Source organism: Enterococcus sp. AZ196 (assembly GCF_050498845.1).
Taxonomy (GTDB): domain Bacteria; phylum Bacillota; class Bacilli; order Lactobacillales; family Enterococcaceae; genus Enterococcus_A; species Enterococcus_A murrayae.
Window position 1 is genome coordinate 1,698,528 of record NZ_JBIPAM010000001.1, and the last position, 53,973, is coordinate 1,752,500.

Here is a 53,973-nt window from a genome sequence, read left to right on the forward strand (position 1 = left end):
CAGCAATAATTGTCAACACATTGTCCCGAACCTCCATGATTCCTCCATTAACTGCAATCCAGTCCACGTGTGTATCAGAATCCGTTCGACGAACACGAACCTCATCGATTGCAAGAGGCGCAATGATCGGTGCGTGGTTAGGTAAGATTCCAATTTCACCAGCGACTGTTTTAGCAACAACAATAGTTGCATTATGATCATAGACGTTACCATCCGGAGTAACAACGTTCACTTGCAGAACTTTGTTTTTTTCTTGTTCCATCGGGCACCTCTTTCTAGTAGCCTAAAGTTTTCGCTTTTTCGATTACATCTTCAATTGTACCTACACTACGAAAGGCATCTTCTGGAAGATCATCATATTTTCCTTCAAGGATTTCTTTAAAGCCTTCAACTGTTTTTTCAACAGGCACATATGAACCAGGTTGACCAGTAAATTGTTCGGCTACGTTAAAGTTTTGTGACAAGAAAAATTGAATCCGACGAGCACGAGATACGATTACTTTCTCTTGATCAGACAATTCGTCCATCCCTAAAATGGCGATAATATCTTGTAATTCGCGGTAACGTTGCAAGACACGTTGAACTTCTGTTGCCACACGATAGTGTTCTTCTCCAACGATTTCAGGTGCTAAAGCACTTGAGGATGAGGCCAATGGATCAACGGCCGGATAAATCCCTTGCTCCGTTAATTTACGTTCCAAATTGGTCGTTGCATCCAAATGGGCAAAAGCAGTCGCTGGAGCTGGGTCAGAATAGTCATCGGCTGGTACATAAATGGCTTGAATAGAAGTTATTGAACCTTTTTTCGTTGAAGTGATCCGTTCTTGCAATTGTCCCATTTCAGTCGCCAAAGTTGGTTGATAACCAACAGCTGACGGCATACGACCTAGTAAAGCAGAAACTTCTGAGCCTGCTTGAGTGAACCGGAAGATGTTGTCGATAAACAGCAACACATCTTGTCCTTCTTCATCACGGAAATATTCAGCTAATGTCAAACCTGTTAAGGCAACCCGCATACGCGCACCGGGCGGCTCATTCATTTGTCCGAACACCATAGCCGTTTTCTCGATAACGCCAGAGTCTTTCATTTCATAATAAAGGTCATTTCCTTCACGAGTACGTTCTCCAACACCTGTAAACACTGATATACCACCGTGTTCTTGTGCGATATTATGAATCAGTTCTTGGATCAAGACGGTTTTACCAACACCAGCACCACCGAAAAGTCCGACTTTCCCACCCTTTAAATAAGGTGCTAATAAGTCGATAACTTTGATTCCTGTCTCTAAAATTTCATTACTCGTACTAAGTTCTTCAAAGGCAGGAGCTTTTTTATGAATACCGCTTCTTTCAGTATCTTCTGGAAAAGGCGCATCCTTATCAATTGTTTCCCCCAATACATTAAAGACTCGACCTAGAGTATCTTTACCTACAGGAACAGAAATTGATTTGCCAGTATCGACAACTTCCATCCCTCGTTGCAAACCGTCAGTAGCCTCCATGGCGATTGTGCGAATGACACCATCACCAAGTTCCAAAGCAGCTTCAAGAACGACTTTTGTTTTATCTTTTTTATAAACAATCAACGCATTGTTGATGTCTGGTAAGGATTGATCTAAAGAAAATTCCACGTCGACAACGGGACCAATAACTTGAACAATCTTGCCTGAACTCATGTTTTTTCCTCCAATCTCGAAATTATTCTAATGCGGAAGCCCCGCCGACAATTTCAGTAATCTCTTGGGTGATCGCCGCTTGACGTGCCCGGTTATATGAAATCGTTAAATCATCAATGATAGCACTTGCGTTATCTGTCGCTGTCTTCATCGCTGTCATCCCAGCTGCATGCTCTGCTGTTTTAGCGTCAACAATCGCACCATAGATCAGACTTTCTGCATATTGCGGAAGTAATTGATCAAGTATCGCTTCTTTTGAAGGCTCGAATAAATATTCTTCGCGATACGTTTGTGCTTCACTTGGATCTAAGTCAGAAATCGGCAGCATTTTTTCCACCCGGAACTGACTAGATAATGAATTGACGTGATGGTTATAACATACGTACAGTTCATCGAAAACCTGATTTTCATACATACTGGTCGTCATAGAGACGATTTTTCGTACTTCATCAAAGCTTGGCTGATCTGATAAATTGCGTAACTCATAAGCTAATTTAACGCCGCGAGCTTTGAAGAAGTCCGCACCGGTTCCACCAATGGCTAACAAAACATATTCATCAGCAGAATCATGATCATCTTCAAGCATCGTCATGGTCTGTTTTAAGATCGAACTATTATAACCGCCGACCAAACCGCCATCAGAAGTAATCACAATATAACCAGTTTTTTTGACTGGACGATTCAACAACATACTGTGATAATTGATGCCGCCTAATTCCCGACCAGAGTTGGCCAACTCAGTCAATTCACTTGCTGTTAAGTGTGTCAGTACTTCACGTACTTTTGAAGCATAAAGTTGAAATTTCGCTGAGTAAGCTTCTGACTTCGTTAATTTAGATGCGGATACCATTTGCATAGCGTTGGTGATTTGACTAGTTTTCTTTGTCGATGCAATCCGTGTTTTGATTTCATTTAAGGATGCCATGATTTGTTCTCACCTCGATTATGCTTTTTCTTGGTTAGCTGCGGAAGCGTCAAAAATATCTTTAAATTCTTGAATTGCTTCATCTAATTTATCTGTATCTGGTAAATCTTTCGTGTCGCGGATTGTCGCAAACATGTCTGAATGATTTGTTTCCAGATATTCAAATAATTGTGCCTCAAAATCTAAAATACTGTTAACTGGAATACTGTCAAGCACACCATGAGTCAAGGCATAAAGAATCACTACTTGTTTTTCAACAGGAAGCGGATCATGCAATTTTTGTTTCAGTACTTCAACTGTTCGGCGTCCACGATTCAACTTTGCTTGAGTAGCAGCATCCAAATCAGAGCCGAATTGGGTGAAGGCTTCTAATTCACGATAGCTGGCAAGATCTAAACGAAGAGTTCCGGCAACTTTTTTCATCGCTTTGATTTGTGCGGAACCACCAACCCGTGATACAGATAGACCTGCATCAACGGCTGGGCGAATACCAGCATAGAACAAATCATTTTCTAGGAAGATTTGTCCATCAGTGATCGAGATTACGTTAGTAGGAATATACGCAGATATATCTCCAGCCTGTGTTTCTACGAATGGCAAGGCAGTTAATGATCCGCCGCCTAATTCATCAGAAAGTTTTGCTGCACGTTCTAATAGACGTGAATGCAAATAGAAAACATCCCCTGGATAAGCTTCACGACCTGGCGGACGACGTAACAGTAAGGAAAGTTCACGATAAGCAACGGCTTGTTTTGATAAATCATCAAAAACAACCAATACATGTTTGCCGTTGTACATGAATTCTTCACCCATCGCAGTTCCAGCGTAAGGCGCAATAAATAATAGCGGTGCAGGTTGAGATGCACCAGCTGTTACAACGATGGTATAATCCATAGCACCAAATTTACGAAGTGTTTCTACTTGTGAGCGTACAGTAGACTCTTTTTGACCGATAGCAACATAGATACAAATCATATCTTGACCTTTTTGGTTGATGATCGTATCAATCGCAATTGACGTTTTACCAGTTTTACGATCGCCAATTACTAATTCTCGTTGGCCACGACCAATTGGAACAAGGGCATCAATGGCTTTTAAGCCAGTTTGCATTGGCTCTGAAACTGATTTACGTTGCATTACGCCAGGAGCCATAGCTTCGACTGGGCGTGTTTTACTCGTTTCGATCGGCCCCATTCCATCAATCGGTTGGCCTAATGGATTGACCACACGACCGATCATGTTATCGCCAACCGGCACTTCCATGATTTTACCTGTACGTTTTACTTTATCTCCTTCTCGAATGGACTCAAATTCACCTAGAACAATGATACCGACATCATTGCTTTCTAAGTTTTGTGCCATTCCGTAAGAGCCGTTAGAAAACTCTAAAAGTTCTCCACTCATTGCATTTTCTAACCCATGAGCACGGGCAATCCCATCCCCAACGTAAGTAACTGTTCCTATTTCTTCAACAGACAGTTTATTGTCATAATTTTGAATCTGTTCTTTGATTAAAGCACTGATTTCTTCTGCTTTGATGGCCATTCATTTCACCTCTTCTTCTCTACTTTTTACTAAGTGCTGCTCGTAGACCATTTAATTGGCTGGCGAGGCTGCCGTCGATCACTTGATGATCGGCTTCAACAATGACACCGCCGAGAATTGATTCATCAATTAACGGGGTTAGCGTGGCCTTCTGGTAGCCAAAAACATCAGCGACTTTTGCTTCAAGTTCTTGTTTCTTTTCTTGAGAGAGCGGCACAGCCGTGGTGACTGTTCCGTGTGCGATTTTATTTAATTCATCATAGCGATGTTCAAACTCTTCAATCATAAAGGGCAAATCATCGCTACGATTGTATTCAAAGACAACTAACAGAAAGTTTTTGACAATGCCGTCAAAACCGCCAGTGAAAGCATCCATAATCGCTTTCTTTTCGGCACTTTCTAAACGAACGTCAGTCAAAATATTTCCTAAATCGGGTATTTCTTTACAGATTTCCCGAATTGTCAATAACTCTTGATAAACGGCATCGGCAGCTTCATTTTCGATCGCCAATTCAAACAAAGCTTTTCCGTAACGTTTACCAACAGTATATTTATCAAGCTTCATGCTTCGTATTACCTAACTTATCCATATAGTTATTGATCAAATCTTGATGAGCATCTTGTGACAGCTCTTTGCTCAAGATTTTTTCTGCGATTTGTAGAGAAAGTGTTGCCACATCATCTTTGACAGAAGTCAATGCATTTTCGCGTTCATCCTTGATTTCCGCTTGTGCACGATCTTTTAGACGAGTCACTTCTTCTTTTGTATCCTTGATGATGTTTTGACGGCTCAACTCGCCACTTTCTTTCGCATTTTTAATGATATCTGCCGCATCACTACGAGAACTAGCCAACTGAGTCTCACGTTCTTTTTCCAACTCAGCCGCCTTGATCCGAGATTGTTCGGCAGAATCTAGATCATTGGCGATCTTATCTTCACGTTTTTTCAGGATATCTTGAACAGCACCCCACGCGAATTTTTTTAATAATGCCATTAGGATGACAAAAGCTCCTGTAACGGCGATTAAATTACCGAGTGTTGTATTGACAGCCTCAGCAATAACTAGATTCAGCATACTCGGTCTTCCTTTCTGTTCTTTCTCATTTAAAAGAACCGCCAAACGGTCCTTTCACTCACCCTTGGGATGAGTCGCAATAAAAAAGCATTATTATTAACCTTGGAAAACCATCAACATACCAAGTACAACACCTAGAATTGGCACAGCTTCGATTAGACCAACACCGATAAACATTGTTGAACGAATTTGTCCTGACATTTCTGGTTGACGTGCCATTGATTCAATTGCTTTTGAGATTACTTGTCCATTACCATAACCAGCCCCAATTGCGGCTCCCATGATTGCGATTCCTGCACCGATAAAGTTCATAATAAATTTCCTCCTAAAAGTATGTTAATTTTTTATTCTACCTCGATTTTATGACTGATATAAACCATCGATAGAGTTGTGAAAACAAAAGCTTGGATACTACCAATAAATAATGAGAATGCGATCCAAATCATTTCAAGCGGAATAGCGAATGGTAAAGTCCACCATCCTGCGCTGGTAACCATGCTTGCGATCAGCGAAAGCAATACCTCACCTGCAAAAATGTTCCCGTAAAGACGTAGTCCCAACGTAATAACATTTGTAAATTCTTCCATCAACTTAATAGGAAATAATCCTGCTGGTGTGAAGAAAGAATTTTTGATGTAACCACCTAGGCCCAGTTTTTCTGTTCCTAAGTAATTGGCTAAGATCAATACAAGTAAGGCCAATCCCATTGTTACAAAAGGATTTGCTGTTGGACTCTTCCAAAAAGTTACCTCATCACCTGTAACGATCTTTGTGACCAGTCCAATTTGATTTGCTACAAAAATAAATAAGAACAACGTAAATGAGAACAAACTAAAATTTCTGACTTCTTTACGAGGCATGTTGTCGCCAACAATGTTCGTAGTAAAATCAATGACCCACTCAATTGCGTTTTGCTTTCCTTTGGGCTTCAATGATAGATTGCGTGTAAACGCAAAAACAAGGAAAAAGACAATCACACATGTCAAAATAATCATTGTTGTTACCGTACCATCAAACCATATGGGGCCAATATGGAAAACCCAAGATTTTTCATCCAATTCAGTTCACCTCTCTTCCCAGCGACTCGTGTCAGCTCGTGCCTGCCTAGCGCTGCTCCTCAAAATACTATCGTATGTTACCACCAGAGAAAGAAAATTTCAAAGAATTTTCCTAAAAATTTTCGAATAACTCAGAGACATTTTCTCTAACGTTATTTTATCCCTGACTATACGCCTTAATTAGCTGGTTTTGCCCACAAAAAGGCTAGTATAGATTGTAACTAATCGTATCAAAATCCATTGTGAAGTAAAGAAATTGTCACCAAATATGCGAAAAAGAATATTTTGCTAACGTGAATAGTTTTTCAGTGTTCGGCTGATTTGCCGATCTACATCTTTACGTTTCAAACTTTCTCTTTTATCGTATTGATGTTTCCCTTTCGCGACGCCAATCAAAACCTTCGCATATCCATCTTTTAAATAAACTTTCAATGGCACTAATGTGATTCCAGCATTTTTAACTTCACCAGTCAAACGAGCAATTTGTTTTTTATGCATCAATAATTTACGTGTTCGTACAGGATCATGGTTGAAAATATTTCCTTGTTCGTAAGGACTGATATGAACATTGTATAAAAACGCCTCGCCATTTCGAATTCGAGCAAACCCGTCTTTCAAATTAATACGGCTATTCCGAATTGATTTGATTTCAGTCCCTTGCAAAACGATTCCAGCTTCAATCGTATCAATAATCGTATAATCATGACGTGCTTTTTTATTTTGTGCTACTAATTTACCCTCGCCTTTTGGCATGCTATCCCTTCTTTCTTCCAGACTTTTTCTTTTTAGTAACCGACTTATAAAAAGGCTTCTTGCCTTTTTTCTTTTTCTTCTCTTTTCCACCTTTAGAACGATCTGCTTTTTTAGATTGGTACTTGGCAGAATCCTTATTATTTTTTCTTCCACCGTTTGGTTTACGACGTTGATTAAGACGATCGTTTTTCGGTACTTCCAAAGGAGGCAGTTCTTCTGCTTCTAACAATTCAAAATCTATTTCTCGAGTTTCTGGATCTGCCTTAGTGACCCTTATTCGTACTTTCTGCCCAATTTTAAAGGTTTGGCGAGTTCGTTCTCCAACTAACGCTAGTTGATTTTCAACGAAGTGGAAATAATCCTGCTTCAATTCATTTAAGTGGATCATACCTTCTACCGTGTTTGGTAACTCGATGAAAATACCAAACTTGGCAACAGAACTAATAATACCGTCAAACTCCTCACCGACTTTTTCAGCCATAAATTCGGCCTTTTTCATACTATCGACTTCACGCTCTGCTTCTACAGATCTTCGCTCCATTTTCGAACTGTGATCAGCGATTTCAGGTAAATCTTCTGCCCATTTCTCTTTTGTCGCATCGCTTTGATCTTGCTCGTAATTTCGAATCAATCGATGGACGATCAAATCAGGATAGCGGCGAATCGGGGAAGTGAAATGAGTATAGTATTCGGCTGCCAAGCCATAATGACCATAATTGTCTTCAGAGTAGCGCGCTTGCTGCATACTTCGCAACAACATTGTGTTGATTACTGCTGCTTCTGGTTTATCTTCTACATCATAGATTACTTGCTGTAAATCTTTCGGAGTGATCGTATTCTTAGTGCCTTTCACTAGAATACCTAGCGCTGCTGCAAAATCAAAAAAACGCTGCATCTTTTCTTCTTTTGGTTGCTCGTGTATTCGATAAATAAATGGTAGTTTTAGACGATTAAAGTGTTCAGCAACGGTTTCGTTTGCAGCCAACATAAAGGACTCAATCAATCGTTCGCCAACACCACGTTCGCGCAGTTCAATATCCACTGGATGTCCTGCAGAATCCACAATAATTTTTGCTTCACGATCTTCAAAATTGATGGCTCCTCGACGTTTTCGCCGCAATTCAAGAATTTGATGGAGTTCCTTCATCAAGTGAAACATCGGAACTAAATCATGATACCTTTTGATTGTCTCTGAATCCTCTTCCTCCAGAATTGCGTTAACAGCAGAGTAAGTCATACGTTCACTCGTTTGAATGACACTTTGAAATATCTCATGATGTAGGATCGCACCATTGGGTTCAATCTCCATCTCACAACTCATTGTCAGTCGTGGGACCTGTGGATTTAGAGAACAAATACCATTAGATAGTCGTTGTGGAATCATTGGAATCACACGATCTGTCAAATAGACGCTTGTACCTCGTTCGAATGCCTCTTTATCTAATATGCTATTTTCAGTTACATAGTAGGAAACATCTGCGATATGTACACCCAAGAAATAATTTCCATTATCTAACTTCCGAACTGTTACCGCATCATCTAGGTCTTTCGCATCCGCGCCATCAATCGTAATGATTTGCTGATCACGTAAATCACGACGACCAATTAAATCAGATTCTACAATTTTATCAGGTACTTGTTCCGATGCAAGCTGAACTTCTTCCGAGAATTGAGTTGGAATTCCCTGTGCAATCACAATCGATAAAATATCCATACCCGGGTCGTTCTTGTGACCGATTACTTTAGTGACCAAACCTTCCAAGCTCATTGCATAACCTTTTTCCGGATAATGAGTAATCTCAACGATAACGATGCTTCCATCGACCGGCTGAATCCCTTCTGCTACAATAAAGACTTTAAATTGCGCATTTTTTTTATCTTTTGGAATCACATAACCAAACAAATCAGTCTCTGCTATCTCATCGACATCAAAAGCAGTGAACTCGCCAACGATTTGTTGAATCTTGCGTTCTTTAATAGAAACAACTCGTCCCTCAGCCCCTCGATCAGAAAACAGATCAGCGTTCTTCTGAATATCGATCATAACGATATCTCCATCCATCGCAAAGTTTGTCTCTTCTTTTGGAATGAAAACATCCGCCTCTTCTGGATCAATCGTCACAAAACCAAATCCGCGCTCATTGCGTCGAAAAATCCCTTCTACTTCAATCGGTTGGAACGGTAATTTAATTCGTCCCTTTTTATTAAACTCTAATGCTTTTTCTCGCTCCAGCTGTGCTACAGTTTTGACCAATAATTTGAAATCGTCACTTTTTTGCATATCCAAAATTTCTGCTAATTCTTCCATTGAAAGGCTTTTTTTATTGGTCGCTTTCAATCCAGCCAATATTTCTGTTTTAATTGTTTTTCTCTCCATTTTTTTCTCTCCAGCCAAGACTAGCTAAGAAATCTGCCACGTCTTGTTCTAATTGTCTTCTTTCGGGTCCTATGGTAATCACATGACCACTGTTTGGGTACCAGTTTAAGGTAAAGGAAGTCTGCTGTAAACGCGCTGCTGTTTGAAAGACCCCTTTTGCTTCAATCATTTCATCCTGACCTGCTTGAGCCATAAAAAAAGGACGATTAATTTTGGCTAAATTTTCATAAGCGATATGAGCCTGTTCCTCGATCATTGCTAATTGCTGTTCTACTAAGGGGCGGTAACCTTCAATTCTTTCTTTTGTCACCGAGGCATCGTTCCGCTCCATGACTTGTTTAGCATACAACAGAAAATTTTCTGTCACGTTGGTTTTAACAGGTGCAATAGGTGAACAGAAAAAGCCGCCTCCTACAAAGCTGTCAGGCATTGCACTCAATAATCGAGTTGCATAGGTTCCACCCATTGAAAGTCCTAAAACTGCAATATCTTTATATCCTTGCGAATGTAAAAAGTCTACAGCTTTTTTACAGTCTTGCCACCATTGATCAGAAGTCTCCTGCAAGATATCCATTGGATTCAATGTCCCATGTCCTGTGAAAAGCGGAGCATAAATCGTGTAATTCAATTTCTCTAAAAAGCGCGCCAGCATCCGCACATCATTGGGACTGCCCGAATAAGCGTGTAAAAGTAGAACCGCTTGTTTTCCATGGGGTAAAAACAACGACTCAGGTGCTTGATTCATTTTTCCTTCACTCCTCATTGTATCGTTCTGCTGAACTCACCATATAATAAAGCAAACATAAAGTCCTTTTTATGGATTATAGCTTCTTATTTCCTTTACATACATACTAACTATTAGTCTGTATAAAGTAAGTTCAATAGAACCTCTAGCTCTGTACTCACTTAAAGTGTACTTGATTTAGTACAAATACAAAATAAAAAAGACCTCTCGCTTGAGAGGTCGGTTTTATTTGCTTGATAAAAACATTAATGCGAAGAGCAAAATCATCCAGATCGCACCTAAAACGGCGGTTGATCGTTGCATCACAGCCTCAAAGCCGCGTGCCTTTTGCTTTCCGAACAATTGATCCGCGCCACCAGTAAAAGCACTTGCAGCACTATTTTGTTTGCTAGGTTGCATCATGATCGTTATAACTATAATCACTGACAAAACTAAGATAACGCCCAAAATAAAATTATACAAAAGATGATCCTCCTTATTTCCAAACTACCTCATTTTTTACTTTAGCACAATTGAAGTCATTTGACTAGAGAAGTCCAAACTTATTTTCTTAAAACATCTGCATATTCTGGTTTTTCCTCAAACTCTTTTTTGGCAAACGGGCACAGTGGAATGATCTTTTTGCCTTCGTTTCGAGCTTTTTCTACACCTGCAGCGACTAATTTTTCTGCTAACCCTTGACCACGATAAGTGGGATCAACAAATGTGTGATCGATGATCATGATTTCTGAACCAGCGTTGGACCAAGTCATTTCTCCAGCTTCTTCATTTGTGTCGTTCAATAAGACAAAACGTTCTTTTTCTTCTTTAATTTCCATAATGATTCCCCTTAAATTAAATTATTCATTAAAAGTTTATTTACTTTTTGATGACATACTTCAACGCACCGCTTGGACATGTATTTACAACATAGCTGGCATTCTCGACACTGCCATTATCAGGAATAATCCATGGTCTGCGGCCCACCTCAAAAATTTCTGGGTTTCCTCGTACACAATTCCCAATGTGCGCGCAAATATCTTTATTATAATAAATATCAATGCCCTCACCCTGATATTTACGGTACCCTTGGGTTAATAATTCGTCCTCATTTACTGGTTCTTGATCAAATTTACTTCCGTCCATTTTTTACCACTTCCTTTAAGTAAGATTATAATGGGAATCATAAAAAAATTACACTAAAGCGTCTTGTTAAGCTAATAAATCGAGGAGTGTCTGCATCGCTTGATGAGCCTCCCCTTGATCTGGAAAATTCAGTACAAACGTTCGACCCCCGACGGTCTCTATAACTAATTCAAATATTCCCGACTGTTGTCTAATTGAGAACGGCTTCAGACTATCCGTAGTATAATAGACATTTCGTGGTGTTTTTGTTAACTTATCCTCTTCTAATACATGAAGACCACGTTGAGAGAAAATCAAAAGATGCTCCCCTTGGTCTTCATAAATGGCCAATTGATTTAGCCCGTCATCAGGAAATAATGCTCTCAATTGTGCCTGCAATAACAAAAAACTAGTTTCCTTCATAGTCATCTCCCTTCGAATGGAACGAAGGTATTTCATTCTTTAAATATGCCTGTCCTAATTCATAATAATGTTCAGCATTCATTCGATTTTTTTCGATTTCTTCTGGCGTTAATTGACGAATCACACGCGCTGGAGAACCAAAAGCTAGCGAGTTGTCAGGAATAATTGTTCCTTCTGTTACTAATGAACCTGCACCGATCAAACTATTTTTCCCAATCTTTGCGTGGTTCAAAACGGTTGCTCCCATTCCTATCAACGCACCGGAATGTATCGTGCAGCCATGAATAATACAAGCGTGTCCAATTGTCACATAGTCTTCAATTACTGTCGACGCATCATGATCAACATGTACAATCGTACCATCCTGTATATTGCTCATTTTACCTATGGAAATAGTGTTGCTGTCACCTCGCAAAACACTTTGAAACCAAATTGTTGACCCTTCTCCTAACGTTACCCTTCCAAAGACATCAGCACTATTTGCAATAAAATTTGTCATTTTTTTCTCCTCACTCAGCTACACATTAAAAAATTTGTTCCTCTTCTAGATAAGTATAGCATTTATCCAGCATCTCTTCCTTACCTGTCAACACAATGACAAAAAGAACAGCACTGGCTGTGCTGTTCTCAAAACTCTATTCTGTTTCTTCCATAAATTGGCTATTGTAAAGCTGCTCATAGAAGCCGCCCTGCGCTAACAATTCATCATGTGTACCATGTTCAATAATTTGTCCATCACGCATCACCAAGATATGATCTGCATCACGAATAGTTGATAGGCGATGAGCAATTACAAAACTTGTCCGTCCTTCCATCACACGGTCCATCGCTTTTTGAATCAATCCTTCTAATCGTGTATCAACTGAACTTGTTGCTTCGTCTAAAATTAAAATCTTAGGATCAGAAATAATTGCCCGCGCGATCGTCAGCAGCTGTTTCTGCCCCAGAGAAACATTATTCCCCTCTGAATTAATCTCCATCTCATAGCCGCTTGGCATCGTTCGGATGAAGTGATCGACATTTGCAGTTTTCGCTGCATCGACAACTTCATAATCAGTTGCTTCCAAACGCCCAAAACGAATATTGTCACCAATCGTTCCTTCATATAGCCAAGCATCCTGCAAGACCATACCGAATAATGACCGGACATCTGAACGATTCATCTCTTGTGTATTCACGCCGTCAATTAAAATTTTACCACTGTTGATATCATAGAAACGCATTAACAAATTAATCAATGTCGTCTTTCCAGCACCAGTCGGTCCTACGATTGCAACAGTTTCTCCAGCTTTAACTTCGAAGCTCAAATCTTCAATCAACGGTTTCTTTGGATCATAGCTGAATTTTACATGATCAAAGACCACATTCCCTTGTACTGGCTCTGGCAATGGCAAATCTTGATCATTTAGTTCCTCTTCCGGTTCATCTAAAATTTCAAAAACCCGCTTTGCCGAAGCTGACGCACTTTGAATCATCGATGACAACTGAGTGATTTCTCCCATTGGTTGGCTGACTTGCCAAATGTATTGAATGAAGGCTTGCAGCTGTCCAACCAAGATTACACCATGAATTACGTTCCAACTTCCTAAAATAGCCATCGCAATATAAGTCGCATAAGCGGTTAATTGAACTAGCGGCTGCATCAAACTTGAAACAAACGAAGCACGGAAACCAAAACGACGCAATTTATGGTTAACTTCGCTAAAGCCGGCTAAAGTTTCTTGCTCACGTCCGTATAATTTTAAAATACTGAAGCCGGTCATATTTTCTTGTACAAAACCATTCAGTTCACCGAGTGAATTTTGCATTCCTTGGAAATCCTTTTGTGATACCTGAACGATTTTTCTAGAGATGACTATAGATAATGGAATCATAATCATAGAAATAACCGCCATCATAGGATTGATATACAACATCATGGCCACTGCCAGCAGGATTCCTAGAACAGCATTAATTGATTTAATGATCGCTTGCTGCATCGCGTTGCTTACAGCATCTACATCGTTCGTAACACGTGATAAAATATTTCCTTGCTGATTACGATCAAAATAAGAAACTGGCAAACGATTGATCTTCGCCTCGATGTCTTCTCTCAAATCTCGCATTGCTGATTGAACGACATTCGCCATCAACCAACCCGTTCCTAACTGGGTTCCACAATAAGCTATACCCACAATTACGATCACGATCAGCCATTTAAACACATAATCAAAATTAATCGATTCACCCTGTGCGATATTTTTACTGACCTCTGTGGTAGGCAAGCCTGTTAGATAAGGCATCCAGGTTCCCAAAATCAAAGTTCCTATAGCCAATATTAAAACCAAAATAAAAGTTTTTTTATAAGGATTGATATAATGCAGCAAACGCTTTAAAGAAGAAGTGTACTTTCTCATGCCAATTCCTCCTCCGATAACTGTGATGCGGCAATGTCATAGTAAATCGGACAATTTTCTAGCAACTCTCGGTGTGTACCGATACCTACGACATCTCCCTCGTTTAAGACAACGATTTTATCTGCATGCATGATCGTTCCAACACGTTGTGCAACGATTAAAACAGCGGACTCAGTTGTTTCCTTTTTTAATCGAGCTCGTAATTTTGCATCTGTCTGATAATCCAATGCCGAGAAGCTATCATCAAAGATGTAAATCTCTGGGCGGCGAATCACTGCACGAGCGATTGCCAGTCGTTGTTTTTGTCCGCCAGAAAAATTACTGCCGCCTTCTGATAATTCTTCTTGGTAACCATTTGGTTTTTGAGCGATAAATTCCGCTGCTTGAGCAATTTCAGCAGCCAGCTCCATCTCTTCCTGGGTCGCATCTTTTTTCCCATAGCGCAAATTGTCCGCGATTGTTCCAGTAAACAATTGAGCCTTTTGCGGAATATAGCCGATTTTTTCTCGCAAATCTTTCAATCGATAGTCTCGTACATCCTGTCCATCGACCAAAACTTGGCCTTCTGTCACATCATAGAATCGAGGAATCAATTGAATCAGAGTTGATTTTCCTGAACCCGTACTGCCGATGAATGCCACAGTCTCACCTGGCTTGGCGGTGAAGCTGACATTGCGAATTACAGGACTTTCTGCATGGCCTGGATAAGCAAACGTCACATCTCTAAATTCCAATGAACTTTTTTCAGTCAGCTCTGCTGTTTTCTCAGGATTATCCTTAATCAAAGAATCCATATCAAAAACCTCTTGAATTCGCTGCGCAGAAACATTCGCCCGCGGATACATCATAAAGACCGTCGCAAAAAGCATAAATGAAAACAATGCATGAAAGATATATTCAATAAATGCGATCAAAGTCCCGACCGCTAAAGATCCATGACTAATCTGTACAGTCCCATTCCAAATAATTAATACCATCACGATATTAAATAGGAAGAAAAATCCTGGCTGAGCGACTGCCATCAAATGAAATAGACTTTTAGAGCTGTTTGTATAGGCATCGTTAACTAACCAGAAACGCTTCTCTTCAAACTTTTCATTGACAAAAGCACGTATTACTCGTAAGCCCGAAAGATTTTCTCGAAGGATCCCGTTAATATTATCCAAGTTCTTTTGCTGCTTTGTCGATAATGGTTCGGAATATTTTGCTATCAATATAACTGCTAATAATAAAATCGGCAGCGATAACAAGACATAGATACCTAAACCAGGACTCGTACGCATTATCAAATACAAACTCATTCCAAACATCATCGGAGTCATAAATCCAGTAGTTAAAATATTTTGCATGAACAACATAATCTGATAAGCGTCATTTGTCGTTCTCGTAATTAAAGATGGCACACCAATTTGCTCATACTCTGAATGGGAGAAGGTTTGAACTTTTTCAAAAAGATCATCGCGAATAGCTGCAACCATTCTAGAGGTAATCTGAGAACTGAAGTAACGTAATGAAATGCTCATGATTATACCGATAACAGTAATTGCAATCATTATGATGCCCATCTTTTGTACATAGTTAAAATCATTATTTCCAATTCCTTTGTCGATCATCATAGCCAAAATCGTCGGCAACCCCAACTCAATCAAGATAAATCCGAAAACACTGATGAAATCAAACAATAATAGCTTTTTGTAGCGCAAGGTATACCGCAACATCAACTTCATTTTTTCTCGCCTCTCTCTATACCGTAATGACTCCAATATAGCATAAATAAAATACTTCTGTCTGCTCAGTAATTTGTTTTTTTATTTTTGTTTTTTGGATTTTCTGAAAATTTCTAAGGAATCCTCATTTCACTTCCTAGTTTCTATACTTCTTATTTATTCTGTGATAAACTACAAGTAATTGTTGTAAGAACAACCCAAAGAACGGTGAAATTGTTTTTTCAAGCAAGAAGCAAAGACGAGGCTTCTTCTTAACGCCTTAGCATGAGCTAAGATGTTGAGCATAAAAAAATAGGTGGCTGCCGCCCCTCATTTTGTCGTGGAAAAAATTGCTATTAAGCAAATAAAGGAGATAGATTCATGATTTACAAAGTTTATTATCAAGAAACCAAAGAACGCAACCCAAAACGTGAGCAGACACAGTCATTGTATGTAGAAGCAGACGGCGAAGAAATGGTGCACAACTTATTGCGCGAGAACACCCCATATAACGTGGAATATATCCAACTTTTAGAAGGCAATCATTTAGAATATGAAAAAGAAAATGCCGACTTCAAGTTAATGGAGTTCTAGCATGAAACTTTCGCTAAAAAACAATGAAACTGGTGTCTTTGCCATTGGTGGATTGGGCGAGATCGGAAAAAATATGTATGGGGTCCAATTCCAGGATGAGATCATCATCATTGATGCAGGAATAAAATTTCCAGAAGATGATCTATTAGGAATTGATTATGTCATTCCCGATTTTAGTTATGTAGTCCAAAATATCAACAAGGTAAAAGCACTTGTTATCACACATGGGCACGAAGACCATATCGGCGGTGTGCCTTATCTATTAAAGCAAGCGAATATCCCGATTTATGCAGGTGCGCTAGCTTTAGCACTGATTAAAAACAAATTGGATGAGCACGGATTATTACGTGATGCTGAATTGCATGAAATCGATGAAGATTCTGTGATTCGTTTTCGAAAAACATCTGTAAGTTTTTTCCGCACCACACATAGTATCCCTGATCCATTAGGTGTTGTTGTTAAAACACCTTCTGGGAATATTGTGGAAACTGGAGATTTCAAATTCGACTTCACGCCAGTAGGTCAACCGGCAAACTTGCATCGTATGGCCAAACTTGGTGAAGAAGGCGTCCTATGCTTACTATCTGATAGTACTAATGCTGAAGTACCGACCTTTACTAAATCCGAGCAAACGATTGGCCAATCGATCTTGCGCATCGTGGAAAAAGTCGACGGACGGATTATTTTCGCCACCTTCGCTTCTAATATTTCTCGTTTGCAACAAGCTGCTTCAGCTGCTGTTGCAACAGGACGAAAAATCGCGGTATTTGGCCGCAGTATGGAAAATGCGATCGTCAATGGCCAAAAATTAGGCTATATTACTGTTCCTGATGGCACATTTGTTGATGCTCATGAAATCAATAACTTGCCAGCTAATGAATTAATGATTTTATGTACTGGTTCTCAAGGTGAACCGATGGCCGCTCTTTCACGAATTGCTAATGGAACTCACCGACAAATACAGATTCAACCAGATGATACTGTGATTTTCTCAAGTTCGCCGATTCCTGGTAATACGACCAGTGTCAACCATTTGATTAATCTGCTATCAGAAGCCGGCGCTGAAGTTATTCATGGTAAAGTTAACAATATCCATACCTCTGGCCACGGTAGCCAACAAGAACAAAAATTGATGCTGCGCTTAATGAAACCAAAATATTTTGTTCCGATTCATGGCGAATTCCGCATGTTGAAAATCCATACAGGATTAGCACAAGATACTGGTGTTCCTGAAGAGAACTGCTTCATCATGGAAAATGGGGACATGCTTGCTTTAACAGCTGACAGCGCTCGTCGTGCTGGTCACTTTAATGCTAGCGATGTTTACGTTGATGGCAGCGGAATCGGTGATATTGGTAATGTTGTATTACGTGATCGCCGAATTCTTTCTGAGGAAGGATTAGTCTTAGCTGTCGCTACAGTGGATATTGATAAGAAAGAGATTCTAGCTGGTCCAGATATTTTGTCTCGTGGATTTGTTTACATGAGAGAGTCCGGTGAGATGATCAATGAAGGACAGCGAATTTTATTCCATGCGCTTCGTGAGGCGTTAAGTGAAGCTGGATGTACTGAAGTAAAACTAAAAAATGCTATGGTAGCAGCATTACAACCATTCTTATTTGATCAAACAGAACGTCATCCGATGATTCTACCGATGATCATGACACCGGACAATTAACCAAAACATCTATCTGGAATCCAGATAGATGTTTTTTTATTTCATTGCAAAATTTATGGATTACTCTATCGTTTTTTTTCAAATAACAAAATTTATGCAAAAAAAAATATTATTTTCCTGAAATTACCAAAAAATCGATTGACAAACAACTGGATTATTTGCACAATGAAAGTTAGTTAGAAGGAACAAATAACTATCACTAGTTATTTTAAAGTTTCTTGAATTTAGAATAAAGGAAGATAAACTATGGTAAGAACACAACGCGTGCAGCGAAGTCATATTATTGATGGTGCCTATCAACTGATCATTAATGAAGGCTTCAAAAAATTCCATGCTCGCAGTATCGCAAAACATATTGCTTGCTCGACCCAACCTATCTATCGTGAATTTGCCAATCTGGCTGAGTTGAAATCAGTTTTGACTAATCGCATCATAGTAAAATATCAAGATTTTTTAGAGGATCAAGAACCAAAATCATTGCAAGCACTATCGACAGCTATCACGAATTACGCAACAGATTATCCAGATGAATTCCATCGTTTTTTCTTGCAGGACTCTGATACAATCCAGCTAGTCAAACAAATAACAAGCGATGTTTTCGTAACCATCAAACCAGAAAAGAGCCACTCACTCTTTTTTGACTTTTTCTGGCAATACTGTATCGGCAAAGCTGCACTAGCCATCAATGACGACAATCATACTGACGGTCTAGAAGAAGATCAATTCTTTCAATTTTCTTTAGAAAATTAACTTTTGGATAAGTATTTCAGAATGTCACTCTAATAGAATAAGTATGGATCAAAAAAAGCCTTAGAGAAATTTCTCTAAGGCTTTGTCATTTTATTGCTTATTAACGTTAGCTGCTTGAGGTCCGCGATCGCTTTCTTCAACATCGAAAGTTACTGCTTGTCCTTCTTCTAATGTTTTGAAGCCGTCGCCTTGGATAGCTGAGAAATGTACGAATACATCGCTGCCATCTTCACGAGTGATGAAGCCAAATCCTTTTTCTGCGTTAAACCATTTTACTGTTCCGTTTTCCATGAATAAAATCCTCCTCGTGCCTAAGCACTTATTGATTGTAACATTGCCGGCCTACGAAAAGGGAAACATCTGTATACCAACTCGCATCTCAAACAAAATTACAATAATAGTTTAACACTGGTTTCAGCTTAGGCGCAAGGGTTTTCAATCGCTACTTTAAGTAATTTTCTTCACGTAAACTGAAATATTTGGTTTCTCCAACAATAATATGGTCTAATAACTCGATTCCCATCATCGCTCCGCACTCTTTGACACGTTCGGTAAAGTCCAAATCATTTTGCGAAGGAGTAGGATTTCCAGAGGGATGATTGTGCCCTAAAGCCACGCGCGCCGCGCTGATTCGTACGGCTTCTCGGAAAATTTCTCTTGGATGAGCAATGCTTTGATTCAAAGATCCAATAAAAATCGTCTTTTGCAAAATGATTTCATTTTTAGTATTTAAAAAAAATGCAACTAAATGTTCCTGCTGACAGTCCTTCAATTCAGAAATCAAAAGCTGACCTAATGAAAAGCTAGATTGAACTCTTCCTAATTTGGGCTGTAACGCTCGGTTGATCCGGTAGCCAAACTCCATCATCGCTTTAAGCTCAATCGCACGTGTCTCTCCAATGCCTTTAAATTGTTGAAGTTCCTGCAATGTAGCATGTTTTAAATCATAGAGCGCTGGATATTCGCGTAAGATATTTCCAGCTAACGACATCACATTCTGTTGGCGTGAGCCGCTCCGCAAAATAATTGCCAGTAATTCTTGATCAGATAAATGCTTCTCACCTTCTCGCAATAAGCGTTCTCGCGGCCAAGAACTTTCTGGCAGCTCCTGTAACAATAAACTCTTTTCCATAAAAAACTCCTTTACCTACTTTTCAATAAAGTACGCAAAGGAGTGTCTATTAATCCTCTAAAAAGTCAATCACCTCATGCAGAGAGGTAAAAACTGCTTCTGTCTTTTCTTTCAACTCATCAGTTGGTGGTAAAATATCCGGTACCATCACAACCGGAACCCCGGCACTGTCCGCAGCTAAAATTCCATTTTTTGAATCCTCTAGCACTAAGGCGTCAGCTCCGTCAACTCCTAATCGCTTAGCCGCAATCTCAAAAATTTCTGGATCAGGCTTAGCTAATTTCACATCCTCTGCCGATATGATATCAGAAAATTTATTCCTGATTCCTGCATTCTCCAGTAGAATTTCAATGACCGGACGGACATTGCTAGAAGCTACTACGCGTGGGATATCTTTTTCTTCCAAATAGGCTAGCAACTCATGAACCCCAGGTTTCAAGTCGACATTGCCTGTTTTAAAACGGTCATGCGCCATTCCCCAGCTTTCGTCGATAAATTTTTGTACGGTCTCTTCACCATGATCGGCATACATCTTATGCAATTCTGCCCATACTTCTTCATCCGAAATTCCGATGAAGCGCGCATACGTCTCTGTTGTGAAAGGAATATCGTATTTATCCGCCACCACTAAATTTGCGTCGCAATAAATTGACTCTGTATCAAACAATAATCCATCCATGTCGAAAATAATTCCCTTAATCTTTTTCATTCGTACCTCCCAAGTTTAATAATAATTGACGTACTTCAGAAACGAAGTACAACGATCCCGTAATTAATAGTAAATCATCTGCCCCCATGTCCTCTAACAATTCGCCTAACCCAAACTGCCACAGTGAAACCACCTCAAAGCGACTGTCTGATTTATCAAATCGGCTGAGATCCAATGCTTTAGGATACTCAAATGTCGTTAAATAGATACGTACATTGGGAATACTGGAAAGCTTTGTCAACATTTGGTCAATGTCCTTTGTCTCCAATGCTGAAAAAAGTATTTTTATATTGTAATCACGAAACTCACGTTTTACATTTTCCACTAGACGTTCGATCGCATGACCGTTATGAGCACCATCCATTATAATTAAAGGTTCATCACTGATTTTTTCCATTCGTGCGGGCCATTGCGCCTTCGCTAACCCCTTTTGAATGGTTTTTTCTTCAAAAGGCAGCCCTTGTTGTTCACAGTATAAATGAAAGAGCTCAATTGCAACCCCAGCATTTTCTACTTGGTGACGTCCCAATAATGGAACTTTTAGTGAAGAGAGTTTTCCTGCGTAATCTGTAAAATTGAACAACTCGCCCCACATTGCATCCGGTCGTAAATAATCAACCTGATATTCTTCACCATAACGATAGATTTTTGCAGTTTCAGTTACCGCTTTTTCAACGATCTCAATCAATGGCCCTTTAGTGATTTTACCTGTTACTACTGGTATATTTTTCTTGATTATTCCCGCTTTTTGCTGCGCGATCTCATTTAGAGTGTCACCCAAGACTTCCATATGATCATATCCTATGGTAGTGATTGCTGTTAAGATCGGTTCAACTACATTTGTTGAGTCGAGTAAACCACCTAAGCCAACCTCAACAATAGCAATATCAACCTTCTCAGCCGCAAAATAATCAAGCATGACCGCCGTCAAAATTTCAAATTCGGTAATACCGTCGACTGCTGGATCTTGATCCAACTCAGTAACGATTGGTTGATACTTTTCTACATAATGGATCAATGCTGCATCTGAGATTGGCTTTGCATCAATGGCAATCCGTTCATTAAAATCTTCAATATATGGTGAAGTAAAGCTGCCTACGGTTATACCCGCTTCTATCAAAATGCTGCGCAAATAGGCAACGGTTGATCCTTTGCCATTTGTCCCAGCGATATGGATCACCGGTACTTTTTTTTCAGGATTATCCACTTTATTCAATAAGGCCTGGATACGATCTAAACCCGGACGTGACCCAAATTTTTTCCGACTGTGAATCCAAGCGATTGCTTCTGTTATTGTCAAAATTATTCGCCTCATTTACATCAATTTTGCCTGCCTCTAGTATAGCAAAAATTGTCAAAGAAAGATTGCTGTGTGCTGACGAAATCCTTCAAAAGGAATAAATAGTTCAGATTTCATTCTTATTGATTAGAAAAAAACAGGTACAGCTTTGGTAATGCTGCACCCGTTAATTATCTTTTTAAGAAATTGTCCGCAGGCTTTCAATACGTTCTTGAACCGCTGCTTGTTTTTCTAAATAATCTTTTTCTTTCGCACGTTCTTCAGCTACTACATTCTCAGGCGCATTTGCCACAAAACGCTCATTAGCTAATTTACCTTGAACACGTTTCACTTCGCCATTCCATTTCGCTAATTCTTTTTCTAATCGTTTGATTTCTTCTTCGATATTAATTAATCCCGCCAAAGGAAGATAAATTTCCGCGCCAGTCAATACAGCTGACATCGCTAAATCCGGCGCAGTAATATCACTTGAAATCACTAATTCTTCTGGATTGCAGAAGCGTTCGATATAGCTGGTGTTTTCGATTAGGAATTTATCAATTTTGACATCGTTGGTTTTGATTAGCAACGTGATTGGTTTAGAAAGCGGCGTATTCACTTCAGAACGAATATTACGAACCGAACGAATCAGCTCTTTCAAGACTTCCATTCCCTTTGCAGCTGTTTCATCGTTATTTTCTGGATGAACTACTGGATAATCAGCCACAACTAAAGACTCGCCTGTATGTGGAATCTTTGCCCAAATTTCTTCTGTTACGAATGGCATAATTGGATGCAATAGACGCAGTGTTTGATCTAATACGTAAACCAAGATGCTCTTCGTCGTTTGTTTAGCAGCATCATCTTCACCGTAAAGAATTTCTTTACTCATTTCGATGTACCAGTCACAGAAGTCATCCCACATGAAGTTGTACAATTGGCGACCTGCTTCACCAAATTCAAATTGATCAAATAAAGCAGTCACTTTTTCAATTGTTTCATTCAAACGGGTCAAAATCCAACGATCCGCCACGGTTTTCTCACCAGAAAAATCAATGTCGTCAGCCGTAAAACCTTCAACGTTCATGATTACGAAACGAGAAGCGTTCCAGATTTTATTGATAAAGTTCCAAGCGGCATCCATCTTTTCATAGCTGAAGCGCACGTCTTGGCCTGGTGCAGATCCCGTAGATAAGAACCAACGCAAGGCGTCAGCACCGTATTTTTCAATGACATCCATTGGATCGATCCCGTTACCTAGGGATTTACTCATTTTGCGGCCTTGTTCATCACGAATCAGACCGTGGATCAATACATTCTTGAATGGACGTTCATCGGTAAATTCCAAACTTTGGAAAATCATCCGGCTTACCCAGAAGAAAATAATGTCGTATCCTGTCACTAATGTGCTCGTTGGGAAGTAGCGCTTGTAATCTTCACTGCCTTCATCCGGCCAGCCCATCGTAGAAAACGGCCATAAAGCTGAGCTGAACCAAGTATCCAATACATCCGGATCTTGTTCCCAATTTTCGCTGTCCGCTGGAGCCTCCATGCCAACGTACATTTCACCAGTTTCTTTGTGATACCAAGCAGGGATACGATGCCCCCACCATAATTGACGAGAAATTACCCAGTCATGAACATTTTCCATCCATGTCATAAAGGTATTGTTGAAACGCGGCGGGAAGAATTCAACAGCATTATCGGTGTCTTGATTTTTCACCGCTTGATCCGCTAACGGACTCATTTTAACGAACCATTGAGTGGATAAACGAGGTTCTACTACAACACCGGTTCTTTCTGAATGCCCAACACTGTGAACCATTTTTTCAACTTTGATTAAACGTCCGATTTCTTTTAGATCGTCAACAATTGCTTTACGAGCTTCGAAACGATCCATTCCAGCATATTTGCCAGCTAAATCATTCATACTGCCGTCATCGTTCATGACATTTACTCGTGACAGATCATGGCGATTACCAACCTCAAAGTCATTTGGGTCATGGGCTGGAGTGATCTTAACCGCACCCGTTCCAAACTCACGCTCAACATAGCTGTCGGCAATGATCGGAATTTCTTTGTCTAATAATGGAAGAATCGCTTTTTTACCAATCAAATCTTTATAACGATCATCTTCTGGATGAACCGCGATCGCTGTATCCCCTAGCATTGTTTCTGGACGAGTCGTCGCAATCTCTAATACGCCGCTGCCGTCAGCCAATGGATAAGAAACATGGTAGAAAGCCCCTTCCACGTCTTTATGGATTACTTCAATATCAGACAAAGCGGTTTTGGCTTGCGGATCCCAGTTAATGATATACTCACCACGATAGATTAAGTCCTTTTCATATAAAGAAACAAATACTTTGCGAACTGCATCGGACAACCCTTCATCAAGGGTAAAACGCTCACGGCCATAATCAAGAGATAAGCCTAACTTTGCCCATTGTTCACGAATATGACCGGCATATTCGTCCTTCCATTCCCAAACCTGATCGACAAATTTATCGCGACCAAGATCATATCGAGAAATTCCCTGTTCTCTTAATTTTTCTTCAACCTTTGCTTGAGTAGCAATACCAGCATGGTCCATTCCAGGCAACCATAAAGTATCAAACCCTTGCATCCGTTTTTGGCGAATAATCATATCTTGCAAAGTTGTGTCCCATGCATGGCCTAAATGCAATTTTCCGGTAACATTTGGCGGTGGAATCACAATAGAATAAGGTTTGGCTTGTTTATTTTCTGATGGCTTGAATAAATCTTGATCTAACCATTTTTGATAACGGCCCGCTTCAACTTCTTGCGGATTGAATTTTGTTGCTAAATTTTCAGTCATAGATTTTCCTCCTAAAGAATCATTGTTTTGTGAATAATTTGTGTTAGTTCGTTTAAGCTTAAGGACAAACTTTCATCGCTCCCTCATTCTGCTATTCAGCTTAAGCAATGATTTCTGTAAAATCTTTTTCAGATTTTCTAGAGCATAACCTGGATAAAGCAGAACTAACAAAAAAGTCCTAGAACACAAATGTGTTCTAGGACGTAAAATACGCGGTACCACCTAAATTGCAGAAAAATATCTGCCGCTCAAACATGCTGTAACGGTCATGTGCCGTGCGCTCTTACTTGATTCAGATCGCAAAACTCCCAAGCTACCTTCCATAAGTCAAAGTAAAGATGTTTCAGCCATGCATCTTCTCTCTAGAACCTTGATTTCTTATGTACTCCTCTTGTTCATCGTCTGAATCATTCTACAATGAACTCAGAAACTTGTAAAGTCCTACTGTCCATCAAAATAAATCAATGTCTGCAATTCTGAAGTTAAATCAATATAATGCACATGGACATTCTCAGGTACTTTCAGCGGGTCTGGAGCAAAATTTAGGATAGCTGTAATACCATTAGCAACCACTTGGTCAATCGCTCTTTGTGCGTTTTGACTTGGCACTGTTGAAATCGCAACGGTGATTTTTTCCTCCGCCAAAACATCATTCATTTCATCAATCGAATAAACATGGTATCCACAGATCTCATTACCGACCTTTTCGGGATCATTGTCAAAAGCACAAACGATATTCAAATTTTCATTCCGCCGAAAATTATTATTCAAAAGCGCTTGACCTAGATTCCCACAGCCAATCAATGCAATTCGTTTTTCCTCTTTTGTTTCTAGCATATCGCTAAAAACTTTGATCAAGTCACTGACATCATAGCCATAACCACTTCTGCCTAACTCGCCAAAATGAGAAAAATCACGACGAATCGTCGCAGAACCGACTTGAGTCATTTTACTTAGCTCAGAGGATTTGATACGTGTAATCCCATTCTTTTCTAAGCCTTTTAAACAACGCAAATACAAAGATAATCTTTTAGTTGTTGCTTTCGATAGTTGTGGTTTTTGAATTATCCGCTCCATGGTCGCTCTCCTTGTTTATCTTAATGAATTATTTTAAGTATATGTAATCCTAAATTTTAGAACCACGATTGTTTGTTAAACACTTCACATAAATGATTTTAACATGTAGAAAAAACAATAACAATCTTTTGCAAAAAAAAGAGCAAGAAAGTATTCTTTCCTGCTCACTAATATTATAAAAAATCTGCAAATTCTTCGTTTTTTTCCGCTTGAGCGGGTGTGATTTCTTCAATCTTTAATCCTGCTAAACAGCGGGACATTAATCCCTCAATATCGAAGCGTTCCTCCAATTCCAAAACCTTTTCCAATTTTGGCCGAGTTTTTGGTTGAGGCGGTGCAAAAATCGTACAGCAATCTTCAAACGGTTGAATGGCTAATTCAAAGGTATCGATCTTTTCTGCCAGCTCAATGATTTCCGTTTTATCCATCGTTACAACCGGACGAATAATCGGCGTAGTTGTAACTTCATTGATTGCTACCATACTATGTAGCGTCTGCGAAGCAACTTGCCCTAAGGATTCCCCATTGATAATCACCAAACCATAACGCATTTCACGGATTGCATCTGTTATGCGCAACATCATGCGTCTCGTCAACGTCATCCAATATCCTTGCGGACTATGTTTCTTGATTTCTTCTTGAATCTCGGTGAATGGTACTTCAATAAATTGAATACCGCCAACATAAGGAGTTAATTTCTCAGTTAGGTCCTTCGCCTTTTGCAGCGCTTGTTCGCTCGTATAAGGAGGGCTTGCAAAATGAACTGCTTCGATTTCAACACCGCGCTTCATTGCTAGGTAGCCAGCAACTGGTGAATCGATTCCCCCAGACAGCATCAACATACCGCGTCCGCTAGTCCCTACCGGCAGTCCGCCAGCTCCTTTGATGGTTTCATATGAAAGGTAAGCACCATCACGACGAATCTCAACGCGCAGATTAATATCCGGACGCTTCATCTGTGCTTTAATCTCTGGGCAAACATCCATCACTGCGTTTCCTAAAAATTGCTGAAGCTCGTGACTATCCAATTCAAAGTTGTGGTCGCTGCGCTTTGCTGTGATTTTAAAGGTTTCCTTCCCAGTGTAGACCTCTTTCATGATTTGTTGTGTCATTTGTTTTAAGGCATCCAAATTTTTTTCCACACGAATACTAGGTGAAAACGTTTGAATACCAAAAACTTTCTCTAATCTAGGTAAAACCAAATGACTTGCTTCGCCATTTAATAAGATATGCATTCGGTCGCGCTCTGCATGAATCTTCAACTCAGGGAATTCCGCCAGTGCACCACGTACATTTTGTGCTAATCGCATGATGAAACTGCGTCGATTCTTCCCTTTTGTCGATAACTCACCATAACGCACCATAATTTCAGTATATTGCACGATCATTCTCCTCATTTACTATTTAAGTAGCTTTTTCTTTAGTTGATCTTCGAAAATTTATTATATAGATGATTGAATACCACCATAAATTGCTCTGCTTCTGCCATTGTGTTGCCTTCATCCAAACTTACACGTACTGCTGTTGTTGCAACATCGTGAGGGACATTCATCGCATGAAGAGTTGAACTATCCACTTTTTTACGACTAGAACAAGCACTCGTAGTCGAGACAAAGATTTGCTTTTCTTCCAATGCGTGCACTAAAACTTCTCCACGAATTCCTTTGATCCCAAAAGTTAAAATATGAGGAGCAAAATTTTCTTCACCTGAGAAAATCGTTACTTTATCATAACTGGTTAACGCCTCTTTTAAATATTGACGAATAACAGCTGTATGATTTGGTCGTTCTGCTTTTTTCTCAAGATGCAGTCGTAAAGCGCGACTCATAGCTACAATCGCAGGAAGATTTTCAGTCGTTGCTCTTTGGCCGCTTTCTTGCCCTCCGCCATTTAATAATGGGGCTAGCTTTCTCCCAGCTTTCCAATAAATGAAGCCTACACCACGTGGCCCATGGAACTTATGAGCAGAAAAAGTCGCAAAATCAACTCGGGGAGTCAACCACTCCGCTTGATCAACTTTTCCAACGGCTTGTACAGCATCCACATGAAAATGAATCGTCGGGTAACTTTCCAGAATAGCACTAATAGCTTTGATCGGCTGAATCGCCCCCATCTCATTATTAACTCCCATAATAGAAACTAAAATCGTTTCAGGGCGAATCAATTCTACAAGTTTTTCTACTTGCACAAAACCGGTTTGATCAACAGGGATCACACTCACTTCATATCCAAGTTCTTTCAGCTGCTCCGCTGTACGACTAACTGCTGGATGCTCTACGCTGGAAATAATAATATGGTTCCCATAGTCTCGCTTGGCAATCGCTGTACCTTTTAATACCCAATTGTCTCCTTCTGTCCCTCCGCTAGTAAAAAAGATTTCATTGGCTTGAACACTCAGAAGCTCCGCTATTTGTTTACGCGCTTGCTGCAGTAAGCGCTTTGCCTGTGTACCTAAATCATGCAAACTTGAGGGGTTCCCCATAATACGTTGACTAGTTTTTACATATGTATCTAATGCTAACGGATAAATCGCAGTCGTTGCACTATTATCAAAATAAATCATTCTCTGACCTTCCTTCAAAAATTCTTTCCTATTATAGCGAGAATGTTGCAAGTCTTCAAGTATTCCTTATAAATATGGAAATCCATGGAAACATTCGAAAAAATAAGCTGAGCGATACGCTCAGCTTATACTAAATCTCGGTTGTTGAAATAAAAATCTTCGATTCGTTTGAATGCTCCTGGTTCAACACGTTCAAGCGCTGTACCGATTTCATCCAAAGCATCTTGATAACGGTATTCTTTGTTGAATAACTCTAAACTATTTTCAATCGCGTTCTTAATGTCAGGATGTGTATGACGGTAACGATTTGCATATTGCATCATTTGTTCTGTCAATGCAGCAGCATCAACTAAATCGTACGTCTTTTGATCCAGCATTTCCATATCTTCATCACAGAGGCTAACTAGTTTGTTGATATCCTGCATGTTGATTCGAATCTTATTTAATGACTTACTCAATTCTTCAACCCGATCAGTTGCTACAAAGAAGAATTCTAAGTAATCTCCTGGTAAACCAGGCAAACGCTGTTGCTCTACATAACGTTTCAAGTTGCGTAAACGAAACTCATATTTCTCAATTTTGGCAGAAGCTTCTTTTTCACCTCTACGCAAATCATGCAAGTCATCATCGATTTCAACTTGTTTCGTTTCAATATCGTCTAAGACCTTAAACGCATCTTTATAAAATACTCGAACCTCTGAATATGGCAATTCGTGCTTGTCAATCTGCGGCTCCATATTACGGTTGCGTCGTTCCAATTCCTCGATCTCCGTCTGGAATCCGCGAGCTCGGCCTAATTCATTATTATTCAAAGCATAGCTTTGAGACGTATGATCTAACTCCACCATCAATTGATGATTATTGCGAGCCGCATGAGAGATATATTCACCGATTGTTTTGCGATTCGTTAAAACATATTTTTTGGCTTCGAATTCTTTTTCCAACACCACGTAAAGATCATCGATCAGTTCAGCCGTTTCTTTATTGGCAGTTTCAACCGTACTCAATTCGATTTTTTCTAGATCTTCCAATGAGCGTTCTACATGCTTTTTCACTTTATCCAAACGCTCTTCAAAGTTATCTTCTGGTAAAACGAAATTATCTACCATCATTTTCTTGTAGGTTTTTTCTAACTCATCAATTTGGCCTGGAAATGTTTTTTCTAAATCTTCATAGATTGTTGGAACCTTTTGCATTGTTGCTTGAACTTCATAGGTATGTTTCTCAGCATCGTCTAATACTTCTCGTGCTTCAATTGGATCACCTGAAGTATTCAACGTTACAAATTGTGTAAACTCGATTTCAACATTTTTTACTTGTTTCTGAATTTCTGGTAAAGCAGGTCCAAAGTTGTCTTTTTTCTCTTTCAGATCCTTCTTTAATTCTTCAAAAACATCTAAGGCTTGCTGCACAGCCAGTGAATTCCGTTCCTCAGTTTCCCGTAATTCCTTCAGCCCTGTACGAATGCCTTCAACTTCTTCTTCCATCTCTGTCATTGTACGTTCGGCACTTTCAATCGCTGATTTGCCCTTCATGAAACGAAAGGTTTCATTTTGACTCTCAACTTCAAAAATTTGACTTTCCAGTTCAGCAAAAGATTTTGTCGAAACATCCGTCCATTTTTGATTCCACTCACGGAAAGTATTCTGACTTTGACCGACAAGGTGCATTTTCTTCACTTCATCGACCTCTTCCACGACTGGAAGATCGAATAACGCTTCTTTCCTTTTATCAAGTTCTTTCAAGCGTTCTTGATTCTTTTTCTTCATCAGATAACCAATCAAGTATAAAGCGGCAGCCAAAATGACTAAGCCGATAACGATCCCTATGATTACATTACTTCCCATGTATGATTTTCCTTTCAACTATCAAGATTCAATTTATTTAATGGTTCATATATTCTTGTTTTTTGGCGAAAACATCTAACGTAGATTATAACACAAAAGACTTTTCTCTTCACTAGCTAGTTTAGAATTCATTTTGAAATGTTTATCGCACAGTCACTCTTCATATTAGCATTTTTTGGAATCCGCTTCAATTGTTATAAATTTAAGAAAAGTGTAATTTAATAAAAATTTCTATTCGTGAAAGCGGCAAAGCCCCTTGAAATTATGCGGCTTTTCAGATAATATTAAATCCACATTAAAATAAGAGGTGATTAAAGTGAAAGTGATCAAATTTGGCGGAAGCTCCGTGGCTTCGGCTGAACAACTAAAAAAAGTCTTAGCGATCGTTACTGACGACTCTAGCCGTCGTTTCGTCGTGGTTTCTGCTCCAGGAAAGCGAACCAATAAAGACAAAAAAGTCACCGACTTATTGATTCAATTTTACAATGCTGTTGTATACAAACATGAAACTGGAGAATTGATCCGTGAAATCGTCGCTCGCTATACAGAAATTGCTGCAGCGTTCCACGTCGACGAAGATATTGAAAAAAAATTCAGCGCTGAATTACGTCAACTTCAAGAAAACTATGACGAAACAAACGCTTATGCTTTAGACAGCTTTTTAGCTAGCGGAGAAAACTTGAATGCTCAGCTAGTTGCTGCATGTTTCAAAAAGAGCGGCATCAATGCACGCTACATAAATCCAAAGGAACTGGGAATCACCGTTTCTAACGAACCGCAAAATGCCCGAATTTTAGAGGAGTCCTACGAGAAAATTTATCAATGGCGCGACTCAAAAGAAATTTTGATTATTCCAGGATTTTTTGGCTACACCAAAGATGGACATCTCTGTACATTTTCACGAGGAGGCTCCGACATCACGGGTTCGATCGTTGCAGCGGGCTTGAAAGTAGATATGTATGAGAATTTTACTGATGTGGATGGGATCTTTGCTGCTAGTCCAAAATACATTCACGATCCAGAATTGATTGAATTTGCTACCTATCGCGAGATTCGCGAATTGACTTATGCAGGCTTCACAGTCTTTCATGATGAAGCTTTGATGCCGGCTTTTAAAGCACAAATTCCAGTTATTATTAAAAATACCAATAATCCTGAATGTCAGGGGACCTTAATTAAAAAGTCCTTTGATAGTGAAACTCGCAATGAAGTTGTTGGCGTTGCTAGTGATGGCGGGTTCTGCGGTATTACAATTGGCAAATATTTGCTAAACCGGGAAGTCGGAATCGTTCGGCGAATCCTGCAAATTCTTGAGGATCTGAGTATTGGTTTTGAACATATGCCTTCGGGAATTGATGACATCTCGATTATTTTAAGAGAACGGCAATTGACCCGCGATATTGAAGCAGAATTATTGAAACAAATTGAAGAAAAGATTCAGCCTGATCAATTATCAATCGAACATGGGCTTTCTGTTGTTGCACTGGTTGGTGAAGGAATGCGTGAACGACCCGGTACCACCTCTGACAGCACTGCTGCCCTAGCTCGAAAAAACGTTAACCTACGAATGATTTCGCAAGGTGCGGATGAGCGAAGCATCATCTTTGCAATCCGCAGTGAACAAGAACGGTTAGCTGTTCGATCGCTTTATTACACTTTCTTTGATTAAAGGAGCCTTTCTTTAAATCTGTTGGCCTGATACCTAATCCATTAAATAAAAAAAGGAAAAGCCAGTGCTATTCGGCTTTTCCTTTTTGTCTATCCAGCTCTTTTTGAATCAACGGTTCTGGAGCATACTTTTCTTGCCAATCATCAGGCTTCATCACTTTATTCGTTATCGGATGATATCTAGGTTTGCCATCAGGGAAAAGTTTGCCCATATTTGCGCGATGGACAATTTCAAAAATCGGTTTTGGATCCACGCCAATCAAGGCAAATGATCCATAAGTAAAATAAAGTAAATCAGTCAAAGCATCCACTTCCGCAATTAACGGGTCTGTTACTGGAGCAGCTTTTGCTAAAACTTTTTCTTTGGCTTGATCGACATCTTCATGAAGTTTTGCTACAAGGGCATTGAAGTCAGCTTCATCCCCTTCTGCAACACCATATAGAAATTCGACAATTTCTTCAACCTTAAAACCAGCGCGGAAGCTCCCGCGTTCTTTGGAGAATGCTTCTGGCTTCTCTGGCGGTATTGGGGCAAAAACCGTGTGAAACTCTCGTGCCATTTGATACGGTTCGTTCATCTATCAATACTCCCTATTCTTAAAAAGTGTAAAATATTGTCTATCATTTTCTCTGAAATTCAGTAATCAAATAACCTCATAATGTTTTAATGCTTGATAGATACCGTCCCTCTCGTTCGTCTCAGTTACATAATCAGCCTGTTCCTTTACTTCTGACAGACCATTTCCCATTGCCACTCCGATACCTACTTTTTGAATCATTTCAATATCATTGTAGTGATCACCAAAAGCCATTACCTCTTCTATATTAATTCCGGCTGCCTTAGTAAACTCTAATATTCCATGATACTTTGAACCGTCTTTAGGAACGATATCCACAGAATAAGGATTTGAACGTTGGAAAGAACAATCTGGCAAGCGTTCCTGCAAGCTTTGTGCTTCGTTTTCTGCACTAAAGAGTACACATTGGTAAATCGGCTCTTGTAAAATAGATAATTTTTTATACCTGCCCTTTTCTCGATTCGGACTAAAAGACTGCAATAATCGACGAGTCGACCTTACAGGAAACCATCTAGGCATCCAGCCAGCAATTTTTTTTAGCAGCGAGTTTTGTGACCATTTCATCAAGTGGCTGCCATCCACACGATAGCGACCGCCAAAAATAATTTGACGATGCTCATCGTCCGCAAAATCCACGATCTTTTGTAATGTCTCAGCAGAAAACGCCCGTTGAAAAATCTCTTTTTCTTTCGTATAAACCAACTGTCCGTTGTACATGACATAAACATCCAAAGGCAGCTGTTCAATCCGTTCTTCGATTTTTACTGGGCCTCGTCCCGTTGCTATTCCACAAAAAATCCCTTGATCTTGAGCTAACCGAATCGCTTCGCGGGTGCTGTCCAGCACCTTAGAATCACCAGTTATCAAGGTTCCGTCTATATCAAAAAAAATGGCTTTTATCATGGCTCTCCCTCGTTCAAAATAAATCGATTTGACTTGGATTCAATCCTTCATAATCCAGTTGAAGAATTTTTTTCAATTGCATAGCATTATCGGCGGCATCTCCACCAGAATTATTATTAAAAATGACGCCAATTTCTGCGGACTCCTCGGCTGCTTGTCTAACCTTATTCCCCAAGTCCTTCAATTCAGCCTCGTTGTAGCGGTATAAAGTACGCTTCTTGCGCCAATCACCAGTCCGATCGTTCCAATACGCTTGATTCCTTCCGTGAAAACGAAACAGACTAAAATTTTTATTCGTCACCGTAGAATCTAACGGAACAGTATCCGGTAATTGCGGCTCATCCACCATCACCAAACTAAAATCCAATGTTCTCATCAATTGTTTTGTTTTCTCAATTAATTCTTCAGCATACCAACTGTAATCTCGCAGTTCTATTGCTACAGGTAAATCAGGGAATAACTCCCGCAGTGTCTCTAAATAAGCGACGTTTTCTTTTGTACACTTAAATTGTGCCGGAAATTGTGCTAAAAAGCAAAATAACTTTCCACTTTCGATCATCGGCTTTAATGTTTCAAGAAAATGCTCCTGCATCGCTGCTATAGAAGGATAACTATCCTGCCATTTAGCCTGTCCTGTAAATCCCGCATATAGCTTAACCACAAAGCGAAAATCAGCTGGAACTTGTGTCAACCAGTTCTCAACCGAGCTCTTTTTGGTGATTCCATAATAATTCGTATCTAGCTCGACCAATGGCAGGTAACCGGCATACTCATACAAAGAAGAGGTCTTCTTACCAGTCAAGCTGCTGTGTTCATTAAAAGAAGTTAATCCAATTCGAATCATAGTATCCTAGCCTCCCTTTGTTTCATAGTATACAATAAGCATAGCAAAAAATTAGCAACAATGCGCTAATAACGAATGGAGTAATGATGATGAAACGGATTTTGATTTTACATACAGGCGGAACGATCTCAATGAGTCAAGATGCCGATGGTGCTGTACGTCCAGACAAAAAGAATCCTTTACTAGCGGCTGGGCAGGAATTACGTCTGCCAGCTGATATTGAATTGATCGTGGAAGATTTTTCTAACCTACCTTCCCCCCACATCACTGTTGAGACAATGTTTGATTTGAAAGAGAGAATCAAGTCCGCTAAACAAGAAGGTCTGGACAGTGTCGTTATTACCCATGGAACAGATACTCTGGAAGAAACTGCTTATTTTCTAGAGATGACCATTGGTGATTTAATGCCGATTATTTTAACTGGCGCGATGCGTTCTATCAATGAATTAGGAAGTGATGGTCTTTACAATTTTGAATGTGCGATTCGTGTAGCGGCTTCAGACAATGCTATTGGTAAAGGTGTGCTCGTTGTCATGAATGATGAAGTTCACAGCGCTCGTTATGTAACAAAAACCCATACAACAAATGTAGCAACTTTTCGGACCCCAACCTTAGGACCCATCGGCCTAGTCACGAAATCAAAGATACTTTTCAAGCAAGAATTGCCTAAAACAACTCGCTATGATATCAACAGCTTTGACGCAATGATCCCAATCATTAAGGTTTTTGCAGGAATGCAGGGCGACTTCTTCGAGATCCTTGATCAAGCCATTACAGTCGATGGACTAGTAGTTGAGGCGCTCGGTGCTGGTAACTTGCCTCCGCAAACCTTACCGCCTTTTTATCATTTATTGGAACAAGGTCTACCGATTGTCCTTGTTTCACGCTGCTTTAACGGTATCGCTGAACCAGTTTATGACTATCATGGCGGTGGTGTAGAGTTGGCACAACATGGTGTCATCTTCTGCAACGGAATCAATAGTCAAAAAGCTCGTTTAAAATTATTGATTGCGTTAAATGCTCACTTATCAAAAGAAGAATTAAAACACTTTATGGAAGAGTAGGTCCATTCTTTCAATTATTAAAATCTGAAGTATGAACAAAGCAAAAAGAAGTTAAATCGATTATTCCGATTTAACTTCTTTTTTGCCATAATATATTCGCTTCACAAGCAAGCTGATCACCGAGGCGAATCTCATGACGGGTTTTTACTTCTTTGTCTGCGACAATTTCGTAGAAGCTTTCGATATCATTGCCGTACAATACTTCCTTATCGAATTTTACATTCACATATGTTGGATCATGATGTGTCATAAAATCATAGCCTAGTACATCGATCAACCAATTAAAATACATAGCATTATTCACGTGATGATTACTGTCAAGGTCATAGTAGCGTACATGATACAATTGCTTCAGATCCCCTTCGACCTTTTCAATCTTTGGCCAGCGGCGAATTTTCTTGACCTGTGGTGATTCATAGGGTGCCATAAGATTTGCGTCGACACTGCTCATCTTGCGATTTTCGATGTCCATCAATACAAAAGACATATCGATTTTCAATAATTCTGCACCCTCTGCATCGTAGACCCAATAACTTCGATAGCAAAAATAGCGGTTGAATTCTGTTGGCTCGGTCACAATCGTAACCTTTTCGCCAACCTGAGGTAAACGATGGATTGCTATTTCCGTTTGTGTAATCACCCAAGTTATACCTAAAGTATTGATATAATCTGTTCCCCGCTCCAGCTCATCGCTTTGATCAGATGAGGCCTTGATAGCAACACTTAATAAAGCTGGAAACGTCATATTCTGGTTGATATCGCACTCATAATATGCGACTTCATGATGAATGGTGTATCTCTTTCCCAATTACTTTCCTCCTAAAGCTAAGACGCGATCTACCGCATCTCCGTAGGTCTCCCCAAAAATATTCAGGTGAACCAGCAGATAATAAAGTTGGTAGATAGCCAGTCGATCTTGCCAACCTTCACGCATCGGCATAATTTCTTGATAGCTGTCAATAAATTCATGACGGAAGCCGCCAAATAGTTGGGACATAGCAATATCCATTTCTCGATGACCATAAGAAACTGCCGGATCTACAAAGACCGGTCGACCTTGCGTATCAAAAAAAGTATTGCCGCTCCAAAAATCGCCGTGCAATAAAGTTGGTTCAAAAGACATTGTACCCCATTTTTGATAAATCCACTCTTTAAATAACTGATAATTTTTTTCTCTGCGTGCCGTCCAATGGTTTCGCCCATTAGCAATTTCTATCTGGACCTCTAATCGATTTGTCAAATAAAAGTCCCACCAGTTATCTGAAGGCGTGTTGATCTGAGGCAATAGACCCATGAAATTATTTCTTTTATAACCAAACTTGATTGCTTTGATTTCGTGAAGCTTGCCAAGTTCATGAGCCAAGTCTTGTTGGTTGCCTTCTCCAGGCTCGATCCACTCCATCAAAAGATACGCCGCATCGGCATAACTTCCATGCTGATAAACCTCTGGTACTCGCACTGCGTTTCCTAGTTCTGCTAATCCATCGACCTCCGCCTGAAAAAAATCTGACGACATTTGCGGATGGTATTTCAAAAAATAATTATTTTTTCCATCTGTTACCCGATACGCCTGATTGATATCTCCGCCGCCAATCGGTATTACTTTTGTTTGCATGTTTAAATAATTCAGCAACTCATTCATTTCGTCAACTCCTTACAACAAATAGATTTTCTGCAGATCTTTGATTTCATGTGTGGATATCCCGATCCCTTCATGAACAAACTGTCCCACTGTTCCATAATGTTCTTTGATTTGTTCAAAACTAGTCTCTAAATAGACCTCCTTAGCAGACATCATATCTTCGATCCCGTGTAACGCCTCAGCTGATATACCTGCGAGCTCTGCTTTTTTGTACATCTCCTGTACGACTTTCTTTAAATACCGATTCGTCGCCAAATAATCTTCTACAATTGTTTCACTCTCCACGCCTAAGCAATGTAGCAAAAGTATCGCCGCGAAGCCTGTCCGATCTTTTCCAGCTGTGCAATGAAAAAGTAGGCTCTCATCAGCTTTATGATTGTCTAGTACTAAATCAAAAAATTTACGGTATTGACCGCGAATGTGCTGATCAGTCACAAAATGCTTATACACTTCAACCATCTGTTGAAGGGCATTTTCACCATCTTGCATTCGCTGCATCATTTTTTTGGGCGAAGCCGATGCCGTTTCGGTCTCCTTGAGTGGGAAAATCGGTAAAAAAATATTCGAAGCCTCGGGTATTTCTTGATCAGGCTGGGCAGTTCGTTCCTCAAGTGAACGAAAATCAACAACTTTTTTGATACCGTACTCGCTTAAATATTGTTTATCCTGTGCGTCTAAGTGATTGATGTTAGCAGATCGGATCAATTTGCGATGGGCAACTTTTCGACCGTCCGTTGTTTCATAGCCACCCAATTCTCGTATGTTTTCAGCATGTCGAACAGCTAAATGTTTAGACATCCAACCAACCTCCTTTTTGCTAAAAGTATAGCACATCAAAAAAGAAAACGCTTTTCATAATAGAAACAACATTGTGTCAAGAATGTGTGCTCCTCCGTTCCCACAGCACTTTATTAGAGGAAATTTTACCTTATGATCATACAAAAAAGGCCTCACGAACTTGCTCAACTTTTGAACAATAAGACCAAAATATTTCTAAATTGCTTCTCAAATTTCGAAATATTTTTGCTTATTGCCGATAAAGTTAGTTCGTGAAGCCGGACATGGATATACCTGCTGCAAAGCGATTTATTCATGTGAAAATTATATACTTTTTAGTATTAAGCTAATGCTCCCATGGGATCCCATGGTGACAAAATGGTCGGTTCTGCTTCAAAAGCAGCTAATTGTTCTGGTGTCAAAAGTTCTTTCCGAACAACGATTTGATACGTATACTCGTCCATCCATTCATCACTCATTACAAAGAAACCTTTGTCACCAACTTTTTCACCCCAGCTATTTTCGACTTTCCATTTTTTCGCTTGATTATCAATCAAATCTACACCCGTTAGTACCATCGCATGAGTCATCAAACTTTCGCCGTAGTCTAACCGTTCTGCTTTAGTCATTGTCAGATCAACATCAAATAGGTCCTCAACATCATAGGCATCTAAAGCCATAATGCCGCTGTCCCGAGTAGATGACTGGCCAACATCACAGCCAAACCAAACAGATTCGCCTTGCTCTAGCTGTTTGATCGCCAACGCTTTGAAGTCATTCATTTCAAGGTTCAAGTATTTCACTTGTTTCCCATCAACTACATTTCCTAACATATCCACAGTGTATGACTTCATAAAAGGCTTATCTTCCGTTGGCGCATTGATGATACTAACATAATCATCTAAATCCACTCCCACGTATTTCTCATAGAAGCTTTGAGGCGTCAATCCTCTATCTAAATGATAGTTTTTTTCATCATCGCGATACTCGAAATCAAATACAGTTGGCGGTGTCCCTAATGAGATCGCTAAAAGATTATAGACTTCTTGCAGCATCGCCTCACGGTTGGCTTGTATTTCTTCAGAAGTAGCATCTTCTGCCACCATTTGTCGCAATAGAACGGCATGTTTGCGTAACAATTTATTCAAATAATTGTTTAAATCACGTGAATTCGAGCTGTTGCTGCTTTCTGGCATTACACTTTTCGGTACGACACCATATTTTTGGAAAAGCGACACGATCATGTCCCATTGTCCACCATCTTGTTGGGGTGTTTGCAGTAAAAAGGCTACTTCTCGACTCGCCACGGACTGTTCTGCTGTATTTAAAATATTCTCATAGAAATAATTCGCTTTTTCATATTTATCCCAAAAGAAAGTATAGTTTTGGGAAAGTTCAAAATCCTTCAACTGAAATGTCGTCAATAATTTATGGCGGAAGGTATTCAGCGCCGCAAACATCCAGCAGCGTCCAGATTGTTTTTGATTTGCTACTTTTCCAGTTGCAAGATCAATTGAGAAAACCGGCGTATTCTCAACATGTGTCTGTATATTCTCTGCTGAAGCTCGAATACCATTTTTTACTACGCCTCGCTGCAGCGCGACTTGTTTTGAGTTTTTAGCAAAAGCTTCACGAAAAGCGTGGGTTCGTTCATTAGTAATTTTTGACATAAAAAAAACGCCTCCTTGCACCTCATTTTACGCTTAATGGGGCAAAGAGACAATTAGTTTACAAACTCGGCTGTAAAACCCGTTTTCCTTTTTTTATCCATTGACCAACACGTCTGCTTGATAAGGCTGCGGTCAGCAGCATGCTGCCTATAAATAATAAGACTAGCTCTAACGAACTGATTTCAAAATCATACTCCAGTGCTCGCAATCCCTTGACTAAAAAACCATGGAGCAAATAGACCGTTAACGTATTTTTTCCCCAATTAGAGAAAAAATGACGTTCTTTTGGAACCAACAGTAAAAAGGCAATAATTCCAATCAAACCTGCCACGAAAAAGAGCAAGCGTTGCGGTCCGCCGAGTAGCGGATGAGCCAAGTAATCCTCATAAGGTTTAGACCCAAAGACCCAATATTTGTTGATCAAATCATTTCCCTGAATAAACAGAAACAGGCCGCTAAACAAGAGGAGCGCCATCCATTTCTTAGGATAGGCTTTCAACTTTTCGACCCAGCTTTTCGGGATTACATATCCCAACATAAAATAAGGAAAAAAAGCCAATGTTCGTTGAATCGCTAAATAACGATCAAAAATCGGGAAGTATCCAACTAAGAGTGCAAGAATCACACTTCCTATCAAAACCTGCTTCACAGAAAAATAGTTTATTAAGTGTAGCAGGACATTCCACCCGAACAAACTCAATAAAAACCAAAGCGACCATTGCGGAATTCCAAGATCCAAACTAAAAGAGTCCTGCAGGCCAATTAAGGTGTAATAGCATGAATAAAGTACTTGGAAAAAAAGATACGGAAGCAATAACTTCTTCACTAAACTCATAATTGGCTTGGGGCCATTTTTAGCGAAATATCCTGAAATCAGAATAAACGCTGGCATGTGAAAAGTAAAAATGAAATAGTACAAGTCATTGTACAATGGATGATCATCCATGAATGGCTGCAAAAAGTGCCCAAACACAACTAAAATCATCAAAAAAAGTTTTGCATTGTCAAAATAGGCATCACGTTTTTCCATCCTGTCCCTCCTTATCATTATTAGTATAACGAGGTTTTTTTTCAGTTTCAAAGAGATCACACTAGTTTAGAAAAAGATCATGTTTTCCTCAATATTTCTCTCACATTTAACACGTTTATTCATAAAAAATTCACTTTTTAGGTGTAAAAAAATAGAGACAATCAAATGATCGTCTCTAGCAACTCCGGCAGTAGGACTCGAACCTACGACATCATGATTAACAGTCATGCGCTACTACCAACTGAGCTATGCCGGAAGAATACTTTATTATAATATCAATTTTTAAATCATCATGCAATCCTAAATGTTCAATATTTGATTGAGCTGTAGAATAAATCTATTTTAAGAGAACTAGAGGAATTTTTATGCCAAGAAGACTCCATCAAAAAAGAAAAAATCATAGACCGAAAATCGGTCTCTTTATCCTAATAATCATCCTTCTAACAATAAGTGGGATTTATATTGAACATATTCGCAATCAGCACAGCGCTGTGGAAAAGGCTGCTTCTACTAAGCTCATCCACTTACCTGCCACCACAGCTGCACAGATAGTAGAGCCTAAAGATGCTGTTTCTGCCCGTATTGAACAGGCACTAGTAGAAAAAAACTTCAGTGGAACTGCTCTGATCTTTCGACACGGTCAAATAATTTTGAATAAAGCTTATGGCTGGAAAAATCAAGCAAAAAGAATCCAGAATACAGTCGACACACAATACTGTATCGGCTCTGTTCAAAAAGGCCAAACTGCCTATCTAATCATGCAAGCAGTCAAGGCTGGTAAATTACGCTTGAACGAAAAGCTAAGTACGTTTTTCCCACAAATACCCAACAGTAAAAACATCTCTATTAAAGACATGTTAAACATGAGCTCTGGCTTGCGTATTGATGAAAAAAGAATCGATGCCTTAAAGACGACGGATACCAAAGAAATACTAAGTGAAACTATTCGCCAAACAACTGTAGCTCAAGATGCTGGTTATTCTTACCAGCCGGTAAATTATGTCCTATTGGCAGGTATTTTAGAAAAGCTTTATCAAACAGACTATAATACTTTGTTTGATAAAAAAATTAAGGAGCCGATGAAATTAAATGAAACTAGTTTTTTTTCGGAGAAAAATACAAATCAGGCACTCTCCTACTCTCTATCCGCTGCTGGTCCAATCTACGCTCCAACAGCCGCCTCTTCCTATGCAGATGAGTTAGGAACAGGGAATGTTTTTATGTCAGCAAAAGATTTGTATACTTATCTTCAGGCGCTTTTCAATGATCAGTTCTTAACGAATCCTGAACGGACTAAGCTATGGTATGCTTATCCAGGCGAAAAATATGCCAGCGGTCTCTACAATATGACAAATAGTTATCACACACGCGGTGTTAAAGCTCGCTTTGAAACAGTTGCTGATTTTTCTAAGGATGGACAAGATGGTGTTCTTCTACTTTCAAACGTTTGGAATCAGCCCAAGGGATACAACAATCTTGCTGGTCAATTGTATAAAATAGTCGCCACTAACACCTAATGACGACTATTTTATAAATAATTCACTTCAGACTTTTCCAATCAGTTTTTTTATACTCAGGGAGTTGACAAACAGCCTTTACTTCGCTATTCTATATCTTGTGTTAAATAACTATGCCGCCTTAGCTCAGCTGGTAGAGCGCCACCATGGTAAGGTGGAGGTCGTCGGTTCAAGCCCGACAGGTGGCTCTTCTAAAACCTTGAGAAATCAAGGTTTTTTTATTTATCTATATTTCTTTCGAGCATACCAGCATAACATGAGGCAATTGATAAGCCTAAAAGAATCCCTCCAAAAATATCTGTGATCCAGTGTACCCCTGATAACAGTCTTCCTATGACTAGGAAAAACAGCCCAATCAAGCAAAGATAGGATACAATTTCTTTTATCCTGCTTTGATCTTTCAACACACAAAAAGCAGTGAGTAAGACTGTAATTGCAAGAAATGTATGGCTTGATGGATAAGAAGGCTCCAATTGTCCCTCCACTAAGATCGGTCGATAATTAATGACTACGTGTTCAAAAAAGATATAGACAGCAGCTACCCCGGCATAAACAAAGCCTAAATAGAGGATCTCTTGATCGACTAATGACATTTTCTTACGCGTAATTAGCTGCCAAAATCCGTAAGTGGCAAAACAGCTCACGACCAATAATGGGAAAATTCCTATTATTTCTGTCACACGGTACCAGAACGAGTTCGTTCCAATTATATTCAGAAAATATTTATTGATCGTTGCAAATCCTACCTCAGACTGTTTCGGCCCTACCTTTTGTACGTCGATTACTTTCAAACTAATTGTATATATAACAAAAAGTAAAAATAATCCTATAGCGTTTCTCAATCGTTTCTGCTTTTTACTCATAGACTTTTCTCCTAACTCTTCTATTTGGATGTTATCCAAACAAAAAGTATCAGAATCGCCTAAGTATAAAAAGAATCGCATCGTCACTGGTATGTGACGATGCGTATCAACGCCTATCTAACGCGCTTAATCCTTTGACAGCTAAAATTATCAATAGATAGGTTGAAGGGTAAGGATGCCTAGTCATAATAAAAAGTAATGTACCGAACAACGTCAAAATCAAAGAAATTTTTATGACAGATGTCTGATCTCTGGTAGCAAACATAATTTCGTAGACCCCAAACAACGTAGTTAAAATAATAAAAATTGAAAGTATAGTCTTTAATGCTGCCGTTTCAGGCGACAATTGCCACATCGAAACAAAAACAATGCGGCTTTCTTGGGTTTGAGCAAAAATAGGCAAAAAAAGCAATAAACCGGTCATGCAGTCTAGGATTCCCAACAACAGACGCTGAAATTTCTGTTGCTGCTTTTTCTTATCATTTTCAGCAATTGAGATTAACTCACTATTAGAAAGTAGCTCATCAATTGATACATCAAAAACTTGAGAAATTGCCTTTAATGACTCGATGCTGGGAAATCCTCTTCCCGATTCCCACTTTGAAATTGCAGTTCGTGAGATAAACAGCTTCTCAGCTAATTCTTCTTGCGTCCAATGCTTGCTTTGGCGTAATTGTTTCAGTTTTTCGTTAAAATCCACTTCCGTACTCCTGTTCCTGTTGTCGTTTTTAGCTTCGCATAAATCATACCATAATAAAAAGAAGAGAAAGAGCCAGAGATTTTTTCCTCTAGCTCTTTCTAAATGATAGATTCTTGATTCATTTATTTCCCTCTGTATAAAATTCCTATTCAGTATGCAACACCGATAATAGCAGTTGATTACAAACATAGCAGAATCATATCCGTGGTAACCTGTAAAAATTGAGTTAGTTTCAAAAAATACTTAACTCTTAGATCGAGCTAACGCTCGATCTTTTTTACAGCAATTTTTGTAAAGTGCCGCTGTACATTTATTGGGTTCACGTGGCCTGTCGTTCTTTCTTGAGCGTTGGCCATTCCTGTTGCCATACAGAACTTCAGCAAATCTTCAGGCGGCATCGCTTGAGTCAGCCCATAAGCAAAGCCCGCAATTGTCGAGTCACCAGAACCTACTGGATTAACAACTTTGATTGTTGGAATCGTCACTCGATAGAATCGGTCTCTATGTTTGGCGAGTGCTCCTGCTTTGCCTAATGAAACAACGATCCATTCGATTCCAGCAAATAGTGGCTGCTCTAATGCTGTTTGGATATCCTTCAATTGTTCAATAGAAAAATCTTGCTCCAGTAACACTTCTAATTCTTCTAGATTAGGTTTGATCAAATAGGGCTTTACTTGCCCTTTTAAAACTTGCTTCAAACTTTCACCCGAGGTATCAACAAGCGCCTTGACTTCCTTTTCTCGAGCTACTTGAACCAGCTTTTGATAAAAGTCTTGCGGCAATCCCTTCGCTAAGCTTCCTGAAATGGTGACAATATCCGTTTGCTCAAGCAGTTCTTCAAATTTTTTCAAAAAAACGATTTTCTCTTCACCTGAGACAGTCGGGCCTGTTTCTAAAATCTCTGTTTGATTTCCTTCATGCAAAATAGCGATTGAATCACGTGTTTCTTCTTTAATGGGTGTAAACGCCTGATTGATTCCAGCCTTATTTAACTCTTCTGCGATGAATTTCCCATGAAACCCTCCAAGAACACCAGTCGCAAGCACCGCACCTCCTAGATCATGGATCACGCGGGTCACATTTAATCCTTTTCCACCTGCCGTCTTTGTCACCTGATCGGTTCGATTGACAGTATCCATTTTCAGTCTATCCAGCGGGTAGGAAATATCAATCGAGGGATTCATCGTTACAGTTACTATCACGAGACCGCCTCCTAGTTTGCAACAGCTTCTTCGACTACTTGCACTTTGGCATGCCAAGAGCTTGCTGTTTTTGCTAAAACGCTGTTTAAACTTTCGATATTTTTCCGTCCTTCATTTTTCAGCCACTCACGAGCAGCAACCTTTCCTGATTCAATGAAAGGCTTCACACCGTTTTTCCATGTAGCACGTCCGCATAAAACACCATTGAAGGTTGATCCAGACTCGTTAGCAAAGACCAGTGTTTGTTGGAACAGCTCGGTAGAAACGCCCGCACTCAAGAAAATGAACGGCAAGTCCGTTGCTTGGCTTTGTTCTAAGAAGTATTTTGCTGCTTCTGCTTTCGTATAAGCTGTTTCACCCGTTGCAAAGCCTTCAACGAAATTCATATTGACCGGTACTTCGACTTTCAATACATCTACTTTGTATTGCGGTTTTGAGAATTCTTTCATCATCTCATTGACCTTATGTGGTTTCACCTTTGCATAGTCAATTGAACCGCTATCGGCGTTTTGGGCATCATAAGAGATTAATTCTAAATAAAAGGGAAGGTCTTCTTCTGCACACTCGCTGCCTAATCGTTCAATGAAAACCTGCTTTTGATGATTGATTTCTGGATCTTCATCCACGTCATAATATAGTAGAAACTTAATTGCATCGGCCCCTTGTTCCTTTAAACGTAGGACAGACCAATCGGCTAATAAATCGGGAAGACGCCCTGGTGTCGTCGCATCATAACCCGTTTTTTCGTAAGCCAGCAATAATCCCGCCTCTTCATGTCGCGCTTTGGCAGCTGGCAAACCATATTCTGGATCCAATAAAATCGAGGAAGCATAAGGTGTCAGCTCACTAGAAACCAATTCCTTGAAGCCTTCAATATGCTCGTCCGTTGGCTCCACATCCAGCGCTTTGATCATTTTCTTCAATGCGCCTCGCTGATCAATCGCTAAAGCACTAATGATCCCATCTTCTGTCGATAAGCGATCCATTGCCGCTTTTTTTCCTGCTGTTAACGTAAGCATGTTTCTTCCTCCCAGTTTGTTACTACTTATATTCATGAATGGTTACACCTTTTACCACACGGTTAACTGTGCCGGTTGGTGAGGGTGTATCGGGTGTATTTGCTACTTTGATAGATGTTAATAGCGCTACCGTTTGTGCTACCATGACATAGGCTAGTGCTAAATAGCCGTCTGGCAATAATTGTGCGTCCGTTGTAAATTCAAACGTATCGCCAGAAAAATTTCGTTCACCTGGTTGAGTGATAGCGAAAATACCGGAAGCGATTTCATCTTCGCGAACTTCTTCTAAGACATCCAAATCATAATCGCGGGTATACGAATCATTGTTAACAAAGCCCAGCATCACCGTTTTTTCATTGATAAATGATTTTGGACCATGACGAAAGCCCATTGAAGAATCAAAGACCGTTGCGATCTTGCCTGCTGTTAATTCCAAGATTTTCAACTGTGCTTCTCGTGTCAAAGCAGCTAAGCTCCCTGACCCTACGTAAACGATTCGTTCAAAATCAAACTCGACAATTTTCTCAATCTCAGTCTCACGATCAATCACTTCTTTTCCAAGGAGGCTTAATGTTTTTACATATCCCTGCTTTTTATCAAGAGCGGTTTGATCAAAACTCAATAATGCGCCTAACACCATACAAGAAAAGCTGCCTGTCATCGCAAAACCATCATCATTGGAACGTACAGGCATTAAGAATAAAAAGCTGTTTGGATCATTTTTGCTGATTTGAGCTAGCTGCCCTTCTTCCGCACAGGTAATGGATAAATGATGGATCGTTTCAACGACTTGATTTGCAATCTCAACAGCGGCCAAACTTTCAGGGCTGTTGCCACTTCGCGCAAATGAAACAAGCAACGTCGGTTCTTCTTTGATTAAATACTCTAACGGCTCTGCCACAATATCTGTAGTGCCGATACTCTCATAACTAAATACTTGATTGTCTCCCTGCTTGCGTAAATATGGAACTAATGTATCGCCTACATATTGCGAAGTTCCTGCACCAGTAAAGATTACTCGTGTCCGTTTTCCTTGTGCCTGTTTTTTGACTTCTGCTAAAAATTGTTCTAATTCTGTTTGTGCTGTCAGATAAAGCTCAAGGGTTTCTTCCCATAATTCTGGCTGTTGCCGAATTTCACGAGTCGTGATCTCTGCACCTAGTTCTTCCAATTTTTCTTTTTCTATTGTAAACATCCTTCGATTCTCCTAACTATTTCGAATATGGCGAATCTGATAATGAAATTGATCCGCACGGGCAACACTCAAAGTAAATTCAATGATTTCATTTTTCATGTTATATGTCTGGCGAGCTAAATGAAGAACGGGGGCTCCTTCCGGTATCATCAATTGTTTCGCGTCGTCGCTTGAAGCCACACTGGCATATAGCTCTTCATCAGCCAACCGGATTGTTTGATTAAACTCCTCTGAAAAAAGGTCATAAAGCGGCTTGCTTCGCAGCAGCCGATCATCCAATGATAAGAAAAACTTCACCGGCAAATAAGTATCCTCGCACATCAAAGGCTCACGGTCAGCTATTCGCAGCCGACTTAGTTTAAAGACAGCTTCACCTAATGAAAGATTCAGATGCTCAGAAATAAATTTATCCGCTTCGATTTTTTCAAAAGACAATATTCTAGTTTCGGGATTTCTTCCTAAACTTTTCATCTGCTCAGTAAAGCTATAAGCACTAGCTAAATCTGCCGCATTTTTTTTGATATCAGAGACAAAGGTCCCTTTTCCGTGACGACGATAAATATAGCCGATCCTTTCCAACTCCTGCAGAGCCAAGCGAACCGTCGTCCGACTTACTCCATATTGCGCTGTTAGTTCTCGTTCAGATGGCAGCCTGTCATGGGGAATCATGCTCATTTCCATTTGATCCTTCAATAAATCGACAAGCTGATGATACAAAGCTTTGTTTTTAAATGAATTTTCCATAAGAGCTCCTTTTTTACTGGTTATAACCACAAACCAATAGTAAGGTGGTTTTTTTTAGTTTGTCAACAAAAAATAGGAGGAAAAATTACCGACTAATTGGAATCATTGTTTTAACAACATTTATATCGGAATCTTTTTTTACTATAAAGTGCTTGGGAGCATGGAACTATTTCAATCCTCTAAAAAAAGGAGCAGTAATCTAATACCAGTTAAATAGTCTTGAGACTTCTTCTTTCAGACAAAAAAAGTGCTAACACGCTGGTTAGCACTTTTCCTACTATATAAATTGTCCATTAAAATACTATAACCGGTGTCCCCACCTCAAGAATTGGGTAAAGCTCATCCATTTTAGCCGGCGGAGTATTGATACAGCCATGGGAACCACGATACAACCACAAATCTCCCCCATAGGCGTATTGCCAATCGGAATCATGGATCCCAACACCTGTTTTATCGATTGGCATCCAGTAACGTACGGGGCTGGCATATTTAGAGCCATCATCATTCAAGCCACGTAAAATTTGGTCGGTTGATTTGCTTGTAACATAATTTACTCCCGGCGGAGTCGGTGTCGATGGCTTTCCACTGACAATATCCGTTTCAAACTGGAGCTGGCCTTCTTTGTAATACCACATATATTGATTCTGCAAATCTACCTCCACGTACGTATTACCGATGCTTGTCTGTACGTTGGGGACTTCGCTCTCTACAACCGGTGTCCGGTTAAAATTCTTCCCTTTTAAAATTTGAGTGCTTAATGCTTCAACCTCTGCAGGAATATTGATCGACCAGCTGTAAATTCCGACTGGAACAGACACTTCCCCACGTTTAGTACTAGTGAAGGCTGTCGGATTTTCCTTAGTGTTGTATTCCCCATTCAAATTGGTCACAAAAGCCGTAACCTTCTCTTGATCAAGCTGCATTTCAGCTTTTTCATTCGTAGTTAACCAGCTGGCAAGCTCTTCTGCAGGAATAACGACCTGTTTTCCGTTGATCGTATAAGCTGTTTCTATTTTAACCAATTTGTTCATTTGATCCTTCAATTTTTTTAACTGGCTGTCATCTTTCGTTAAAATTGGCTGCGCATAATAATCCTCGGCGTTTACCGTCTGCTTGCCGTTCTCTAAATTTTTGATCAACGCCCTTTGAGCTGCTTCAACATCAATCGTATCCCCTTGTTTTTCCGGTACGATCACAAAATCGCCTTCTACCCATTCGATCTTCGCATTCGTCGTAGGTGTCCGAGTGACATTTTTTTGCAGAATCTCATTACCTAAATTTTCGACCAATTGATCAACATACGCCTGATCATAGCTGCTAGAAAGTTGATGTTGGCTTCCTAATAGATTATTTATTCCCCATGCAAAAGGTACCTGCTTCTGCTTGATTTGCATAAGCGCCTCTAAATGATCCTTCTGCCAGCCAAGTTCGCTGCGTTTGATTTTCTTCCACAATTTATTGTCTAATGAAATAGCAACAGGTGCTTCAGTCAGCTTTGCGCTAATTTTTCTATTCGCTTGATCAACAGTCAAACCGCCCACATTGATATTATTGACTTTGGTCTTCGGCAGCAGTCGTTCTGCATAATGGACACTCTTAAAAGAATAGAAGCTGACGAATACAACTAAAACAACCAAACAAATGATAACAATCTTTTTCGTTTTTTCCTGAAAAAAATCTTCCCCAAACCTTTTCAAAACATTTCCTCACTTTTCTTGATTAAAATTCATCTATTCCACGACAGCCACCCCTGCTGCTTGGAACAGATTTTTAAATTTCACTACTATCATATTCTACCAAAAAAATAACGACCCATGTCCAATAATTTATGTTTTTTTTGTGAAAAACTAGTAATTCCTCTCGATAAATATTTTTGTACAGCATTTTTGCCGAATTTCAGATAAAAAATAGCTTTTAAATAAGCTTGTCCGAGTAAAAAGAAACTGAAATATAATTATCTAGCTTTTCTATCCAGTTATAATTTGATTAGTCTTTGACTATCACTTGAACTTATAGCTATTCGACTCATTGATAGGAACAATGACATTCAGTAAGCTTGCCGCTTCCATAGTTAAGTCTTGATTCACACAAAAAAGTAGCTGTCTCTTTGATCTCGAACACTCTCTCATTCCTTCACTTCTTCGAAAAACGAACTATCAGCGAAGCACCTGATTTTCTTGGCTGTACTTTTCATTTTCCATCATTGCCTTCTGTGCTGTTTACCTTTTCTTAAGAAATATTCTATTATTTTCCCGTTTTTTTCCTGACATAATTTTCTGATTTTTTACAGTAAAATGTCAACATTGCAATTTTAAGCAGCGCTTTCAAAAAAGAGCGGCCAATAATGAGTCGATGATTCCCCAGTAGAGAGACCTTTTCAATTATTCTTAAAAGAGATTAAGTATTTCAAAAGCTCGGTTTTACCAGTCATTTGTTACATTTGTACATGGCATTGTAACGTCTTGTCACTGGTTTATAACCCATGACATGAAGAAGGATGGTAAAGTATGTCTCGTAGTCGAAATGACTGATTTACACATAAAAACTTTTTTGGAGGAATTTACATAATGAAATTTGGAAAAACTCTTGTACTTACAACTTTACTAACAGCTGGTGCTGCATTTGCATTAGGAACAAGCGATGCACAGGCCGCTGAAAATTACACTGTTCAATCTGGTGATACTCTATCAAAAATCTCTATCAAATTTGCAGGCGACAACAGCTTAGTTGATTCAATTGCTAAAGGAAACAAGATTTCTAACGTAGACATGATCTTTGAAGGCCAAAATTTGACAATTGATACTGACGCTAAAGGCAGTTCAACAGTAGCACCTGCTCAAGAACAAGCTGTCCCAGCTCAAACAGAACAAGCAACACAAGCTGCTCCAGCACAGCAAGCAGCACCTGTCCAAGAACAAGCCGCTGCACCTGCTGCCGAAGCATCAACACCAGCAAGTACGAACTCTGCTAAAGAATGGATCGCACAACGCGAATCTAGCGGTTCATACACAGCTACAAACGGTCAATACATTGGACGTTACCAATTATCTGCTTCATACTTAAATGGTGACTACTCTGCCGCTAATCAAGAACGTGTAGCAGACCAATATGTAACTTCTCGTTATGGTTCATGGGAAGGCGCGCAAGCATTCTGGCAAGCAAACGGCTGGTACTAAGCCGAAAAAATATGAAAAGTCCCTCATACGAGGGACTTTTTTATTGCCTGCTAATATATATCAGAGTAGAAAAGCTCTTTTGACAGCTTCAGCAACCTCTTCCACTCGCTCAACCATAATATCTGCCTGTGCTTCAGTCAGCTCTTCGCGATCACCAAACCCATATAAAACGCCTATGCTCTTCACGTCGTTTTTCCTGGCACCTAAAATATCAAACTTGCGATCCCCAATCATTACTGCCGGAGATTTATCCAGATTATTCAATGCATAAGCAATGACATCTGCTTTTTTTGAGCGTTCTCCCGTTAAATCTGCGCCAAAAATCCCCGAAAAATATTTTTCCAGTCCAGTATTCTCAAGAACCTGACGAGCAAAAAATTCTGGTTTTGACGTGGCAACAGCTAAATAGTACTCAGTGGATAATTCTGTTAATAATTCGTCAATACCTGAATACACCGACAATTGCTTGATTCCTTCATTCCTGTAATATTCACGATAAAATTCAATGCCACTTTGCGCTTCACTTTCCGTCAAATTATAAAGCGTCTCTAACATTTCCTTTAGCGGCGGTCCAATGAAACTACGCAGAGCAGCCTCACCAGGACTTTTCAACCCCATTTTTTTCAGCATATAACGGACACTATTCAAGACTCCTTCTCTAGAATCAGTCAATGTCCCATCTAAATCAAACAAAACAATCTTTTTCATTGTCCACCTCCTGCTTCCATCCTACTGATTCCTTTATAAAATATCAACCCAAGGCAATATTCTTGCTAAAAAATTTCATTACACATATACTTACTTTTAGTAAGAACTTAGGAGGAAATTATTATGGATACACAAATTCGAGGGTTACACCACGTTACAGCTATGACTTCTAGTGCCGAAAAAAATTATCGCTTCTTCACGGATATTTTAGGCTTGCGCATGATTAAAAAAACTGTCAATCAAGACGATATTGAAACCTATCATCTATACTTTACTGATGATACAGGTGCTCCTGGAACGGATATGACATTCTTCGACTTCCCACAAATTCCCAAAGGAACAAAGGGAACGAACAGTATTTCACGAACGGGCTTTCGTGTACCTAATGATGCCTCTTTAAACTATTGGCTGCAACGATTCTCAGATTTGAATATTGCCCATGGTGAAATCAAAGAACGCTTCGGAAAAAAATATTTAGAATTTCACGATTTTGATGATCAATTATTCCAATTAGTATCTGACGAAAAAAATCAAGGTGTTGCCGGCGGAACTCCATGGAAGAATTCAAATGTACCTGCCGAACATGCGATCTACGGTTTAGGCCCAACAATCGTTACCGTAGCAAAATTTGAACATTTGAAACTTGTTTTAGAGAACCTGCTCGGCTTTAAAGAAACAGCCGCTGAAGGCAGTCTGCATCAGTTTGAAGTCGGAGAAGGCGGAAATGGTGCTACGATCCTTGTCGATGATCAGCCAGACATGATCCCAGCTCAAGAGGGCTATGGAAATGTCCATCATTTAGCTTTACGTGTTGCAGATGATGCGGCTCTTCGTGATTGGATAGAAAAAATAAATGCTCTAGAATTTCCAAACTCTGGTTTTGTAGATCGTTTCTATTTCCAATCAGAATACTTCTTAGCTGCACCAAATGTTTTATTCGAACTAGCAACTGACGGACCAGGTTTCTTACAAGATGAGACCTATGATCACGCAGGAGAAATCCTATCCTTGCCACCTCATCTACAAGCAAAACGTGAAGAAATCGAAGAATACGTTCGTCCTTTCGATACGTCTGACGCCAATAAAAAACGTCAATAAGGAGACAGCCATGCTTTTCTATTCAGCTTCAGAACTTACCACCAAACAAAATTATAAATTTCTAACTGGTAGCATCATTCCACGCCCGATCGCTTGGATCACAACGATCAATCAAGAATCTGGTGTGGTAAATGCTGCGCCATTCAGCTATTTCAATGTCGTGGCGAAAGAATTGCCTTTGATCAGTCTTTCAATCAATCGCAACGAGAAGCAGATAAAGGATTCCGCTCGTAATTTGCTGCAGCAAAAAGAAGGGGTAATCCATCTTGTAAATGATACTATATTAACTGAAATGAATCAGTCCTCTGCTTCTCTCCCAGCTGATGAAAGCGAACTGGATAATAGCCATTTGACACTGATAGGCAGTCAAGAAATTTCTGTGCCGGCTATCAAGGAGGCTCCGATTCGTTTCGAGGTTCGACTGCACCAATATATTCCAGTTAAGGACAATGCTGAAAATATTATCAGCGACATGTTTATCTTAGAAGTTTTGAATTATCATTTTGAGGAAAGAGTTTTTGATCAAAAACAAGAATACATTGACCCGCTAAAATTGAATCCGTTAGCACGTTTAGCTGGAGATGCTTATGCACATATTGCAGCGACCTTACATGTAAAAAGACCGAAATAAAAAAGGAGTGGGCTCCTCTGAGCTCACTCCTTTTTTTCACGCAAATCAATAATTTGTACATTTCCATCAATCATTCCACTAGGACCTTTCAGTTTGATCAATGACATACGCGGATCAAAAATCAAAGACATTTCATCTTCTAAATAGAGTTTTGAATGCTCTTTGATCGGGATGCTGCCGATAGTACTATCAACATTTAACGTGTAATCTGAATGATCCTGTTCCTTATCTAAAACGAGCAGACGAAAACTGATATTTAATGCACAACTACCCGATTTAGAATAGCGACCCACACCATCATCTAAATCTAAAACAATTCGACTATTTTGATACTTCTCAAGTCGCTTTACTAACTCATCTGCTATATTTATATACATACTTCTCATCACCTCATATAAAGCATAGCACGATTCTATCAATCTCTTAAATACTTTGCTCACAACAAAAAAAGACAATCATGATTGATTGTCTTTGAAACTCCGGCAGTAGGACTCGAACCTACGACATCATGATTAACAGTCATGCGCTACTACCAACTGAGCTATGCCGGAATAATTCAGCGCGGCGACGTCCTAATCTCACAAGGGGCAACCCCTCACTACAATCGGCGCTAAGAAGCTTAACTTCTGTGTTCGACATGGGAACAGGTGTATCCTTCTCGCTATCGCCACCACACTATTTTCTTTTTTGAG

At 39.6% G+C, this 53,973-nt stretch carries 53 protein-coding genes, 3 tRNA genes, 1 rRNA gene and 1 other annotated feature (1 of these 58 cut by a window edge); of the genes, 10 read left to right on the top strand and 47 right to left on the bottom strand.

The window, feature by feature from the left end; translation table 11 throughout:
- From IGI67_RS08290 to IGI67_RS08375, 18 genes are all read right to left on the bottom strand, one after another.
- A protein-coding gene (locus IGI67_RS08290) for a F0F1 ATP synthase subunit epsilon (RefSeq protein WP_010746747.1) crosses the window boundary here: on the bottom strand, window positions 1-262 show its 5' portion. The gene continues 173 nt to the left of window position 1, outside the view; the window shows 262 of its 435 coding nt (coding positions 1-262); the start codon lies at window positions 260-262; the stop codon falls past the left edge of the window.
- Window positions 263-275: 13 nt separating this feature from the next.
- Window positions 276-1,676 carry a F0F1 ATP synthase subunit beta gene (gene atpD / locus IGI67_RS08295; protein ID WP_207109386.1) on the bottom strand — a complete coding sequence of 467 codons (1,401 nt, stop codon included), beginning with the start codon at window positions 1,674-1,676 and terminating at the stop codon, window positions 276-278.
- Window positions 1,677-1,698: 22 nt separating this feature from the next.
- The gene (locus IGI67_RS08300; RefSeq protein WP_207109449.1) at window positions 1,699-2,604 is read right to left on the bottom strand and encodes a F0F1 ATP synthase subunit gamma; all 906 of its coding nucleotides are present in this window, start codon (window positions 2,602-2,604) and stop codon (window positions 1,699-1,701) included.
- Window positions 2,605-2,619: 15 nt separating this feature from the next.
- Window positions 2,620-4,146, bottom strand: coding sequence for a F0F1 ATP synthase subunit alpha (gene atpA, locus IGI67_RS08305; protein ID WP_429957382.1), 1,527 nt, complete (start codon window positions 4,144-4,146; stop codon window positions 2,620-2,622).
- A gap of 19 nt (window positions 4,147-4,165) precedes the next feature.
- Window positions 4,166-4,711 carry an ATP synthase F1 subunit delta gene (gene atpH / locus IGI67_RS08310; protein WP_207109388.1) on the bottom strand — a complete coding sequence of 182 codons (546 nt, stop codon included), beginning with the start codon at window positions 4,709-4,711 and terminating at the stop codon, window positions 4,166-4,168.
- The gene (atpF, locus tag IGI67_RS08315; protein ID WP_207109389.1) at window positions 4,701-5,222 is read right to left on the bottom strand and encodes a F0F1 ATP synthase subunit B; all 522 of its coding nucleotides are present in this window, start codon (window positions 5,220-5,222) and stop codon (window positions 4,701-4,703) included. Before atpF ends, atpH begins: the two co-directional genes overlap by 11 nt.
- 96 nt (window positions 5,223-5,318) lie before the next feature.
- Entirely contained in the window at window positions 5,319-5,534 is a 216-nt protein-coding gene (gene atpE / locus IGI67_RS08320; RefSeq protein WP_010746753.1) for an ATP synthase F0 subunit C, read from the bottom strand.
- Window positions 5,535-5,566: 32 nt separating this feature from the next.
- A complete protein-coding gene (atpB, locus tag IGI67_RS08325; protein WP_429957383.1) occupies window positions 5,567-6,280 on the bottom strand; it encodes a F0F1 ATP synthase subunit A in 714 nt (237 codons plus the stop codon).
- Between the two features lie 288 nt (window positions 6,281-6,568).
- A complete protein-coding gene (gene smpB / locus IGI67_RS08330) occupies window positions 6,569-7,033 on the bottom strand; it encodes an SsrA-binding protein SmpB (protein ID WP_207109391.1) in 465 nt (154 codons plus the stop codon).
- Window position 7,034: 1 nt separating this feature from the next.
- Window positions 7,035-9,410 (bottom strand): ribonuclease R, encoded by a 2,376-nt coding sequence (gene rnr, locus IGI67_RS08335; RefSeq protein WP_429957384.1) that lies wholly within the window; start codon window positions 9,408-9,410, stop codon window positions 7,035-7,037.
- Window positions 9,391-10,155 (bottom strand): alpha/beta hydrolase, encoded by a 765-nt coding sequence (locus tag IGI67_RS08340; RefSeq protein WP_429957385.1) that lies wholly within the window; start codon window positions 10,153-10,155, stop codon window positions 9,391-9,393. The genes rnr and IGI67_RS08340 overlap by 20 nt, the downstream gene beginning before the upstream one ends.
- Before the next feature lie 225 nt (window positions 10,156-10,380).
- Window positions 10,381-10,617, bottom strand: coding sequence for a preprotein translocase subunit SecG (secG, locus tag IGI67_RS08345; RefSeq protein ID WP_207109394.1), 237 nt, complete (start codon window positions 10,615-10,617; stop codon window positions 10,381-10,383).
- Between the two features lie 80 nt (window positions 10,618-10,697).
- A complete protein-coding gene (locus tag IGI67_RS08350; RefSeq protein ID WP_207109395.1) occupies window positions 10,698-10,973 on the bottom strand; it encodes a GNAT family N-acetyltransferase in 276 nt (91 codons plus the stop codon).
- A 40-nt stretch (window positions 10,974-11,013) separates the two neighbouring features.
- Window positions 11,014-11,280, bottom strand: a complete 267-nt coding sequence (locus IGI67_RS08355; RefSeq protein ID WP_429957386.1) for a (4Fe-4S)-binding protein — start codon at window positions 11,278-11,280, stop codon at window positions 11,014-11,016.
- 66 nt (window positions 11,281-11,346) lie between these two features.
- Window positions 11,347-11,682, bottom strand: a complete 336-nt coding sequence (locus tag IGI67_RS08360) for a hypothetical protein (protein WP_207109397.1) — start codon at window positions 11,680-11,682, stop codon at window positions 11,347-11,349.
- A complete protein-coding gene (locus tag IGI67_RS08365; protein ID WP_207109398.1) occupies window positions 11,669-12,181 on the bottom strand; it encodes a gamma carbonic anhydrase family protein in 513 nt (170 codons plus the stop codon). Before IGI67_RS08365 ends, IGI67_RS08360 begins: the two co-directional genes overlap by 14 nt.
- A gap of 136 nt (window positions 12,182-12,317) precedes the next feature.
- Window positions 12,318-14,078 (bottom strand): ABC transporter ATP-binding protein, encoded by a 1,761-nt coding sequence (locus tag IGI67_RS08370; protein WP_429957387.1) that lies wholly within the window; start codon window positions 14,076-14,078, stop codon window positions 12,318-12,320.
- On the bottom strand, window positions 14,075-15,805 hold the full coding sequence (locus IGI67_RS08375) for an ABC transporter ATP-binding protein (protein WP_429957388.1): 1,731 nt from the start codon (window positions 15,803-15,805) through the stop codon (window positions 14,075-14,077). Before IGI67_RS08375 ends, IGI67_RS08370 begins: the two co-directional genes overlap by 4 nt.
- Window positions 15,806-16,165: 360 nt before the next feature.
- Between IGI67_RS08375 and IGI67_RS08380 the strand changes: the two genes are divergently transcribed.
- From IGI67_RS08380 to IGI67_RS08390, 3 genes are all read left to right on the top strand, one after another.
- Entirely contained in the window at window positions 16,166-16,378 is a 213-nt protein-coding gene (locus tag IGI67_RS08380; RefSeq protein ID WP_207109401.1) for a DNA-directed RNA polymerase subunit epsilon, read from the top strand.
- A gap of 1 nt (window position 16,379) precedes the next feature.
- The gene (gene rnjA, locus IGI67_RS08385; RefSeq protein ID WP_429957389.1) at window positions 16,380-18,056 is read left to right on the top strand and encodes a ribonuclease J1; all 1,677 of its coding nucleotides are present in this window, start codon (window positions 16,380-16,382) and stop codon (window positions 18,054-18,056) included.
- A 246-nt stretch (window positions 18,057-18,302) separates the two neighbouring features.
- Complete coding sequence (locus IGI67_RS08390) at window positions 18,303-18,806, top strand: TetR/AcrR family transcriptional regulator (RefSeq protein ID WP_429957390.1); 504 nt, start codon at window positions 18,303-18,305, stop codon at window positions 18,804-18,806.
- A gap of 90 nt (window positions 18,807-18,896) precedes the next feature.
- Here the strand turns inward: IGI67_RS08390 and IGI67_RS08395 are convergent, their stop codons facing one another.
- The 9 genes from IGI67_RS08395 to IGI67_RS08435 all read right to left on the bottom strand — a co-directional run bounded on the left by IGI67_RS08395 (window position 18,897) and on the right by IGI67_RS08435 (window position 30,252).
- Window positions 18,897-19,097, bottom strand: a complete 201-nt coding sequence (locus IGI67_RS08395) for a cold-shock protein (protein WP_010781607.1) — start codon at window positions 19,095-19,097, stop codon at window positions 18,897-18,899.
- Between the two features lie 151 nt (window positions 19,098-19,248).
- Window positions 19,249-19,938 carry a RadC family protein gene (radC, locus tag IGI67_RS08400; RefSeq protein ID WP_207109404.1) on the bottom strand — a complete coding sequence of 230 codons (690 nt, stop codon included), beginning with the start codon at window positions 19,936-19,938 and terminating at the stop codon, window positions 19,249-19,251.
- 49 nt (window positions 19,939-19,987) lie between these two features.
- Entirely contained in the window at window positions 19,988-20,647 is a 660-nt protein-coding gene (locus IGI67_RS08405) for an HAD family hydrolase (RefSeq protein ID WP_429957391.1), read from the bottom strand.
- Entirely contained in the window at window positions 20,634-21,962 is a 1,329-nt protein-coding gene (locus IGI67_RS08410; RefSeq protein ID WP_429957392.1) for a bifunctional folylpolyglutamate synthase/dihydrofolate synthase, read from the bottom strand. The genes IGI67_RS08405 and IGI67_RS08410 overlap by 14 nt, the downstream gene beginning before the upstream one ends.
- A 163-nt stretch (window positions 21,963-22,125) precedes the next feature.
- Complete coding sequence (locus IGI67_RS08415) at window positions 22,126-24,765, bottom strand: valine--tRNA ligase (protein WP_429957393.1); 2,640 nt, start codon at window positions 24,763-24,765, stop codon at window positions 22,126-22,128.
- A gap of 194 nt (window positions 24,766-24,959) precedes the next feature.
- Window positions 24,960-25,173, bottom strand: a binding site (T-box leader).
- 33 nt (window positions 25,174-25,206) lie between these two features.
- Window positions 25,207-25,842 (bottom strand): redox-sensing transcriptional repressor Rex, encoded by a 636-nt coding sequence (locus IGI67_RS08420; RefSeq protein WP_429957394.1) that lies wholly within the window; start codon window positions 25,840-25,842, stop codon window positions 25,207-25,209.
- A 173-nt stretch (window positions 25,843-26,015) separates the two neighbouring features.
- Window positions 26,016-27,224, bottom strand: coding sequence for a tRNA uracil 4-sulfurtransferase ThiI (gene thiI, locus IGI67_RS08425; protein ID WP_207109409.1), 1,209 nt, complete (start codon window positions 27,222-27,224; stop codon window positions 26,016-26,018).
- Between the two features lie 38 nt (window positions 27,225-27,262).
- A complete protein-coding gene (locus IGI67_RS08430) occupies window positions 27,263-28,405 on the bottom strand; it encodes a cysteine desulfurase family protein (RefSeq protein ID WP_429957395.1) in 1,143 nt (380 codons plus the stop codon).
- Between the two features lie 125 nt (window positions 28,406-28,530).
- Complete coding sequence (locus IGI67_RS08435) at window positions 28,531-30,252, bottom strand: septation ring formation regulator EzrA (RefSeq protein ID WP_429957396.1); 1,722 nt, start codon at window positions 30,250-30,252, stop codon at window positions 28,531-28,533.
- Window positions 30,253-30,568: 316 nt separating this feature from the next.
- Here IGI67_RS08435 and IGI67_RS08440 point away from each other — a divergent pair, with 316 nt between their 5' ends.
- The gene (locus IGI67_RS08440) at window positions 30,569-31,921 is read left to right on the top strand and encodes an aspartate kinase (RefSeq protein WP_429957397.1); all 1,353 of its coding nucleotides are present in this window, start codon (window positions 30,569-30,571) and stop codon (window positions 31,919-31,921) included.
- A gap of 67 nt (window positions 31,922-31,988) precedes the next feature.
- Here IGI67_RS08440 and IGI67_RS08445 read toward each other — a convergent pair whose 3' ends face one another.
- The 3 genes from IGI67_RS08445 to IGI67_RS08455 all read right to left on the bottom strand — a co-directional run bounded on the left by IGI67_RS08445 (window position 31,989) and on the right by IGI67_RS08455 (window position 34,245).
- Window positions 31,989-32,498, bottom strand: a complete 510-nt coding sequence (locus IGI67_RS08445) for an HAD family hydrolase (protein ID WP_429957398.1) — start codon at window positions 32,496-32,498, stop codon at window positions 31,989-31,991.
- A 66-nt stretch (window positions 32,499-32,564) separates the two neighbouring features.
- Window positions 32,565-33,401, bottom strand: coding sequence for a Cof-type HAD-IIB family hydrolase (locus IGI67_RS08450; RefSeq protein WP_429957399.1), 837 nt, complete (start codon window positions 33,399-33,401; stop codon window positions 32,565-32,567).
- A gap of 13 nt (window positions 33,402-33,414) precedes the next feature.
- Window positions 33,415-34,245: a DUF72 domain-containing protein gene (locus IGI67_RS08455; RefSeq protein WP_429957400.1), complete on the bottom strand. Its 831-nt coding sequence runs from the start codon at window positions 34,243-34,245 to the stop codon at window positions 33,415-33,417.
- Window positions 34,246-34,334: 89 nt separating this feature from the next.
- On the opposite strand from IGI67_RS08455, the gene IGI67_RS08460 reads away from it, so the two are divergent.
- Window positions 34,335-35,309, top strand: coding sequence for an asparaginase (locus IGI67_RS08460; RefSeq protein ID WP_207109416.1), 975 nt, complete (start codon window positions 34,335-34,337; stop codon window positions 35,307-35,309).
- A 70-nt stretch (window positions 35,310-35,379) separates the two neighbouring features.
- Here IGI67_RS08460 and IGI67_RS08465 read toward each other — a convergent pair whose 3' ends face one another.
- From IGI67_RS08465 to IGI67_RS08490, 6 genes are all read right to left on the bottom strand, one after another.
- Window positions 35,380-36,117, bottom strand: coding sequence for an acyl-[acyl-carrier-protein] thioesterase (locus IGI67_RS08465; protein ID WP_429957401.1), 738 nt, complete (start codon window positions 36,115-36,117; stop codon window positions 35,380-35,382).
- Window positions 36,118-36,951 (bottom strand): fructosamine kinase family protein, encoded by an 834-nt coding sequence (locus IGI67_RS08470; protein WP_429957402.1) that lies wholly within the window; start codon window positions 36,949-36,951, stop codon window positions 36,118-36,120.
- A gap of 12 nt (window positions 36,952-36,963) precedes the next feature.
- Window positions 36,964-37,749, bottom strand: a complete 786-nt coding sequence (locus IGI67_RS08475) for a tyrosine-protein phosphatase (RefSeq protein ID WP_429957403.1) — start codon at window positions 37,747-37,749, stop codon at window positions 36,964-36,966.
- Between the two features lie 320 nt (window positions 37,750-38,069).
- Window positions 38,070-39,398: an aminopeptidase C gene (locus tag IGI67_RS08480; RefSeq protein ID WP_207109420.1), complete on the bottom strand. Its 1,329-nt coding sequence runs from the start codon at window positions 39,396-39,398 to the stop codon at window positions 38,070-38,072.
- A 58-nt stretch (window positions 39,399-39,456) separates the two neighbouring features.
- Window positions 39,457-40,428 carry an acyltransferase family protein gene (locus IGI67_RS08485; protein ID WP_429957404.1) on the bottom strand — a complete coding sequence of 324 codons (972 nt, stop codon included), beginning with the start codon at window positions 40,426-40,428 and terminating at the stop codon, window positions 39,457-39,459.
- A gap of 182 nt (window positions 40,429-40,610) precedes the next feature.
- Window positions 40,611-40,684, bottom strand: a tRNA-Asn gene (locus tag IGI67_RS08490).
- Between the two features lie 109 nt (window positions 40,685-40,793).
- Between IGI67_RS08490 and IGI67_RS08495 the strand changes: the two genes are divergently transcribed.
- Window positions 40,794-41,945 carry a serine hydrolase domain-containing protein gene (locus tag IGI67_RS08495; RefSeq protein WP_429957405.1) on the top strand — a complete coding sequence of 384 codons (1,152 nt, stop codon included), beginning with the start codon at window positions 40,794-40,796 and terminating at the stop codon, window positions 41,943-41,945.
- Window positions 41,946-42,060: 115 nt separating this feature from the next.
- Window positions 42,061-42,133: transfer RNA gene (locus IGI67_RS08500), tRNA-Thr, on the top strand.
- 30 nt (window positions 42,134-42,163) lie between these two features.
- Here IGI67_RS08500 and IGI67_RS08505 read toward each other — a convergent pair.
- The 7 genes from IGI67_RS08505 to IGI67_RS08535 all read right to left on the bottom strand — a co-directional run bounded on the left by IGI67_RS08505 (window position 42,164) and on the right by IGI67_RS08535 (window position 49,365).
- Window positions 42,164-42,808, bottom strand: a complete 645-nt coding sequence (locus IGI67_RS08505) for a phosphatase PAP2 family protein (protein WP_429957406.1) — start codon at window positions 42,806-42,808, stop codon at window positions 42,164-42,166.
- A 106-nt stretch (window positions 42,809-42,914) separates the two neighbouring features.
- Window positions 42,915-43,508 (bottom strand): helix-turn-helix domain-containing protein, encoded by a 594-nt coding sequence (locus tag IGI67_RS08510; protein WP_429957407.1) that lies wholly within the window; start codon window positions 43,506-43,508, stop codon window positions 42,915-42,917.
- Between the two features lie 260 nt (window positions 43,509-43,768).
- On the bottom strand, window positions 43,769-44,710 hold the full coding sequence (gene lacC, locus IGI67_RS08515) for a tagatose-6-phosphate kinase (protein ID WP_429957408.1): 942 nt from the start codon (window positions 44,708-44,710) through the stop codon (window positions 43,769-43,771).
- A gap of 11 nt (window positions 44,711-44,721) precedes the next feature.
- Complete coding sequence (lacD, locus tag IGI67_RS08520; protein WP_429957409.1) at window positions 44,722-45,729, bottom strand: tagatose-bisphosphate aldolase; 1,008 nt, start codon at window positions 45,727-45,729, stop codon at window positions 44,722-44,724.
- Window positions 45,730-45,751: 22 nt separating this feature from the next.
- The gene (locus IGI67_RS08525; RefSeq protein ID WP_429957410.1) at window positions 45,752-46,924 is read right to left on the bottom strand and encodes an SIS domain-containing protein; all 1,173 of its coding nucleotides are present in this window, start codon (window positions 46,922-46,924) and stop codon (window positions 45,752-45,754) included.
- Between the two features lie 12 nt (window positions 46,925-46,936).
- Entirely contained in the window at window positions 46,937-47,668 is a 732-nt protein-coding gene (locus tag IGI67_RS08530) for a GntR family transcriptional regulator (RefSeq protein WP_429957411.1), read from the bottom strand.
- A gap of 293 nt (window positions 47,669-47,961) precedes the next feature.
- Window positions 47,962-49,365 (bottom strand): L,D-transpeptidase family protein, encoded by a 1,404-nt coding sequence (locus IGI67_RS08535; protein WP_429957412.1) that lies wholly within the window; start codon window positions 49,363-49,365, stop codon window positions 47,962-47,964.
- A gap of 870 nt (window positions 49,366-50,235) precedes the next feature.
- On the opposite strand from IGI67_RS08535, the gene IGI67_RS08540 reads away from it, so the two are divergent.
- Window positions 50,236-50,844, top strand: coding sequence for a LysM peptidoglycan-binding domain-containing protein (locus IGI67_RS08540; RefSeq protein WP_429957413.1), 609 nt, complete (start codon window positions 50,236-50,238; stop codon window positions 50,842-50,844).
- Window positions 50,845-50,904: 60 nt separating this feature from the next.
- Here the strand turns inward: IGI67_RS08540 and IGI67_RS08545 are convergent, their stop codons facing one another.
- The gene (locus IGI67_RS08545) at window positions 50,905-51,552 is read right to left on the bottom strand and encodes an HAD family hydrolase (protein WP_429957414.1); all 648 of its coding nucleotides are present in this window, start codon (window positions 51,550-51,552) and stop codon (window positions 50,905-50,907) included.
- Between the two features lie 123 nt (window positions 51,553-51,675).
- On the opposite strand from IGI67_RS08545, the gene IGI67_RS08550 reads away from it, so the two are divergent.
- Window positions 51,676-52,650 carry a ring-cleaving dioxygenase gene (locus tag IGI67_RS08550; protein ID WP_207109439.1) on the top strand — a complete coding sequence of 325 codons (975 nt, stop codon included), beginning with the start codon at window positions 51,676-51,678 and terminating at the stop codon, window positions 52,648-52,650.
- 10 nt (window positions 52,651-52,660) lie between these two features.
- A complete protein-coding gene (locus IGI67_RS08555) occupies window positions 52,661-53,281 on the top strand; it encodes a flavin reductase family protein (RefSeq protein WP_429957415.1) in 621 nt (206 codons plus the stop codon).
- 23 nt (window positions 53,282-53,304) lie between these two features.
- On the opposite strand, the gene IGI67_RS08560 is transcribed toward IGI67_RS08555, so the two are convergent.
- The 3 genes from IGI67_RS08560 to rrf all read right to left on the bottom strand — a co-directional run bounded on the left by IGI67_RS08560 (window position 53,305) and on the right by rrf (window position 53,956).
- Window positions 53,305-53,658, bottom strand: a complete 354-nt coding sequence (locus tag IGI67_RS08560) for an iron-sulfur cluster biosynthesis family protein (protein WP_429957416.1) — start codon at window positions 53,656-53,658, stop codon at window positions 53,305-53,307.
- A 100-nt stretch (window positions 53,659-53,758) separates the two neighbouring features.
- Window positions 53,759-53,832 (bottom strand) — tRNA-Asn (locus tag IGI67_RS08565).
- An 8-nt stretch (window positions 53,833-53,840) separates the two neighbouring features.
- A 5S ribosomal RNA gene (gene rrf, locus IGI67_RS08570) occupies window positions 53,841-53,956 on the bottom strand.
- Window positions 53,957-53,973 lie beyond the last annotated feature (17 nt).

What these genes read in the sequence shown, in the direction of transcription:
- IGI67_RS08505 (WP_429957406.1), bottom strand. Translation starts at nt 42,808, where the DNA reads ATGAGTAAAAAGCAGAAACGATTGAGAAACGCTATAGGATTATTTTTA.
- IGI67_RS08405 (WP_429957391.1), bottom strand. Translation starts at nt 20,647, where the DNA reads ATGAAAAAGATTAAGGGAATTATTTTCGACATGGATGGATTATTGTTT.
- IGI67_RS08435 (WP_429957396.1), bottom strand. Translation starts at nt 30,252, where the DNA reads ATGGGAAGTAATGTAATCATAGGGATCGTTATCGGCTTAGTCATTTTG.
- atpF (WP_207109389.1), bottom strand. Translation starts at nt 5,222, where the DNA reads ATGCTGAATCTAGTTATTGCTGAGGCTGTCAATACAACACTCGGTAAT.
- IGI67_RS08370 (WP_429957387.1), bottom strand. Translation starts at nt 14,078, where the DNA reads ATGAGAAAGTACACTTCTTCTTTAAAGCGTTTGCTGCATTATATCAAT.
- IGI67_RS08415 (WP_429957393.1), bottom strand. Translation starts at nt 24,765, where the DNA reads ATGACTGAAAATTTAGCAACAAAATTCAATCCGCAAGAAGTTGAAGCG.
- rnr (WP_429957384.1), bottom strand. Translation starts at nt 9,410, where the DNA reads ATGGAGAGAAAAACAATTAAAACAGAAATATTGGCTGGATTGAAAGCG.
- IGI67_RS08375 (WP_429957388.1), bottom strand. Translation starts at nt 15,805, where the DNA reads ATGAAGTTGATGTTGCGGTATACCTTGCGCTACAAAAAGCTATTATTG.
- IGI67_RS08550 (WP_207109439.1), top strand. Translation starts at nt 51,676, where the DNA reads ATGGATACACAAATTCGAGGGTTACACCACGTTACAGCTATGACTTCT.
- radC (WP_207109404.1), bottom strand. Translation starts at nt 19,938, where the DNA reads ATGGAAAAGAGTTTATTGTTACAGGAGCTGCCAGAAAGTTCTTGGCCG.
- IGI67_RS08395 (WP_010781607.1), bottom strand. Translation starts at nt 19,097, where the DNA reads ATGGAAAACGGAACAGTAAAATGGTTTAACGCAGAAAAAGGATTTGGC.
- IGI67_RS08455 (WP_429957400.1), bottom strand. Translation starts at nt 34,245, where the DNA reads ATGATTCGAATTGGATTAACTTCTTTTAATGAACACAGCAGCTTGACT.
- IGI67_RS08390 (WP_429957390.1), top strand. Translation starts at nt 18,303, where the DNA reads ATGGTAAGAACACAACGCGTGCAGCGAAGTCATATTATTGATGGTGCC.
- IGI67_RS08470 (WP_429957402.1), bottom strand. Translation starts at nt 36,951, where the DNA reads ATGAATGAGTTGCTGAATTATTTAAACATGCAAACAAAAGTAATACCG.
- smpB (WP_207109391.1), bottom strand. Translation starts at nt 7,033, where the DNA reads ATGCCAAAAGGCGAGGGTAAATTAGTAGCACAAAATAAAAAAGCACGT.
- IGI67_RS08545 (WP_429957414.1), bottom strand. Translation starts at nt 51,552, where the DNA reads ATGAAAAAGATTGTTTTGTTTGATTTAGATGGGACATTGACTGATTCT.
- IGI67_RS08540 (WP_429957413.1), top strand. Translation starts at nt 50,236, where the DNA reads ATGAAATTTGGAAAAACTCTTGTACTTACAACTTTACTAACAGCTGGT.
- IGI67_RS08555 (WP_429957415.1), top strand. Translation starts at nt 52,661, where the DNA reads ATGCTTTTCTATTCAGCTTCAGAACTTACCACCAAACAAAATTATAAA.
- atpA (WP_429957382.1), bottom strand. Translation starts at nt 4,146, where the DNA reads ATGGCCATCAAAGCAGAAGAAATCAGTGCTTTAATCAAAGAACAGATT.
- IGI67_RS08460 (WP_207109416.1), top strand. Translation starts at nt 34,335, where the DNA reads ATGAAACGGATTTTGATTTTACATACAGGCGGAACGATCTCAATGAGT.
- lacD (WP_429957409.1), bottom strand. Translation starts at nt 45,729, where the DNA reads ATGCTTACGTTAACAGCAGGAAAAAAAGCGGCAATGGATCGCTTATCG.
- atpE (WP_010746753.1), bottom strand. Translation starts at nt 5,534, where the DNA reads ATGAACTTTATCGGTGCAGGAATCGCAATCATGGGAGCCGCAATTGGG.
- IGI67_RS08340 (WP_429957385.1), bottom strand. Translation starts at nt 10,155, where the DNA reads ATGAATCAAGCACCTGAGTCGTTGTTTTTACCCCATGGAAAACAAGCG.
- IGI67_RS08410 (WP_429957392.1), bottom strand. Translation starts at nt 21,962, where the DNA reads ATGAGGCGAATAATTTTGACAATAACAGAAGCAATCGCTTGGATTCAC.
- IGI67_RS08530 (WP_429957411.1), bottom strand. Translation starts at nt 47,668, where the DNA reads ATGGAAAATTCATTTAAAAACAAAGCTTTGTATCATCAGCTTGTCGAT.
- IGI67_RS08360 (WP_207109397.1), bottom strand. Translation starts at nt 11,682, where the DNA reads ATGAAGGAAACTAGTTTTTTGTTATTGCAGGCACAATTGAGAGCATTA.
- IGI67_RS08560 (WP_429957416.1), bottom strand. Translation starts at nt 53,658, where the DNA reads ATGTATATAAATATAGCAGATGAGTTAGTAAAGCGACTTGAGAAGTAT.
- IGI67_RS08480 (WP_207109420.1), bottom strand. Translation starts at nt 39,398, where the DNA reads ATGTCAAAAATTACTAATGAACGAACCCACGCTTTTCGTGAAGCTTTT.
- IGI67_RS08450 (WP_429957399.1), bottom strand. Translation starts at nt 33,401, where the DNA reads ATGATAAAAGCCATTTTTTTTGATATAGACGGAACCTTGATAACTGGT.
- IGI67_RS08355 (WP_429957386.1), bottom strand. Translation starts at nt 11,280, where the DNA reads ATGGACGGAAGTAAATTTGATCAAGAACCAGTAAATGAGGACGAATTA.
- IGI67_RS08495 (WP_429957405.1), top strand. Translation starts at nt 40,794, where the DNA reads ATGCCAAGAAGACTCCATCAAAAAAGAAAAAATCATAGACCGAAAATC.
- IGI67_RS08365 (WP_207109398.1), bottom strand. Translation starts at nt 12,181, where the DNA reads ATGACAAATTTTATTGCAAATAGTGCTGATGTCTTTGGAAGGGTAACG.
- atpD (WP_207109386.1), bottom strand. Translation starts at nt 1,676, where the DNA reads ATGAGTTCAGGCAAGATTGTTCAAGTTATTGGTCCCGTTGTCGACGTG.
- atpH (WP_207109388.1), bottom strand. Translation starts at nt 4,711, where the DNA reads ATGAAGCTTGATAAATATACTGTTGGTAAACGTTACGGAAAAGCTTTG.
- IGI67_RS08420 (WP_429957394.1), bottom strand. Translation starts at nt 25,842, where the DNA reads ATGGAGCGGATAATTCAAAAACCACAACTATCGAAAGCAACAACTAAA.
- IGI67_RS08350 (WP_207109395.1), bottom strand. Translation starts at nt 10,973, where the DNA reads ATGGAAATTAAAGAAGAAAAAGAACGTTTTGTCTTATTGAACGACACA.
- IGI67_RS08445 (WP_429957398.1), bottom strand. Translation starts at nt 32,498, where the DNA reads ATGAACGAACCGTATCAAATGGCACGAGAGTTTCACACGGTTTTTGCC.
- IGI67_RS08475 (WP_429957403.1), bottom strand. Translation starts at nt 37,749, where the DNA reads ATGTCTAAACATTTAGCTGTTCGACATGCTGAAAACATACGAGAATTG.
- rnjA (WP_429957389.1), top strand. Translation starts at nt 16,380, where the DNA reads ATGAAACTTTCGCTAAAAAACAATGAAACTGGTGTCTTTGCCATTGGT.
- IGI67_RS08525 (WP_429957410.1), bottom strand. Translation starts at nt 46,924, where the DNA reads ATGTTTACAATAGAAAAAGAAAAATTGGAAGAACTAGGTGCAGAGATC.
- IGI67_RS08380 (WP_207109401.1), top strand. Translation starts at nt 16,166, where the DNA reads ATGATTTACAAAGTTTATTATCAAGAAACCAAAGAACGCAACCCAAAA.
- IGI67_RS08430 (WP_429957395.1), bottom strand. Translation starts at nt 28,405, where the DNA reads ATGATTTATTTTGATAATAGTGCAACGACTGCGATTTATCCGTTAGCA.
- IGI67_RS08485 (WP_429957404.1), bottom strand. Translation starts at nt 40,428, where the DNA reads ATGGAAAAACGTGATGCCTATTTTGACAATGCAAAACTTTTTTTGATG.